Here is a 43,511-nt window from a genome sequence, read left to right on the forward strand (position 1 = left end):
CCACATCGCGCTCGGCCAGTGCTATTCGAAGTGCTTCCTTGACGGCGCCACACTCAGTCAGGAGCAGATCGCGGCACAAGGCGGCAATTCGAGCCTCATCCACATCGACTGGATGATCGGCTCGGACAAGATCGACATCGACGGCATCAAGGCAGACGGCGCGCGCGTGCCGGTGATGCGCAAGGGCGAGTGGGCCTGAGCATCGGCTTGCGGCCGGAAATCATCGCCGGCCGGTCGTCGGTCACCGATAGTAGATGACCTTGCCGCCATTGGCTGCCGTCTGTACCCACAGCACGTTGTGTACTGCAATCTGGCGGCGCTCCAGCGCGTCCAACAGCGAAGGGTCGCCCATGACGATCTGCTGGGCGATCCGCATCCGTACCGGGATAAGGTAGTAGGACGGATGGCGTTCGTCTTCCGAACGACCCTCGGAGACCGAGATCGCCGTGACTCCGTCATTGTAGATCCGGCCGAACAGGAAGACGGAAACATCGCTCTGCCCGGCATTGGTCGGGCCAGCAATCGAAGCACCCATCAGGATGCCAATGGCAGCGGCAAGCAGGTTCCTTTTCATCGCGCACTCCCAAGAGGTCAGCAGGCGGACAGGACCGCCCTCTCCTCTTTACCTAGGCCAGCGCAGACGAATTTTAAGTGGTCGGGGGCCTGCGGCCCTCAGAACAGGCTACCCTGCTTCGGCGGCTCGCCGGATGGCGCCGCCCTTGCGGTGGGCTTCTTGCGGGCGGTCTCTGGGCCCGGTGGCGAGGCGGGAGGGCTGTCCCCGCAGGCGATCGTGTTGATCCGCTCGTCCGCGAACTCGATCTCCAGGAACTGTCCGACCGATACGTCCGAGGCACGCGTCAGCGGCCGGTTCTCGGGATCACGCACCACCGCATAGCCACGTTTCAACACGTTCTTGTAGGAGAGCGATTGCAGGACGCGATCCTGCCCCGTCACGAGGCCGCGGTTGCGTGTCAGGGCGTAGGACACCGCGGTATCCGCTTGGCGCATCAGGGCGGTCAGGTGCTGACGCTCGCGCTGCAGTTGGCCCGCCAGTCGGGCCGGCAATGCGCCAAGCGCAGTCGCGGCTTTCGCGACACGGCTATGCTCCTTCAGCATGTGCCGCTCAAGGCAGCGCTCCTTGCGCAGGACCTGCTCGCCGATGAAGCGGCGTCGCTCCGAGACACGGTTTGCCAGAATCTCGAGACGCAGCCCCGCGGTTGCCTGATCGAGGCTGCGACGCTTAACGACCGTAGTGCGCTCGAGGCCGCGGCCAAGACCGGCAGCCGCCTCGTCGAAGCGACGGCGCGGCAGCGCGAGCAACTGGTCGAGGGACGGCAGCGCACGAACGAGCGCGCGGACCGACTGGCGGCGATGGTCCATGTGCCGGCTGGCGCAGCCCCGCAGCCGCGCCGAAAGGCTTGCAACCTGCGCATCCAGTTCCGCCTTCACCGGGACCGCCATTTCGGCGGCACCCGTGGGTGTGGGCGCCCGCATATCGGCGGCGTGATCGATCAGCGTCCAGTCCGTCTCATGGCCAACCGCGGAGATGAGCGGGATCCGGCTTTCCGCTGCGGCGCGCACGACGGCTTCGTCATTGAAGCCCCAGAGGTCTTCGAGGCTGCCGCCGCCGCGCGCGACGATCAGCACGTCCGGCCGCTTCACAGGCCCCTCGGTCGGCATCTCGTTGAAGCCCCGGATTGCCGCAGCCACCTCGTCACCGGAACCTTCGCCCTGCACCTTCACCGGCCAGACGACCACGTGGACGGGGAAGCGGTCGGTGATGCGGTGCAGGATGTCGCGAATGACGGCGCCGGTCGGCGAGGTCACGACACCGATGACCTGCGGCATGAAGGGCAAGGGGCGCTTGCGGGCCTGATCGAAAAGGCCTTCCTCCGCCAGGCGGCGGCGCCGTTCCTCCAGGAGCGCCATCAGCGCGCCCGCGCCGGCCGGCTCCATATTCTCTATGACGATCTGATATTTCGACGAGCCAGGGAAGGTCGTCACCTTGCCGGTGGCGATGACCTCCATCCCCTCTTCCGGCTTGAACCGAAGGCGGGGGAAGGTTCCCTTCCAGATGACCGCATCGATTCGCGCCCGATCATCCTTCAGGCAGAAATAGGCATGGCCGGAGGAATGCTGTCCGCGATAGCCGGAAATCTCGCCCCGGACCCGAACATGGTCGAAGGCGGTCTCGACCGTCCGCTTGATCGAACCGGACAGTTCCGAAACCGTGACCTCGAGAAGATTTGTCTGCGAATCCCTGGCGGCAAAAGTGTTCATGCCTCCTTCTACAGGAAGGCGGCCGGCATTTCACCTGCCCGATGCGGGGATGTGGAAGCCGCTTCCCCGCACCGGGAACGATTGATGGCCGGCCCGCCTCTGCGATCGCACAGCACCTAACCCGTTGAGGGCGCGACACCTTTGCAATCAAGGCCTTGGACGGCAGGCGAAAAACGTCATGTCGAGTCATCCCCGCGGGAATGCATGGCCCGATAATGGCTGCAGAACCCACGGAGACCTCACATGCCCGATCGTTTTGCCAATGTCCAAACCTCCTTGTCCGGCCCCGCCTCCTCCGGCTTTGCCATCACGCCCCATGATGCAGCAGACCTGCCGGAAACCACCCGCGCGATCTATGTCGGCAGCGGGGGTGATCTCTGCCTCCGCATGCTCACCGGCGAAACCCTCACATTCGTGGGGATTTCACCGGCAAGCCTCTTGCCCGTCCGCGCCACGCGCATCCTTGCGACAGGCACGACGGCCGGTAACCTGGTGGGGCTGGTGTGATGGTATCGTTCTCGACCGGCCTGAACATGGCTGCCGTCAGGACCACCGGCACGGGGCTCGCCTTGGGTAAGGGCGGCAGTGCGGCGTCTCGCCTTCTCAACCTCATCCAGAGTGATGTCGGCACGGCACTGATCTGGGACTATGCCAGGACCGACCGCCGCTTCGCCACTCCAACCGGAGGTGCCAATCCTGCGGCGTCCGGTGATGTCGTCGGGCTGGACATGGACTGGTCTAGCCACGGCACGAGGACCTATGCGCAAGTCATTGCGGAAGGCGGGTACGCCGGACCTTCGGCCGTTCCCGGCAATCACGCGACCCAAGCCATTGGCGCAGCGAAGCCGAAATGGCAGGCGGGTCCGAAACCCTTCCTGCTCTACGACGGGATCGACGATCTGACGAACGTGCCGGGCCTGGTCCCTGGAGCTTCCGGAACGATCGTCTCGGCTTTCCGGGCAACTGCCGGCATTGCCGCGACGCAGGCGATGATTGCCGGCGGGACCTTCTCGGGCAACAAGCGGTGTCGGCTGGCCTTGACGGCGACCGGCCTTCCATCCTTCGTTTTCAATGACCAGATCATTAGTCTTCCCGGCTCGTCCGACATCCGCGGCACGGATGTGGTGATGATCCAGACATGGGGAAACGGGCGCCGCCGCTGCTACCTCAGCACTTACTCCGACCCGCTCGTCATCGACGAAGCACGGGTGGCAAACATGGACGGCGCGGGGAGCAGCTACAAGATCGGCTCTCTGGAAGGTGGCGCTTCCGACTTCTTCAGCGGACGCATCTACGGCACGTTGATCCGCTCCGTCGAGACAGCCAACGCCGACATCCGCAACATCGTGCTGCCCGCCTTCAGGAGCCTATATGCATGATCCTGGGACGCTACTGCCGGCTTGCTCCCCCAACCTCACGCCCGCTTCATCCGCAGGCAGTTCACCAGCCAGCCGGCTGCGGCACCTGCCGCCACGCCGAGGGTTTTCCACGCCGCGTCGCTGGCATCAGGGTGTCGGCTGACTGAAAGGAACTGGAGCGACTCGATAAACCAGACGGCGGCCATCAACAGAAGAACGCAAAGCCAGATCTTTCGAGGGAAAGCTAACGTGAAGACCGCCGTAACGATCATGAAGGCAAATGCCCGATCAATATCGGCAGTCGCGACGTCCGTTGGCCGGAGTTCGAGAGGGACGATCGTCACGACGACGATGGCCGCCAGAAGCCCCCAGGCCGCAATCTTCAAAATCTTGTCAGTCATCATCGCCTGATATTGTACGGGCGGCGGAGCCGCAAGGCGACCCGGTGTCGCCATTCTCACTTCAGGATCATGACCAATTCGGGCGGACAAGCCGCCATTGGCCGGAGGATCGCGCCGAGGGGCGAGGCCAATTCACCTCGTCGCTCCGTCCACCGTCACCACGCGGTAAACGACGAAGCCGTCACCCTCCCCCGTACCTCCGATCGGCGCCAAGTAGGTCGGGACATCGCCCCGCGCGAGCGCAGCATAGAGGCCATCCGGCTTCATCCGGATCAGCGACCGTGTTTGCGGGTCGCCGGCGCAGAAGGCAAGCAAGGTCACGCCGGCGCCCCGTAGGAAGGCTTCGCTCTCGGCCGGCGGGGCGAGCCCGATGTGCAGTTCCGTCAGCATGCCGCCCTGGTTGCGATGGTAGGGCGCCGCAAGCACCCGGTGGGCGGTGTAGCGGAGGATTTCGGCGCCGCTGTTGGACGGTGCGGCCACGACGCCCGGCTCCAGGCCCGCCAGAAGCGGCAGCCCGTCCTGTGCCGAGCATTCCCCCGGGATCGGTCGGGCGCCGCTGTCCTGGGTGAGCGTCTCCATGCCGAGCGATCCTTCGGCATTGTGGTCGATCAACGCACCCGCCAGCGCCCAGACGGCCGGTACCGCCATCAGGACTGTCATCACATAGGCGAAGGCCGCATTTGGGCTTTCCGGGTCCGCCTGCGAGCCGCGGCGGAGGTCGGCGATCAGGAGCGCCAGCGGCAGGATTGCCAGCATGTTGGCAAAGAAGAAGCCGCGAACCTGCACGAGAGCGACCATCCAGCTTGCCGCGATCAACAGCAGGAAGACGAGATGCGCCTCCCGGTCCTGGTCCTGCAGGATGCGGAAAAGGCAGACCATGGCGGCGAAGAAGCCGACGGCATAGTACCCGCCCAGCGCATGGGTATCGCGGGTTACGATGCCGACGATGGACTGTGCCTCGGTGACGGCGTCCAGCCACAGCGTCACCAGCATGGGATCGAGGTCGGCCAGCGGGCTGCCCAGGCATTGCGGGGCGATCAGCAGGGCGGCTGCAGCGAGTGCAACGGCGATGCCCGCAGCGGCAAAGAGGCGGCCACGGATGCCGTGATCGGCGGGCAGATAGGTTGCGCCCGCCAAGAGCGTACCGCCCATGGCGGCAAGGGCATAGAAGCCGAGCGAGAGGCTGTCGCATGTCACCACGCCGTAGCGGGCGGGCGGAATGGTCAGCAGGAAGGCCGCAGTGATCCCCAGTGCAAGGGAAACCCCGAAGGCACGGGCCGGCCGGGACATCGCGTCGCCGTGCCAGATCCATTGAAGGGCGACGCAGAGGCAAGCGACCGCCACCACCGGCACCGTCTCCGCTCCGATTGCGATCGCAAGCGCGGCAACCGCCCCGGCCGTGCCATAGCTCCACGCGCGGCGGTCAGGATCGACGAGCATGGCCGCAATCCACACCACCAGGACCGACTGGATGTTGTGATGGTCGATCGAGCCGGGGTGGAAGCGGATATTGGTGAAGGCGAAAAGGCTGCCCAGACCGAGCGCGATGTTCATCGCCACCGGACCCGAAAGGCGTCCAGCGGCAAGCCCGATCGGGTAAAGGAGGCAGGGGATGAGCAGCAGTGGCCAGACGGTGAGCGCCAGGGCTTCTGCCTGATCCTGCGGCAGGACCAGCGTTCCCATCCGGATCAATGCCCCGATCGGCAGGTCCACGAGCCGCGACCAGTGCATCAAGGTGCCACCGTCGAGGCCCAGCCGGTACTGCGTGAGGTCGAACCAGCCTTGCCCCGCGAGAAGGTCCCTCACCTGTACCAGGCGCATCACATCGTCATTGTCGGGACCGACATAGTCCGTTGCGGAGGGGACGAACATCGCCAGCATGACGGCGATCGTCACCAGCGTGTAGAGGAGACTGAGCAGCCCGGGACGCACCGACAGTGGCCGGCGTTCAGGCTGTGCTTGCTGCAGATGTGCGGCCGCGGCGTCTGGCATCGGCTTCCGGTGTGTTGTTTTCTCGGCGGAAACCTAGCCTTAACCTTCCCAAGAAATAGTAAAGCCGCCGCGCCGGACGAACCTGCGCCGATTTTCCGGGTAGCGAGTGAAAATCATGACCGTCAGTTCCGTCGACATCGCGATCCTTCTCCCCTGCTACAATGAGGCAGCCACGATCGGCGACGTGGTGCTCGGCTTCCGCGCCGCTCTGCCGGCGGCGCGCATCTACGTCTACGACAACAATTCCACCGACGGGACGGCGCTGAAGGCGATGCTCGCCGGCGCCCACGTGGTGCGTGAACGGCGGCAAGGCAAAGGCCATGTCGTCAGGCGCATGTTCGCAGACATCGACGCCGACATCTACATCATGGCCGATGGCGACGGCACCTATGCTCCCGCCGACGCAGAGGAGCTTGTACGCACGCTCTTGACCGAGAGGGCCGACATGGTGGTCGGCACCCGCCGGGGTGTGCTTGCGGACGCGGGGCGTCAAGGCCACGCGGCGGGCAACCGCCTCTTCAATCTTCTCTACCGGACGATTTTCGGCCGCGACTTTACCGACATCTTCTCCGGCTACCGCGCCTTTTCCCGCCGTTTCGTGAAGAGCTTCCCGGCAGTCTCCGGCGGGTTCGAGATCGAAACCGAGATGTCGGTCCATGCCTCGCGGCTCAAGCTCCCGGTCAGCGAGATCGAACTACACTACGGTCGCCGGCCGGAGGGCTCGCATTCGAAACTGTCGACCTTCCGCGATGGCAGCCGCATCCTCTGGATGTTCGCCATGCTGATGAAGGAAACGCGTCCGTTCGTCTTCTTCGGGCTGATCAGCGGCGCGGTCCTGGCCGCAAGCATTGCCTTCATGCTGCCGGTCCTGGCGGAATACTTCCACACCGGCTTCGTCAGCCGTGTGCCGACCTGGATCCTGTCGATGGCGCTGATGATGGTGTCACTGCTCGTCTTCACGGCGGGGCTCATCCTCGACTCGCTCTCGAGGGCCCGCAACGAACAGCTTCGGCTTTCCTATATCAGCCAGCCCGGCCTCGTCAGCACGGCGTCCCGGGACGCGGAAGCCGTCTCGCCGGCCAAAACATCGCGCCGCGCCGACGCCGCATGAGAAGGCTCGCCTGGTTCGTGATCGCCGGCGGAACCGGCTTCGCGATCGATGCGGGGCTGACGCATCTCCTGATCGCATTTACGCCAGCGAGCCCGTTCCTCGCCCGTATTCCGGCGATCATGGCGGCCATGGCTGCCACCTGGTTCCTCAACCGCAGTTTCACCTTCGGCCGTTCATCCTCGTCGCTCGCGGCAGAAGGCTTCCGCTACTGGGCGGTCGGCGTCACCGCAGCGCTTCTGAACTACGCCGTCTACTCGGCGCTGATCTACCGCTTGCCCATACAACCGGTAGCGGCGATCGTCTTTGCCTCGATCGCCGCCATGGCCTACAGTTTCTTCGGCTATTCCCGCTTCGTCTTCGGACGCTGACGGCTAGACGGTTTCCCATCCGTCATGGCTGCTGGCCCGATAGATCGCATCGATGAAGCGCTGGTTCTTCACCGAATTCTCAAGCGTCACCACCTCGGCTTTCTCGCCTGCGACGGCGCGTGAGAAGGCTTCGGCCTGGCGCCGGTACTGACGGCTGTCCTGGAAGCGGAAAATCTGTGACTCGGTGTGCTTCTGGTTGGTAAGTTCAATCTCCTCGGCACCCCAGCGCTCGGCATTGAAGGGCGACTTCACTTCGATATAACCCTCGGTTCCGTGGAAGACCATGACCTGCCGGTTTGCCATCTGGGTGGCCACATAGAAGCTCATCTCGAAATCGCCGAAGTCCGCCTTGACGCTCGAATAGATGTCGGTGCCAAACTCGGCATCCCGCTCCGTGACAGCCTGCACCCGCAGAGGCTCGCGACCGGTGGCGAAGCGGGTCGTGATCGCCGGGTAGACGCCGATATCGGGCAGCGCACCGCCGCCGAGTTCGGGGATATTGCGCATATTGCCGGCATCGCGATTGAAATAGGTAAAAGCACCCTGGACGTGACGCAGACGGCCGATCGCTCCTTCGGCGATCAACTCGCGAACCTTCAGCCAGACCGGTGCATAGGTCACCATGAAGGCTTCGGCGATCAGCACTCTGTTGCGATCCCGCGCCGCGATCAGCGCATCGATATCGTCGGCCTTGAGCGCAATGGGCTTTTCGCACAGCACGTGCTTGCCGGCATCGGCGGCCTTGATGGACCATTCCACATGCTGGCTCGTCGGTAGCGGGATATAGACCGCGTCAATCACGTCCGAGGCCAGCATCTCCTCGTAGGAACCGAAGGCGTGCGGCACCGAGAACCGGTCGGCCATGTCCCGGGCCTTGGCGAGATCGCGACTGGCGACGGCGGTGACGACACAGTTCTCCGCATCCTGCAGCGACAACACGACGATGTCCCGACCGATCTTTGCCGTCGACAGAATTCCAAAACGCAACATCGTCATCTCCTCGCTTGATTTGCCGGCGCACCATAGGGTCGCAACCGGGCGGTTGCAACGATGCCGTAGGGGAGGAGACGGCGCAGATGCTCCCTGCACGATCATCACGACTGCGCTGGCACAAAAGCCGTCGCCGCTTGTTCTAGACCTCATCAGGAGGTGCATCATGACCAAGGACCAGATGATCACGGGCGGCATGAACGACAGGCCGCGGCAGGATACGATCGCCCAATCCGGAGCGGGCATCCCGGACGACAGCAGCCGGCCGATCGAGGCAGACGATGCAACTATCGGACGCGTTCGCGAAGACCTCTCCGGCGGCAGTGCGCGAGAGCGATTGAAGGAAGAGGTCCAGGAAGAGATCGAGAAGCCGCAACGGGGCACTGCCTGACGGCAGCCTCGGGTTGCTCGCTCTCCTCAGCGGAACAGTTCGCAGTGGAGAACGTTAAGTGAACATCACAAACCGAGAGGGTGAGATGGTCGATCAACACAATCCCAAGCTGAACGCGGATCCGAACTCGAATACGGAGAAGGACCCCGAGGACTGGGTGACGGGCGACGAGCCTATGACCGGTGCCCAGACCTCCTACCTGAAAACATTGACCGAACAGGCGCATGAGCCGGACGCATTCGCGGATGATCTTACCAAGGCGAAGGCATCGAAACGCATCGATGCCCTGAAGGGGAAGCTCAAGCTTTAGCTTAACCCGCGGTTCTCCAGGCAGGAAAGGTCTCATAGAAGCTTGAGTGGTCACCTTCATGGTTGGCCATTCCCGGCTTCGTCAGCACACCGCGGGGCTCGGCATAACTCATGATCCGTCGCGCGGGCCTCTCGTGCCACTGGATGTTGAAGGCCCACAGCTTCGGGAAGAAGCAAAGCGAGGCGTAAGGCAGGTGGTCGTGGATCCACCAGGCCATCTTTTGCCAGTCGCCCTCCCGGTCGTGGTTGTCGATTAGCCAAGGAATGACGACGCAAGCGGTCGCGCCCATGCATCCGTCGACGTCGCGCATGTCCCAGATATGGTCGGCCGCCGAGGCTGCATTCGTCGAGCAGTTGAGATTGTTCCGGTTGCCGAACTCGTTGACCGCCGCCGAACGGTAGCCGGAGCGCAGGTGAAGGCGTCCGAACGTCGCCTGGAGCGGCTCCAGCAAGTCTTCGCAGAGCCGCCTGCCTGACTCGATCGCGAGTTCCGGATCGTCCGGCACGTTCGCTATGCCATGGACGGCCGCGATCTCGGAAAACAGGAAGTCGCGGAAGAAGAAGTTCTTCGACAGCCTGACGCGCCCTAGGTCTTCCAGTCCCCTCATCGAACTCGGTTTGCGCATATGTCCTCCTCCTTTGCCACCGGAGGCGTACAACCTCGCCAGTAAGCGCGCCACCCGATCTGCATCACTCAGACAGCCTCACAAATTGATTGCATATGCAATTACATATGCTAAGCTGGGCTCATGTTCGACGAGTGCCTCTACTTCAATACGACCGCGCTGGCGCGCCAACTCGAACGGGTCTGGGCGGACGCCTTCAAACCGTTCGACCTGACGCCGTCGCAGGCCTTCACCTTGCGCGCGGTCTTCCGGAAGCCTGGCATGTTGCACAGCGAACTGGCGGAAACGTTGAAGATTGCCCGGGCGACCGCAACGCGCGCAGTGGACGGGCTCGTCGCGCGGCATCTTCTGGAGCGTCGTCCCGGCAGGAATGATGGGCGCGAATGGGAGATCCACCCGACCCCGGAAGCGGCCGAGTTGAAGGTTCCGCTCGACACGGCGAGCAGGCGCGTGACCGAGCGTCTGAAAGGTGAGCTTGGCACGGGAACGTTCGCGGAATTCGTTCGGCGGGCGAGGTCCATCAGCGTTCATCTGCCCTGATTTTTAATCCACATAGTTGCATAGCTAACCAATGGAGACGACATCATGCCAATCCTGAACGTGAAGGTGAGTGGGGAGCGTTCTGACGCGATGACGAAGGCCATCACGTCTCTGCTGGGAGACCTGACGCAGCGGATCCTGCGCAAGGACCCCGCGGTCACGGCTATCGCCATCGGCTACATCGATCCGCGCGACTGGTACGCCGGTGGTAAGAGCCTCGCTGAACAGGGGAAGTCGAGCGTCTACTTCGACATCAAGATCACGGACGAGACCAATACGAAAAGCGAGAAGGCCGCCTTCATTCAGGCGGCCTTCGAGGGCTTTGCGGCTCTGCTCGGGAACCTGCACGAGGAGAGCTACATCTATGTCCAGGACGTCCGGGCTGCGGCCTATGGCTACGGCGGCAGGACGCAGGAGTGGCGATACCAGCGCGCGGACTAGGCGCGCAGGGTGCCGCCCGTGCTCTTCTCGACATTGCCGACGATCTTGGCCGTCAGTGCCTCGAAGTCCTCGTCCGTCAGCGTCCGCTCGACCGGCTGGATCAGCACTTCGATGGCGACGGACTTGCGGCCCTCGCCGAGCGAAGCACCTTCGAAGATATCGAAGACGTTGACGCCGGTGATCAGCTTGCGATCGGCGCTGGTGGCTGCCTTGATGATGGCACCCGCCTCGACGGTGCTGTCGACCACAAAGGCGAAGTCGCGCTTCACCACCTGGAAGGGCGACAGCTCCAGAGGCGGCTTGGTGCGGGTCGCCTTCTTCTTCGGCTCCGGCATGGCGTCGAGATAGACTTCAAAGCCGCACAGCGCGCCGGAGACATCGAGCGCTCCAAGTGTCTTGGGGTGGAATTCGCCGAAATAGCCGAGCACCACCTTCGGGCCCATCTTGATCGTTCCGGAACGGCCGGGGTGGTACCAGGCTGGCGCACCCTTCTCGACCTGGACATTGCCCATCGGCAGGCCACAGGCTTCCAGTACGGCGAGCGCATCGGCCTTGGCGTCGAAGACATCGACCGGCTTGCCGCCGCCCTTCGTCGCGTTCGACCAGAGGCGACCGGCGCCGTTGATCGACGCCGTACCGCGACGCACGCCGCCGGCCACGCGGCGCTGACCTTCGGGTGCATCGCTCTCGTAGGTTCCGGACACTTCGAAGATCGCAACGTCGCCATAGCCCTTGTCGGCATTGCGCTGTGCTGCGGTCAGCAGGCCGGGCAACAGCGATGGCCGCATGTCCGACATGTCCGAGGCAATCGGGTTGGCAAGCTTGAGGCTCGCCGCACCACCGCCGAAAAGCCTCGCGTGGTCTTCCGAAATGAAGGACCACGTAACCGCCTCCAGCATGCCGCGCGCAGCCAGGGCGCGGCGGGCCGTGCGGCTGCGGACCTGCAGCGTCGTCAGGATTCGACCGTTAACCGAACCGAGATTGTCGATCGGCTCCGGCAGGATCTGGTCGACGCCATGGATGCGCATCACCTCTTCCACGAGGTCGGCCTTGCCGTCGATGTCAGGGCGCCAGGAGGGCACGGTGACCGACAGGCGGCTGCCTTCGCCCTTCACCCCGAAACCCAGTCGCGCGAGGATTTCCCGGCTTTCCTCCGGCGACACGTTGAGACCCGTCAGGCGTTTGACCTCCGAAGTCGGGAAGTCGATCATCTTCGGCTGGTGGCCCTTGTATCCGACGACCTTTGCTTCGGCTGCGGTACCGCCGCACAGTTCCAGCACCAGTTCGGTCGTGCGCTCCAGCCCAGGTACCATGTATTCAGGATCGACGCCGCGCTCGAAGCGGTAGCGCGCATCGGTAATGATGCCGAGCGAGCGGCCGGTCTTGGCGATGTTGATCGGATCCCATAGGGCCGATTCGATCAGCACGTCAGTCGTGTTCTCGTCGCAGCCCGAATGCTCGCCGCCCATCACGCCGCCGATCGACTCGACGCCGTTTTCGTCGGCGATCACCACGTTATTCGGCGTCAGCGTGTATTCCCGCTGGTCGAGCGCAAGGACCGTCTCGCCCTGGAGCGCGCGGCGGACGGTCAGCCCGCCCTTGACCTTGGCTGCGTCGAAGACGTGCATCGGGCGGCCCTGGTCGAAGGTCATGTAGTTGGTGATATCGACCAGCGCGTTGATCGGGCGAAGGCCGATCGCCTTCAGGCGCTGCTGCATCCAGACCGGGCTCGGGCCGTTTTTCACACCGCGCACGAGCCGCAGGCCGAAGCCTGGGCAGAGACGCTCATCGTCGAGGATGATCTTCAGGTCGACGGAAGTCTCGCCCTCCGTCCTGAAGTCCGGCTTGGCGTGCTGCTTCAGGGTGCCTAGGCCGGAGGCTGCCAGATCGCGGGCAATGCCGTAGATCGACGTGCAATCCGGGCGGTTCGGCGTCAGGTTGATCTCGATGACCGGATCATCGAGGCCGGCATAGCTCGCAAATGGCTTGCCCACGGGCGCATCAACCGGCAGGTCGATGATGCCCTCGTGGTTGTCCGACATGTCGAGCTCTTTTTCGGAGCACATCATGCCGTGGCTTTCGACGCCGCGGATATTGCCGACCGACAGCGTCACGTCGATGCCGGGGACATAGGTGCCGGGCCGCGCCAGGGCACCGACCAGGCCTGCCCGCGCGTTTGGCGCGCCGCAGACGACCTGCACCGGCTTGCCGTCGCCGGCATCGACCATCAGCACCTTCAGCCGGTCGGCAGAAGGGTGTTTCTCGGCGGAGACGACCTTGGCGATGACGAAGGGCTTGTAGGCCGCCTTGTCATCGACATCCTCTACCTCGAGGCCGATCGCCGTCAGGCGCTCGCAGATCTCATCCAGGGTTGCATCGGTCTCAAGGTGATCCTTGAGCCAGGAGAGCGTGAATTTCATGTGTCTGTCCCTCCCTTCAAGCGCTCAGGCCGCCGAACAGCGTCGGCATGTCGAGCGGGCGGAAGCCGTAGTGGTTCATCCAGCGAACATCGGCGTTGAAGAAGTCGCGCAGGTCCGGCATGCCGTATTTCAGCATGGCGATGCGATCGAGCCCCATGCCCCAGGCAAAGCCCTGGTACTCGTCGGGATCGAGCCCGCCGGCGCGCAGCACGTTCGGATGCACCATGCCGCAGCCGAGGATCTCCATCCAGTCGGAGCCTTCGCCGAACTTGACTATCGGACCGGAGCGGTCGCACTGGATGTCGACCTCGAAGCTCGGTTCCGTGAAAGGGAAGAAGGACGGGCGGAAGCGCATCGTCACGCTGTCGACCTCAAAGAAGGCCTTGCAGAACTCTTCAAGGATCCAGCGCATGTGACCGACATGGCTCTTCTTGTCGACGACCAGCCCCTCGACCTGGTGGAACATCGGCGAATGCGTGGCATCGGAGTCTTGGCGATAGGTCTTGCCCGGGATGACGATGCGGATCGGCGGCTTCTGGGCTTCCATGGTGCGCACCTGGACCGGTGAGGTATGGGTCCGCAGAACCTTGCGCTCGCCCTTCTCGTCCGCGTGGAAGAAGAAGGTGTCGTGCATCTCGCGGGCCGGATGGCCTTCCGGGAAGTTCAGCGCCGTGAAATTGTAGTAGTCGGTCTCGATGTCCGGGCCTTCGGCGATCGAGAATCCCATGTCGGCGAAGACGGCGGTGATCTCGTCGACGATCTGGCTGATCGGGTGGATGCGGCCCCGCTCGGCCGGCGAAGACCGCACCGGCAGCGAGACATCCACGGTCTCCGCCTTCAGCCGTGCCTCGATCGCCGCATCCTTCAGTACCGTCTTGCGCGCATTGATCGCTTCGGTGATCTCGTTCTTAAGCGCGTTGATCGCGGCACCGCGCGTCTGGCGCTCTTCTGCACTCATGTCGCCCAGCGTCTTCAGGAGTTCGGAGACGGACCCCTTCTTGCCCAGCGCATTGACACGAACGGCCTCGATCGCCGCCTCGTCGCCGGCTGCGGTAATCTCCGCCAGGAGCGATGTTTTCAGGTTTTCCAGATCGGACATGGTTTCTTCCGTGTGATGCTCGGCGTCGTTGTTAACGTCGTGTCGTGACGGGCAAAAGAAAAACCCGCGCCAGCCCAAACCAGCGCGGGTTTCCCAAAAACTATGAAGCTAAAGAGCCTGGGAAGCGCTGGTTAACGAACCGCGCTTTCAAACTCGTTGGCCGTGCCTGCATCCTTGAGGTACTCGAGAGCCTTCTTGGAAGCCTCGACGAGGGCACCGAAGGCAGCCGGCTCGTGGATCGCCATGTCGGACAGGACCTTGCGGTCGACCTCGATGCCGGCCTTGTTCAGGCCGTCGATGAAGCGGCCGTAGGTGAGGCCAGATTCGCGGACGGCTGCGTTGATACGCTGGATCCACAGGGCGCGGAAGTTGCGCTTCTTAACCCGGCGGTCGCGGGTGGCATACTGGCGCGAACGGTCGACCGCGGCCTTTGCAGCGCGGATGGTGTTCTTGCGGCGGCCGTAGAAGCCCTTGGCGGCCTTGAGGGTCTTGGTGTGCTTGGCGCGGGACGTTACGCCACGTTTTACGCGTGCCATGTCATGATCTCCTTAATGATCCAAATAGCGAAAGGGTCTCAGAGACCGTTCGGCAGGTAGTTCTTGACGACCTTCTTGCCATCTGGTTCGGCAAGGACCATCGTGCCGCGTGCATCGCGGATGAACTTGTTGGACCGCTTGATCATTCCGTGGCGCTTGCCAGCAGCGGCCGCGAGGACCTTGCCGGAAGCCGTGATCTTGAACCGCTTCTTGGCGGAGGATTTCGTCTTCATCTTGGGCATTTTGCTACTCCATTCTTCTTGTGAAGCCCGCTGACGAGGCCAGCTTCAAGCATATTAAGAACGGCCTCGGCATGCCCTGCCGGACCGTTCGGACGCGCGCTTATACCCGCAGTCGGGAAAAAGCGCAACGGCATTGGCGAAAGGTTTTGGCGCCGGATCCAAGCCCTCTGCTGAGGCTCCCCGGCGTGGGGACCGGCGCTCAACGCGGCGCCAGCACCATCATCATCTGGCGACCTTCGAGCTTCGGCTCGGCCTCGACCTTGGCGATTTCCGCCGTGTCTTCCTTGACCTGCTGCAGGAGCTTCAGACCAAGTTCCTGGTGAGCCATCTCGCGACCGCGGAAGCGCAATGTCACGCGAACCTTGTCACCGTCCTCGAAGAACCGGTTGATCGCCTTCATCTTCACCTCATAGTCATGGGTGTCGATGTTCGGGCGCATCTTGATTTCCTTGATCTCGACGATCTTCTGCTTCTTGCGCGCCTCGGCAGCCTTTTTCTGGTTGGCGTATTTCAGCTTGCCCAGATCGAGAATCTTGCATACCGGCGGATCATTGTTCGGAGAGATCTCGACAAGGTCCAGGCCGGCGTCTTCCGCCATCCTCAACGCTTCGTCTGTCGCAACGGGGCCGAGGTTGTTTCCATCGGCGTCGATAAGCTGAACCCTAGGAACCCGGATTTCCCGGTTTGAGCGCGGCCCTTCCTTGACGGGGGCATCGGCTTTGAACGGTCTGCGAATGGTCGTATTCTCCTTGGCTGTTTCCGTAAAACGCCGCAAATCCGCTGAAATCGCGGAAGCGTCGGCAATGTCGTGATCACGACGGCGAAGTCAATAGCATAGCTTTTCGAAAAAATCACCTGCTGCCCGCGGGACGGGAATCTGGTCTATAAAGCGCCGACACATAAGGAATCCCAATGCCAGAAGATCAGATCAAGCCGCCACAACCCAAGTCCGTCCTTGTCGGTCCTCCCGGTTCGACGCGGGAGATTGCGATCCTTCATCGCCCGGCGGAGACCAGACCCGAGGCACCCGCACTCGTGTGGCTCGGTGGCTACCGCTCGGACATGAGCGGCACAAAGGCGATCGAAATGGACGCCTTGGCGGCGGAATGCGGCTCTGAAGCGATTCGCTTCGATTACTCCGGCCATGGCGCATCGGGGGGCGAGTTTCGTGACGGCACGATTTCCCGCTGGCTTGAGGAGGCTCTTGCCGTGCTCGACGCTTTGAAGCCCACGCGGGTGGTCCTCGTCGGCTCGTCCATGGGAGGATGGATCGCCCTACTCCTGGCACGCGAATTGCGCCGCCGCGGCAGCCCCGCGCTTGACGGCCTCGCCCTCATCGCTCCGGCTCCCGATTTCACGTCCGAGCTCATCGAGCCCCACCTGACCGAGGATCAGCTCCAGGCACTGAAAGACAAGGGTTACTTCGAGGAGCCTTCGGAATACAGCCCGGAGCCGAACATCTACACTCGCGCCCTGCTGGAGGACGGGCGAGCGAACCAGGTCCTGAAGGGAATCATCGAAACCGGCTGCCCGGTGCATATCCTGCAGGGAATGGCGGATCCGGACGTGCCTTACAAGCATGCCCTGACGCTGATGGAGCACCTTCCCGCAGACGACGTCGTCCTGACGCTGATCCGCGACGGCGACCACCGCCTGTCCCGCCCCCAGGACCTCGAAAAACTGCGCTCGGCACTCGCGACCCTCATAAATTGTGATTAATAATTAAGCTGATACTCAAATGCATCACCCTTAACCATAATCACTATGAGAATGAATCCCTAAAAGTTGATCGATTGACAGTCCGACCCGCCCCGACTTAACGTTTTGTTAAGACTTGAAGGGACGGGTCCATGAGAATTGCCTCGAAGGCACAGCTGATTGCTGTGATCCTCGCATCTATACTTGCGCCGACGTCAGCCGCGGTGCCGGCGCCGCGCTCTCAGGCGCACATGGTGACAGGGGACGTGACGTCCCAGCCGATCGGACATTATGAGTTCTGCCGCCAGAACCCTGGCGAATGCAACATGCGGCTCGCTTCCAGCCCGGCGCCAAAGCTGACCCCCAACGGGTGGGCGATCGTCAAGAACATCAACCAGTCGGTCAATTCGCGGATCAAGGCGATGACGGACAGGGATATCTACGGTCGCGAAGAAGTCTGGGTCTATCCGAAGGACGTCGGTGACTGCGAGGATTATGCGCTGCTGAAGCGGCGTGAGCTCGCCGCCAAGGGCTTCTCGCTTTCGGACCTTCTCATCACCGTCGTCCGCAAGCCGGATGGCGAAGGACATGCGGTCCTGACGGTCCGCACCGCGCAGGGCGACTTCATCCTCGACAACCTTGATCCGGACGTGAAGCTCTGGAACGAGACCTCCTACACCTACCTGAAGCGGCAGGCATCCTTCAGCACCGGCCGCTGGGTCAGCATCGAAAACGGCAGCGACGTCGTGGTCGGCGCCCTGCGCTAAGCCGCTTCATATCAGACAAAGGAAGCGGGCTAGGCCCGCTTTTTTTGTGTCCGCTTGCTAGCCATGTCCGATGATGATGCCGGCCGCCAGCACTAGCGATCCTCCGAGCACCACCTGCATCACCGCCCGCATGAAGGGCGTTTCCATGTAACGGTTCTGGATGAAGGCAATTGCCCAAAGCTCCACGAAGACGACGATGCCGGCGAGAATGGTTGCAGTCCAGAAATGCGGGATCAGGTAGGGCAGCGCATGTCCGAGACCGCCAATCGCGGTCATGATGCCCGAGGCGAGGCCCCGCTTCACGGGTGAGCCGCGTCCGGAAATCTTGCCGTCGTCATGGGCGGCTTCGGTGAATCCCATGGAAATACCGGCACCGACCGAAGCCGAAAGGCCGATGAGGAAGGTCGACCAGGTGTCCTGCGTGGCGAAGGCGGCGGCGAAGATCGGCGCCAGCGTGGAGACCGATCCATCCATCAGTCCTGCCAGTCCCGGCTGCACATAGGTCAGGATGAACTGGCGATGCGCGGTCGCGTCTTCCTCTTCCCGCTCCCCCTCGCCGACATGCTTTTCCGTAAGAGCCTGGGCAATTTCCTCATGGCCCTGTTCGGCAAGCGCAAGGTCACCGAGAAGCCGTCGTGTCGAGGCATCGCTCACCCGCTTTGCCGCTTCGGTGTAGAAGCGAAACGCCTGCTCCTCCATTGCGCGCGCCTGTTCGCGGATTGTCTCGAGCGCCAGGTTGCGGACGAGCCAGTCAGGGCGCCGGGCATAGAAGCCGCGAACGTGTTCGCGGCGGATGAGCGGGATCTCCTCGCCGAAACGGGAGCGGAACATATCGATCAGCATGTTCTTGTGGGTCTGCTCCACGTCGGCCATGTCCTCGAACACCTTCGCGGAGGCCGGATATCGCTCACGAAGGTTCTCGGCATAGGCCTTGTAGATGCGCGCATCCTCCTCCTCCGCACCGATGGCGAGGGCGAGGATTTCCTCTTCGCTGAGAGAATCAAAGGAGCGGCGTGACGAAAGTGCGGAGGGAAGCAGGGTAGCAAACATCGAAAACCTCTTTTAGAATTATTCTAATCTAATTCTTCTCGACACGACGATCAAGTTCGACGCCGCCCCAGAACAAGGAAGCCTGGTCGCAATAATCGCGATTTGGTGACCCGGCTTTACGCAATTATCGACTTGTCGGGCTTGCCGTTCGGGAAATGATCGCCTTACAAGGCCGAAAGCTGCGGCCTCGGCCGCGCGCTCTATCTAGAAAGGCATCGTCCCATGAACCGCAGAAACTTCATCCGTCAGGCCGGCACGGCCGGCATCCTCGCCGGCTCGGCGGCTACACTTGCCACCCCCGCGATCGCCCAGGAAAATCCCAAGATCACGTGGCGGATGACTTCGTCCTTCACCAAGGGTCTCGACATCCTTTTCGGTGCGGCGGAAATCGTCGCGGAGCACGTCCGCGAGGCATCGAACGGCAATTTCGTGATCCAGCACTTCGCGGGCGGCGAAATCGTCCCGGCGCTGCAGGCGGCAGATGCCGTCAGTTCCGGCACGGTCGAAATGGCCCATACCTGCGCCTACTATTATGTCGGCAAGGATCCGACGTTCGCGCTCGGTACCGCGGTCCCGTTCGGCCTCAACGCACGCCAGACCAATGCCTGGTTCAATCAGGCCGGCGGCAATGAACTGCTCAACGAGTTCCTGTCCGGCTACAACATCCACTCCATCCTGCTCGGCAATACCGGCGCCCAGATGGGTGGCTGGTTCCGGAAGGAAATCAACACGATCGAAGACCTCAAGGGCCTGAAGATGCGCATTGCCGGCCTCACCGGCCAGGTCATGAGCAAGGTTGGCGTCACGCCGCAGCAGATTGCCGGCGGCGATGTCTATGCCGCACTCGAGAAGGGCACGATCGACGCCACGGAGTTCGTCGGACCGTATGACGACCAGAAGCTCGGCTTCCACAAGGTCGCCAAGTACTACTACTATCCGGCGTGGTGGGAAGGCGGCCCGGCCGTCCACGCGTTCGTCAATCTCGAAAAGTGGAACAGCCTGCCAGACAACTACAAGCGTATCCTGACGGATGCCTGCGCTGCCGGCAGCGCCAGCATGCTGGAGCGCTACGACGCCCGCAACCCGGTTGCGCTGAAGGAACTGGTGGCTGCCGGCGCGATCCTGCGACCCTTCAGCCAGGAAATCCTCGACGCCAGCTATAAGGCGGCGCAGGAAACCTATGCCGAGATCTCGGCGAGCAACCCGGCCTTCAAGAAGATCTACGACAGCCAGCAGGCGTTCAAGAAGGACGCTTATCTCTGGGCGCAGATCGCCGAGTACAGCTACGACACCTTCATGATGATCCAGCAGCGCAACGGCACGCTCTGACTCCATGCAATGGGAGAGCCCGCTCCAAGGCTCTCCCACATTCCAGCAGCGACGGGATGGCCGCGACACCGGATCCCGCTTGCGGCCGCCGGATTCTGAGCCTTAACTAGCCGCCGAACCTGCCATCATTCGTCACCAGGAGAACACCCATGGACCGCAGAAGATTCTTGAGACAGGCCGCAACGGCCGGCGCGGGCGCCGCAACGGCCGCCACGCTTGCCGCCCCGGCCATCGCCCAGGAGCAGCCACAGATCACCTGGCGGCTCACCTCGTCATTCCCGAAGAACCTCGACATCATCTTCGGCGCCGCCAACGAGATCGCCGACAGCGTCAAGAACGCGACCGATGGCCGGTTCACCATCCAGGTGTTCGCTGCCGGCGAGATCGTCCCGGGCCTCCAAGCCGCCGATGCCGTTGCAAATGGCACGGTGGAGATGGCCCATACCTGCTCCTACTACTACATCGGGCAGGATCCGGCCTTTGCGCTCGGAACTGCCATACCGTTCGGCCTGAATGCGCGCATGACCAATGCGTGGTTCGAAACGGGCGGCACGGACATGATCAACGAGTTCCTGGCTCCGCGGAACCTCTACGCGCTGCCCGCGGGCAACAGCGGCACCCAGATGGGCGGCTGGTTCCGCAAGGAGATCAATACGATCGACGACCTCAAGGGTCTGAAGATGCGGATCGCGGGCCTTGCCGGGCAGATCATGACGAAGGTGGGCGTGACGCCGCAGCAGATCGCGGCCGGCGACGTTTATCCGGCTCTGGAGAAGGGTACGATCGACGCGACGGAATTCGTCGGACCGTATGACGACCAGAAGCTCGGCTTCCACAAGGTCGCCAAGTACTACTACTATCCCGCCTGGTGGGAAGGCGGCCCCGCCATGCATGCCTTCTTCAACCTGGAGAAGTGGAACGGATTGCCGAAGAGTTATCAGCAGATCCTCGCCAATGCCTGTGCCTCTGCCAACAACAAGATGCTGGCCAATTACGACGCGCAGAATGCGACGGCCCTCAAGCAACTGGTCGCCGAAGGCGCCATCCTCAAGCCTTTCAGCCAGGAGGTGATGGAAGCCTGCTACAAGGCAGCCATGGAGACCTATGCGGAGCTTTCGGAAAAGAGTCCCGACTTCAAGAAGCTCTATGACAGCCAATTGGCCTTCAAGAAGGACGCTTATCTCTGGGCCCAGGTGGCGGAGTACAGCTTCGACACCTTCATGATGATCCAGCAGCGCAATGGTGCGCTGTAGGCTTCAGACAGCCCCCTCGGCGCAGAACCCGAAGCCCCGCCGTGTGCGGGGCTTTTTATTATTAGGCAACGCTACTTTTCGGCCACATTCGTGGGAACGCCAAGCCGCCTCATCCGTTCTGTGCAGACCACACCGGAGAGACTTCATGGCATACCACCACCCCCCGCGCCAGGCCAAGGGCGGCCTCGGCACCGCTGTCCTTTTCATGCTCCTCGTCATTGCCGGCGGCAGCTTCGTTGCGGCAACGATGGACGATGGCCCATCCGCGCCGCGTGTCTATCTCGCCAAGGACCTGAACGCTGCCGTGGTCCGCTAAGACTTCCCGCTCCGATACCCCGTGACATCCCCAAATAGATGAGCCCCGCACATGGCGGGGCCCGAAACTCTTGGATTGGGCTGCCTAGGCAGCGCCCGTATTCGGGCGGTTGCGCCCGACATTGGAGTTGCTGGACGCCGTCTTCCCGTCCGGCTCCTGACCGTAGTAGGTCCCACCCAGGTGTCCGCCGCCACTGGTGTTCTCAACCTGCTTCTCGGCGCGCTTGATGGCTTCCTTTACGTCACTCTTGGTCATGCTTCGTCTCCGTCTTTTGAGTTGGTGACCCAGACTCAACCACGGTCAAAGCTCGATGTTCCTTCATTCAGGGCGTCAGGATGACGCACCCGGCAACGCATAGCTGTCAATCCGCTTGTAGAACAAGGTGGTGTCGCAGAACCCGCCATCCGGCCACATCGCGTATTCAGGTATCATGCCTACCCGCTCCCAGCCGAAGCGCGGATAGATACGCTCCGCCTCGCTGCCGGTGGCCGTATCCAAAACCAGCAGTGTGCGGCCGCGTCGCGCCGCCTCGGCCTCCACCGCGTCCATCAGCAGGCGCGATAGGCCGTGGCCGCGGGCCGAACGGTGCACGAGCAGCTTCATCAGGTCGCCGCGATGCGGCTGGTTCGGTTTGGTCGCCATTCCAACCTGCACCGTGCCGACCACCCTGCCCTCCAGCTCGGCGAGTGCCAGGATCGTGCGACCCAGCTCGACCTCCTCGGCGACCTGCCCCCAGTACCCCGTCGCATCCTCGGGCGCGAAGGGAAGCATGAAGCCCAGCGAGGCACCGCCATTGATACAGTCAGCGAGAACCTCACAGAGGGCCGGTATGGCTGCGCGTGCTGCATCAGCATCGGCGATGTGGATCGTCGCCATCGTGTCCTTCCTTTCTTTCCTCACCGTCCGCGGTCGAGGATGACCGCATATCTCGCCGGACTTTGACCGGGATTGTAAAAGTCGAAGGCATCGCCGAGATCCATGAACAGACAGTCGCCCGGCTGCAGATGGTGCACCGTCTCGCCGATCGTCATCTGCAACGCCCCCTCCAGCAGCCAGACATGCTGGGTCATCGAGCGGCTCTCGGCGCGCGGTGGAAAACTCACCCGGGCGCCCGGCGGAAACTCCACCTCCACGATGTCCACCCGGTTCGGCATGCCCAGCGGGGAAACCGATCGTCGCAGGTAACCCGTATGCGGGTCTCGCCAGAGCCGTTGCTCCTGCCGCCGACTGAGCGGCGACGAGACATCCGTGACCTCGGCAAAAAAGCCGGACAGTGTCATTCCCAGCGCTTCGCACAGCCGCGCCAGCAGCGCTGCCGTCGGGCTTGCCTCTGCCCTTTCGATACGCGAGATCATCGCCCGGCTGACGCCGGAGCGTTCCGCGAGTTCGTCCAGGGTCAGCCCCTGCTCTGCCCGCAGGGTCCGTACACGCTCGGCGATTGATCGATCGATTGGAACGCTGTCCATTATGAGAGAATTAACGTCTCTTATAATGGAGTCAACTGGGTTTCACATTTGGCGCTGGCTCTCCAGCCAGTCGCTCACCAATGGCAGATCCTGGTCGGTGAGCGGATGACCAGCGTCGATCACGTGGCTGGTCAGCCGCGCCCCACACGCCCTCAGCCAGCTTTCCAGTTGGCGTGCCGACGGTGCGGCGATATCCAACCTGCCACTTACCATCATCACGTCCGTCCCCGTCAGATCGACAATCGGCGGCTCTTCCAGAACCAGCATGGGCCGCAGCAGGATAGCGCGGCGCACAAGTCCTGGATGGAGCGCCATGATCGCCGCCAGGAAGTTGGCGCCGTTGGACTGGCCGAGGAAGACCAGTTGCTCCGGATCAAGCCGGTAGCCGTCCATGGCGCCTTCAACGAAGGCGGCGAAGGCCTCGGCTTCGCTACGGATGTCCTGCTGGTCGAAGCGAGCCGCCGGCAGGCGCCGGAACCAACGGGGAAAACCCTCCTCCGCGGCACGGCCCCGTACGCCGAGAAGCGTTGCCTGCGGCGCGACCCGATGCGCAAGCGGCATCAGCGCCGCCTCGTTGCCACCGCTGCCATGCAGCAGCACCAGTGTCTCATCTCCCGGCGTCTCCGGCACGAAGAAGCGGTGGACGAAGGGGAGGTCACGGCGCGGCATGCGCGGCTCGCCCGGCAGGGAGAACTGTGGCAGCAGCACCTTCAGGTCTTCCGCGCGCTCAAGGTCGTGCGGCGGCACGAAGAGCGTCTCGCCGAGATGGCCTGGCTCCTCGTCGATCGCAAAACCAGGACCGTCGGTCGCGAACTCGATCAGCGTTCCACCCGGTTCGCGGACGTAAAGCGAGGTGAAGTACTTCCGGTCGTGGAGCGTGGTCGGGGAGGCGTTGCGCCTGGAAAGCTCCGCCTCGGCTCGTTCGACGGCCGCGAGGTCGGCGGCGCGGAAGGCGACATGATCCGCCGTCCCTGTTCCGGGAATTCCTGGCACATAGCCGCTGGCATCCCGCACGTCGACCGCATCGGTATCTGAAAGCATCCTCTGTAGCGAGCCGGAGGCGGCCCCCGGGCGGTATCCGAAGCGGCCGAGGAATGCCGCCGTCTCCTCCGGCGTCTCGGTCAGCAAGGTGACGGCACGCAGACGCTGCACTGCCAGGCCGTCCGTCGGCATGTCAGGCATCGGAGGCCCGTTTGCGACGAGCTTGACGATGATCCCGTCTGGATCCTTCAACCGCAACACCGTCTCGCCCAATTCGTGCAACGGGCCTTCTACCGGCACCCGGTAGGTGATCGCCCTCGTCAGCCATTCGCCGATCGTGTTCTGCGGCACGGAGAAGGCGATCTCGGAGACCTGGCCATTGCCTATCCGCCCCGAGGCGCCGTCTTCCCAGACGAGGAAGGTGACGAGCGTGCCCGGCTCTGCCTCTGCATTGCCGTAGAAGAGATGCAGTTGCTCGGCATCCTCGAAGCCCCCGGTGCGCTTCACCAGGTGGAGCCCCAGGAAGCCGACATAGAAATCGATATTGTCCTGCACCCGCCGGGTAATCAGGGTGACATGATGGATTCCGGTGGCGAAGGGCAAGGCAGGCATGGGCGGGTTCCGGTTGCGAGAACGGTACCGTAATTGCTCCCGCGGCGGCGGGATAGGATGAATCGGTTTGGCATGATGAAAGGCTGCTGATGTCTCGTTACGGCCTGTGACGCTTGCAGGTTCAACTGCCTTGTTCGCCCTTGATGATGTCGTTCACCCGCCTCGCGAGCGCCTCGCCGGAAAACGGCTTCGTCATGACCTGCATTCCACGTTCCAGATGGCCGTGGTTCAGAACGGCGTTTTCAGCGTAGCCGGTGATGAAGAGAACCTTCAGGTCCGGCTGGCCCAGCCTGGCGGCATCAGCAAGCTGGCGACCGTTCATGCCGTTGGGGAGGCCCACATCGGTCAGCAACAGGCAGATATCCCGATGGGATTGGAGCAGTCTCATTGCCGATGGCCCGTCGTCCGCCTCCAGGACGTCGTATCCCAGCTCCGTCAGGATCTCGACCGCAACCATACGCACAAGAGGCTCGTCATCGACCACCAGGATCGTCTGGCTGCCCGATGCTCGCGGCGCTTCGGGCTCACGCTCGAATTCCTCCTCGTCAGGCGCTTCGGCGGCATAACGCGGCAGGTAAAGGCACACCATGGTCCCCTGACCGACCTCGGAGTAGATGCGAGCGGATCCGCCCGACTGTCCCGCGAACCCGTAGACCATGGAGAGGCCAAGTCCGGTGCCCTGGCCGGTCGGCTTCGTGGTGAAGAAGGGGTCAAAAGCGCGTGCGATCGTTTCGGAAGACATGCCTGTCCCGGTATCGCTCACGCACAGCGAAACATATTGCCCCGGCGCCAACCCACGTTCGCGAGCGGCGCGTTCATCCATCCATCGGTTGGCGGTTTCTATGGTGACCTTTCCACCGTCCGGCATCGCGTCGCGCGCATTGATACAGAGGTTAAGTAGGGCATTCTCGAGCTGGCCGACGTCAGCAAAGGTTGTCCAGAGCCCTCCGGCCGCGACGGATTCGACTGCGACGGACGGACCGACGCTTCGCGCGATCAGGTCCTGCATTCCCGCCACCAGCCGATTGAGGTCTACCGGCTTCGGATCAAGCGTCTGGCGCCGGGAAAAGGCAAGGAGGCGCTGCGTCAATCCCGCGGCCCGCTTCACCGCAGACTGCGCCCCGTGCAGATAACGGTCCACATCCGCGATCCTGCCTTGGGATAGACGTGTGTTCATCAGTTCTAAGCTGCCACCGATCCCGGCGAGGATGTTGTTGAAGTCATGGGCCAGACCGCCGGTGAGTTGCCCGACCGCTTCCATCTTCTGGGAATGGCGAAGTGCTTCCTCAGCCTGGACCAGAGCAGCGGTCCGTTCTTCCACACGGGCTTCAAGCGACGCGTTGAGTGCAGCAAGCGCCTCGGCCGCGCTCCGCAGTTCCGCCTCCACCCTGACACGCTGGATGTGGGCCCAGGACCGTTCGGTGACCTCGCGTATGAGCGCAAGCTCCTCGGCCGACCAGGTATGCGGCACCTTGTCGTGCATCGCCATCAATGCGGTGAGCTTTCCGCCCCGCAGCAGGGGCATGCAGATCGTGGCGGCAATACCGATATCCTGGAACGTCTTGGCCTCTTCCGGCGCGAGTTCTCGGAGATTGTCGTTGATAATGAGGGGCAGACCTCGGGTTAGGTTGGAAACCGCAAGCCTTCCAAAGGCGGCGAGGCTGTAATGACCAACGATGGAAGGTGAGCCCTCGGCGGCCCAGTCGCCGCGTATGGTGAATCCATCTTCATCGTCGTCCATGTCCGCATAAGCGCAGTTGGACAGCTTCAGGTACTCGCCCACCATTCTGGTCGTGACTGCCAGAATGGTGTCGGCGTCGGCGCCCTTGCCCGTCTCCTTTGCCAGATCGTCCAGGAATCGAAGCCGCGCCTCCGAGCGTCTCAGCTTCTCTTCGCCCAGTGTTCTCTCCGTGACATCGGAGCCCGACACGAAGATGTTGGTTATTTCGCCTCCCGGGCTCCGGATGGGCTGGTAGACGAAATCCAGATATCGATCCTGGGCCTGCGCTGCAGCAGGAGGCATGAAGGTGAAGAGCTTTCCCGCGGCCGCATAGGCCTTCCCGGACTGCAGGATCTCCTGCAGAATATCGAGATATCCTTGCGAAATCGCCTCGGGAAGCGCGTCGATGACTTTCCTGCCGATGACGTCGCGGTCGCCGACCAGCCGCATATAGGCGGGATTGGCATACTCGATGCGAAAATCCGGTACGCTCAGCATCGCCATGAAGCCTGGAGCATTCTCGAACATCTGCCGATAACGCTCGCGTTCGGAAATGAGGGTCCTTCGACCGTGGACCGCATCCGTCGTCTCGATGGCCGTGTCCAGCATGCCGAGCACGGTGCCGTTCTCGTCACGGACCGGGGCGTAGCAGAAGGTGAAGTAGGCCGTTTCCGTATGGCCATGGCGTGTGGTCTGCAACGGGAAGTCTTCGTGGTAGCCGGCTATGCCCGCCAACGCGTCCTCTGCGATCGGCCTCAGCGCCTCCCAGGTCTCGCTCCATGTCACCCGAAGAGGCTGGCCCAAGGCCTCTTCCTTGGCACCGAGTATCGGCAGGAATTCGTCATTGTAGATCGCGATCAGATCCGGGCCCCAGAACAGGCACTGCGGAAACCTCGACGCAACGACTGCTTCGACTGCAATCTTGAGGGCAGGCGACCAGGACTCGATCGGTCCGAGCGGCGTCCTTTCCCACGCAAAAGACCTGATCTTGTCAGCCATCAAGCCTGTCGATGATGGGAATATGCTGCTTGCCATGGGCCCCTGATCCGCTGAGGAGCAGAATTAGGGCTCCAGGTCGCGAAGTGAAGTGCCTCAGAAGACGCTAATTGGCGGCGCCACCTAACCATATTCTCTCTCCTCCGGATCCCTGAAGGCGGGCCGCTTGACGCCCGCCCCGGGGCAGGAGGATTAACCGTGCGACCGCTCTCGAGCTTGACCCACGCGCTCCAGTGCACATCCTTGCCTGATCATGCCAGGATGATCGCGGCCACCATGATCGCCCGCTTGTCATCAGTTTGCCGTAGCATTACCGCTCCAACTGCCATTTCTTCTCGCGCCAGCCACGTCATGCGAAGGACCCGCCCATTGACGCAATCCACCGCATCGCCCCCTTCCGAGCCAGCCACCGCGACAGTTGAGCGTGGAACACTCTCGGAAGTGTTTGGAGCTTTCCTGAAGCTCGGCCTTACCTCCTTCGGCGGTCCGATCGCGCATCTCGGCTATTTCCGGGACGAGCTCGTAGTGCGCCGCAGGTGGATAACGGAAACCGGATACGCCGATCTGGTGGCCCTCTGCCAGTTCCTCCCAGGCCCCGCATCCAGCCAGGTAGGATTTGCACTCGGGCTTCTGCGTGGCGGGCCGCTTGGGGCATTGGCCGCCTGGACAGCCTTCACCCTTCCCTCGGCAGCGCTGCTCGTGATCTTCGCATTCGCCGCCGCCGCCCTCGACGGCCCGGTCGCCACCGGCTTGCTGCATGGGCTCAAGGTGGTTGCCGTCGCGGTGGTCGCGCAGGCGGTCTGGGGCATGGCCAGGAGCCTCACGCCGGACAGGCCACGCGCAGGGATCGCGCTGGCGGCCGTCATCATGGTCGTGGTGGCTGCAGGTTCTGCAGGACAGGTCGCAGCAATCCTTGTCGGCGCGCTGGCTGGTCTCATCCTTTGCCGCCAGGGGCCAGCGGTGGAGTCCGGTCACCTTTCCTTCAGGGTGCCGCGCCGCGTCGGCATGATCTGTCTGCTGGGCTTCTTCCTCCTGCTGTTCGGGCTGCCGATCCTTTCCGTCGCGTTGGAGGCGCAGGGTCTGTCCCTTGCAGATGCCTTCTTCCGTGCCGGAGCACTGGTTTTCGGCGGCGGCCACGTGGTGTTGCCCCTGCTCCAGGCGGAAGTCGTGGCCCCGGGCTGGGTGACAAATGACGCCTTCCTCGCCGGCTATGGCGCAGCCCAGGCGGTGCCCGGTCCGCTTTTCACCTTTGCCGCCTATCTTGGGGCCGTCATGGGGCCAGGGCCGAATGGCATAGCGGGCGCCGTGATCGCGCTGCTTGCGATATTTACGCCGGGCCTCCTGCTGCTCGTCGGTGTTTTGCCCTTCTGGGACCGCTTCCGCAAACGGCCATTTGCACAGGCAGCGATGCGGGGCGCCAATGCCGCCGTTGTCGGCATCCTCGGCTCCGCCCTCTACAACCCGGTCTGGACCAGTGCCATCCTCAGCCCTTACGACTTTGCGCTCGCGCTTGCCGGCTTCCTGCTGCTGGTGGTCTGGGGGGCGCCGCCCTGGATCGTGGTCCTCATCATGGCCCTGGGCGGTGCCGGGCTTGCGTTGGCGTGACGGGGTCTAAACGCCAACCTGCTTCAGCGGCCATTCGATGACCAGCCTGTAGCGTCCCTCCTCGACCGTGCGGGAGAGGGTTCCGCCCAGCTGACGCTTCACCAGCGTCTCGATCAGCCGCGTGCCGAAGCCGCTTGCTTCAAGATCGACGATGCTGTCGCTGCGCTCCACCCACTCCAGCCTGGCGCCGGAGGCCGTCGTCCAGCGCACGTCGAGAGACCCGCCGGCATGGCCGAGCGCGCCATATTTCAGGGCATTGGTCAGAAGCTCATGCAGCACCAATCCCAAGGCCTGCGCCTGGTTCGAGTCGAGCGTCAGCGGCGGTCCGTCGAAGGTAACCGCATCCGTGCTTCCCCCCACCGAGGCGAGTTCGGCTTTAAGAAGTGCCTCCAGGTCGACTCCGCCCCCGAGCGTGGGATTGAGAAGATCCTGCGCCGCGGCCAGCGCCTGGAGTTGTCGCTCGAGCGCCGACAGGAACTCCTCCTTGCTCGTCGCCTCGCGCGCAGCCAGCCTCGCTATCCCCGCTATTCGGGCAATCGAGTTCTTGAGACGATGCTTGCTCTCGTCGAGGAGAAGACCGCGCTGCTCCGCAGCCAGGCGCGCCTCGCGGGCCACCTCGCGCTCTGCCGCAATGCGCTGCTCACGCTGCTGCAGGAGACGCTGAAGCAGGACGGCGACGAGCCCCCCCACCAGCAGGGTGATTATGGAAGGACGAGAGAAAAGGCTGCCCGGATCTCGGAAGGCAAGGTGGATGACCCATTCCCGGTCGGCGACCATGATCGGGAACCTCCCTTGCCAGGCCACGGGCTGTTCCGGCTCCAGCATGACCGTTCCGGTCTTGGCATCGACGAGCCGGGCCTCGACCCCAAGGTCGGTCGGCACCGATAGCGCCGTCTCCATGAGATCGCCGATCCGATAGGGAGCGTAGACCATGCTGTGGATGGACTGCGCGTCCGGCGAGAGGACCGGCAGGTAGATGAGGAAGCCTGCCTGCTTCTGCTGGGTGATCTCCTGCACCAGCTCGACCGGCGCAGTCGCCGCTGCCTTGCCCGTGCGCCAGGCCCGCTCCATCGCCTCACGCCGGATCGGCTCCGAATACATGTCGTAGCCATAGGCCGCACGGTTTCGGTCGTCGGGCGGTTCCAGGAGCACGATGGGAAAACGGTAGGACTGGTCCGTCTCCGGCCAGATGCGCTGGTCGCCCGCATAGGAAGACCGCAGGATGTCCAGCGCAGCCGCCGTGTCCTCCGTCGGTTGGTAAAGTGCGATGCCGATGCCCTGCATGCCGCCGGTGAGGTCGTTTTCTGGGCGGAGATTGAGGAAATGGCGGATATCGGCAACATCCACCCTGTAGTCATTGGCGACCAGGAATGAGCGCAGGAAGGACAGGAGAGAGGTCTGCGCCGCAATCCGCCCCTCGATCCGCTCGGCGAGCATTCCGAGGTCATGGAGGTTCTGCTGGGACCGCATGCGCTCCATCACGCCCGCAGTCCCGAGCGCCAGGAGCAGCACGGCGGCGCCTGCGATGAGCGGACCTATTCGTTGTCCCGTTTGCCTACTCAGCGTCCCCTGTCCTTTTGCCCTGCGCCCCTGTCGGCGTCCGCTGAACGGATCGTCCTGCCCACGCCCTATCCCGCAGGATTACGGCTGCAAATTGAACCTCGTGGCGAAAGGATGGCGCATCAAGCGCGCTCACGCCCCGACCTGCGCAATCCAGTCGTGGAGGTTGTAGTAGTTGGTGACCCGCGCGACCTTGCCGTCGCGGATCTCGAAGAAGGCGCCGGCCGGCAGCCGGTAAGTCTGGCCGCTCGCCTCCGGCAGCCCCTCGTCGGTTGCCAAATACTCGCCGTTGACGATGAACTCCGCCGCGGCGCGCCGACCATCCTCGCTCGCCATCACCACCATGTCCGTCAGCCGCTCGCGGTAGCAGCGGTTCATGTGATCCATGAACTGGGCGAAGGCGTCCTTGCCCACCTGCCGTTCGCCCTGGTTGATGTCGTGCACGACGTCGTCGGTCAGCAGCGCCAGGAAGCGCTCCATATCCTGTGCGTTGAAGGCATCGTAATAGGCGCGGACGATCTCGGTAGCGGTCATGCGTGTCCCCGGGGTCTGGCAGAGGGTTGGAATGGTTGGACGGCGACGGTATAACGACATCGAAACCGGCTGAACATAATCTATGACACTCGAAATCAAAACCTTTTCCGGCGCCGAGGCTGCCGCCCGGCTTACCGATGTCGCGCGGTTGCGCATCGCCGTCTTCCGCGACTTCCCCTACCTCTATGATGGTGACCTCGCCTATGAGGAGCGCTACCTCGCCACCTACGCCCGTTCGCAAGGGTCGATCTTCGTCCTGGCGATCGACGACGGTACGGTCGTCGGTGCCTCCACCGGCACGCCGATGACCGCCGAGACGGACGAGGTGAAGGCGCCCTTCCTCGCGTCCGGACGCGACCCCGCGGACTATTTCTACTTCGGCGAAAGCGTTCTCCTGCCCGCCTATCGGGGCCGCGGCATCGGTGTCACCTTCTTCGCCGAGCGGGAAGCACAAGCACACCGCTTCGGCCTCCGCTACACGACCTTCTGTGCCGTCGAACGCCCGTCAGATCATCCGCGTCGCTCCGCGGACTACGTGCCGCTCGACGCCTTCTGGCACAAGCGCGGCTACCGCCATCACCCCGAGCTTCGCACCACCTTCACCTGGCGTGACCTCGACGACACGAGCGAAAGCCCGAAGCCGCTCTCCTTCTGGATCAAGGACCTTGCCGCATGATGAAGCTCGCCGCCTGCCAGTATGCCATCGAGCTGATCGAGGGCTGGGACGACTATCTCCGCCACCTCACCCGGCTCGTGGAAGAGGCTACCGCCCAGGGTGCGGAACTGCTGCTGATGCCGGAATATGCCGGTCTGGTGCTCGCCGGCCAGCTGGATGCCGCCACCCGCTCCGACCTGCACGGGTCGATCGCCGGCATCCAGCCGCTGATCCCGCGCTGGCTGGAGCTGTGCGAGGCGCTCGCCCGCAAGCACCGCATCGTCTTCCAGCCCGGCTCCGCCCCGGTGCTCGATCATGACGGCCAGTACCGCAACCGCGCCTGGCTGTTCGGGCCGGACGGGATCATCGGTCATCAGGACAAGCAGATCATGACCCGTTTCGAGCGGGAGCAATGGGGGATTGCCGCCGGGGTGGGCGGTCTTCGCGCCTTCGAGACCCCGCTCGGCACGCTCGGCATCCTAATCTGCTACGACAACGAGTTTCCCATGCTCGGCCGCCGGCTCGCCGAGCTCGGCGTCGAGCTGGTGCTCGCGCCTTCCTGCACCGATACGCTCGCCGGCAGCTACCGGGTGCGGATCGGCGCCCAGGCGCGGGCGCTGGAAAACCAGTATGCCGTCCTCTCCTCGCCCACCGCCGGCACCGCGCCCTGGTCCCCTGCGATGGACGAGAACCGCGGCCGCGCTGCCCTATACGTTCCCTCCGACTACGGCATGCCGCCTTCCGGCATCGTCGCGGAAAGCCCGTCCGATACCGTCGAGCAAACGTCATGGCTCATCGTCGAGGTCGATCTTGCGGATGTCGCGCGGCTGCGCACCGAAGGCCAGGTCGCCACCCGCCGCGACTGGCCGGAGCAGTTCGCACGCTGAAAGCAGCGCATTTGTCGCAAATGCCGGTGACTACCGGCTATGCGTCGCCTTTGACCGCTGCTATATGCGCGAGCCATGAGCACCGATCGCACGCCCCTCGACCACATCCGCAACTTCTCCATCGTCGCGCATATCGACCACGGCAAGTCCACCCTTGCCGACCGGCTGATCCAGACCTGCGGCGGCCTTGCCGAACGCGAGATGTCGGAACAGGTCCTCGATTCCATGGATATCGAGCGCGAGCGCGGCATCACCATCAAGGCGCAGACGGTGCGCCTGCACTACAAGGCCAAGGACGGCGAGACCTATGTCCTGAACCTGATCGACACCCCCGGCCATGTCGACTTCGCCTACGAAGTATCCCGGTCGCTCTCGGCCTGCGAGGGCTCGCTGCTGGTGGTCGACGCCTCGCAAGGGGTCGAAGCCCAGACGCTTGCCAATGTCTACCAGGCGATCGACAACGACCACGAGCTCGTCACCGTCCTCAACAAGATCGACCTGCCGGCGGCGGAGCCCGACCGCATCAAGGAGCAGATCGAGGAGGTGATCGGCATCGACGCCTCCGACGCCGTGATGATCTCCGCCAAGACCGGCCTCGGCATTCCGGACGTGCTCGAAGCGATCGTGCACAAGCTGCCGCCGCCGAAGAGCGAGGGTGGCGAGAAGGCGCCGCTCAAGGCCCTCCTCGTCGATAGCTGGTACGACACCTATCTCGGCGTCATGGTCCTCGTGCGCGTCATCGACGGCGTGCTGACCAAGGGCCAGCAGATCCGCATGATGGGCACCGGCGCCCGCTATGGCGTCGAGCGCGTCGGCGTGCTCACCCCGAAGATGCTGCAGATGGACTCCCTCGGCCCCGGCGAGATCGGCGTCATCACCGCCTCGATCAAGGAAGTGGCCGATACCCGCGTCGGCGACACGATCACCGACGACAAGAAGCCGACGGCTTCCGCGCTGCCGGGCTTCAAGCCCGCCCAGCCGGTCGTCTTCTGCGGCCTCTTCCCGGTCGATGCCGCCGACTTCGAGGACCTTCGCTCGGCCATGGGCAAGCTTCGCCTCAACGATGCGAGCTTCTCCTTCGAGATGGAAAGCTCGGCCGCGCTTGGCTTCGGCTTCCGCTGCGGCTTCCTCGGCCTGCTGCACCTCGAAATCATCCAGGAGCGCCTGGAGCGCGAGTTCAACCTCGATCTCGTCGCGACCGCCCCGTCCGTCGTCTACCAGATGACGCTGACCGACGGCACCGAGAAGGAACTGCACAACCCGGCCGACATGCCGGACGTCGTCAAGATCGACGAGATCCGCGAGCCGTGGATCAAGGCGACGATCATGACGCCCGACGAATATCTCGGTGGCATCCTGAAGCTCTGCCAGGACCGGCGCGGCATCCAGACCGAGCTTACCTATGTCGGCAACCGGGCGATGATCACCTACGAGCTGCCGCTCAACGAAGTGGTCTTCGATTTCTACGACCGGCTGAAGTCGATCTCCAAGGGCTATGCCTCCTTCGACTACAACATCATCGACTACCGCGCCGGCGACCTCGTGAAGATGTCTATCCTCGTCAACGGCGATCCGGTCGACGCGCTTTCCATGCTCGTCCACCGCTCCGCCGCCGACCGGCGCGGCCGCGGCATGTGCGAAAAGCTGAAGGAACTCATCCCGCCGCACATGTTCCAGATCCCGATCCAGGCCGCGATCGGCGGCAAGGTGATCGCCCGCGAAACCGTGCGGGCGCTCCGCAAGGACGTGACCGCCAAGTGCTACGGCGGCGATGCCACGCGCAAGCGCAAGCTTCTCGACAAGCAGAAGGAAGGCAAAAAGCGCATGCGCCAGTTCGGCAAGGTCGAAATCCCGCAGGAAGCGTTCATTGCGGCGCTGAAGATGGGGGATGAGTGAGGAGGCGAGATCCGTTCCGCGGTTGCATCAATCCTCGGCAACGGGGGCTCTTGGACCTATAGATTGCGCACACTGCAGCCCCCTCACCTGCAATTTCTAGCACTTAGCTGACGCTAAGATGCTGAAATTGACATCCTCTCCCACAGGGGGAGAGGAGACGGGGCCGCACCCTCGACACTCTCCCTCTCCCCTTGTGGGAGAGGTTACAAAATCACGATCTTAGCTTCAGCTAAGTCGTAGATTTTGTTGGTGAGGGGGGCGCACCGGAGGCGAAGAGGGGGACGTTTTCACGCAGCCCCATCAACAACATCAACATCTTGCACGAATTCTCGTCCTCCTTCATCCCCTCCCCCAAAACCCATACCTACACTATCCCCGTCCCGCTGCGGATACACCAGGAGGCGTCCTGGCGAGGTGGGGCCGGCGCTGGTGGTGGAGGGACGACGTGCACTTTCACCATCGGGGTCCGCGGAAAATGGTCTCCCTCCGGCGACACGGGGAGAGGCGAAGGGTTTCGGACCGGCCCTCGTCTCTTGATGCCCGAAAGTGCGCGCCGGGCGTGCCTGTGCGGCACACAAGGGGGTCGATGGAGAGGATGTCGCCGGACCTCCAGGTCCGACGAGATGCCGGGGCAAGAAGCCTCGGCACCCAGGAAACCGGCGGTCAAACACCTCCCCACTCGACCCTTGCAGAGAGACCGGAGTCGCGGGCACAAACTGCCGAACGGGGCGCTGAGAGGTGCCACATAAACTAACTTTACGAGGCAGCTTTCAGCGCCCCCTCCGATTTGAAATTGTTCGTCTTCCTCGGGCGAACGCAGTGAGACCCGTGGATCGCCAAGAGAGGAGTCTGTCCGCTCGTCATCCTCGGGCTTGACCCGAGGACAAGGGAACCCCTCACCAAGAGTTGCTGACGTGGCATACCTTCGTCGCCCCAAAGAAAAACCGCCCGCCAAGGATGGCGAGCGGCTCGGGAAGATGATGTGGGGCTGATTAGCCGCCGTTCGTGGCGCCACCTGCAGCGGGCGGTGTTGCCGGGTCGGCGGGTGCGGCCGGGGCAGCGTCGGTTGCGCCACCGCCCGGTGCCGGAGCGACCGGAGCCGGAGCGCTGTCCATGGCTTCCGAATTCGTCGTCGAGGAGGTCGTCGCCGGGTCGGTACCGGGCTCGCCACCCATATTGCCCCAGATGAAGGCGCCGATCAGCAGGACGGCCAGAACGGCCACCCACGGCACCCAGGACGAGCTACGGCGGGCGTCGACGTTGTTATGCACCATGTCCGGGCGGCGGTCGCGCAGGTCCGGACGATTGTCATTCGGATCATAGGTCATGGGTTCTTCCTCCGTTTAACCTGGCAGAAGAACGGAGACTCACGGAAATTTGTTCCGTCAAAGATTCGATGCGTCTCCGGAACCCATGGAAGAGCAAGCGGATCCGTCAGTTTCGGGCGGTCATCGTCCTCGCCTCGACCCAGTTGTGCCAGCCCTCGACGGAGCCGTTGAAGACGTTGAGGTCGATCTTGCCGTTCACGCCCTGTGACAGGCCCGAACCGGAATATTGCCAGAAGACGAACTTGCGGCCCGGATAGACCTTGGACGGGTGCTGGGCGACGGCGCGCAGCCAGAAGGGATAGTTCTCGAAGGCGCCGACGAGGTTGTCCTTGTAGAAGTCAGGGGCCGTGTAGATCACCGGCCGCTGGCCGTAGTGACGCTCCAGCTTGTCCATGAAGACCTGCATCTTTTCGCGAACATCGGCAGGCGACGGGCGACGCTTGCAGGCGGAATCGCCGTTCCACTCGACGTCGATCACCGGCGGCAGGGCGTCGGGATCACGCGGCACGTTACGGATGAACCAGTCGGCCTGCTCGCTTGCGCGCCGGCACCAGTAGAAGAAGTGGTAGGCGCCGCGGCGGATGCCGGCCTCCTTGGCCCGCTGCCAGTTGGTCTTGAACATGGGGTCGAGATGGTCGCCGCCGTCCGTGGCCTTGATGTAGGCGAAGTTCGCGCCCTGCGTCCTGAGCTTCGGCCAGTCGATCTCGCCCTGCCAGCGGGAGACGTCGACGCCGTGCACGGCGTAATGCTGCGGCTGGACCTTGCCGAAATTGATCGGCTTGGCGTCGCTGAAGCGCTGGCTGTAGACCCGCGAACGCGTGACGGGGCCTGCGCCGGCAGGATTATCCGGCAGAAGCATCCCCAGCGGGCGCGACGAGGGGGTCGGCATGCCGACGGTCGTAGTCATGGCCGCCAGCGGCGCACTGCCGGTCTCATCCTCCGCCCAGGCGAGCGGCTTCGCCTCTCCCACGACCGCTGCGGGAACCGGCGCCGCGGGTTTAACGGAACTCGTCACCTCCCTTGAAGGCAGACCGGCGACGAGAGCCTCGGGACCCGAGCTCGACGTGCAGCCCGACAGGGCGAAGGCAACCATGGCAATGGCGGAGATGGCGGAACGACGCATGGCACCCACGTACGCAAAACAGGGATCGAAGGCAGCCGCACACGACGCCGGGACGCGCGCACGGAAAAAGCTAACGGAAGATTACCGCCAAAGATTGAATCCATTCTTAACGAGCACGACCATGATGGCGCCAAACGGTAGCCTCCCCTCGGCGAGGCAGTAGCGAATTGCGGCAATTCTGGGAACTTTAGGCCGCGATCCCGGTTCCTCCACAGATCGCATCACTTGATGTCGTCAGGCCTATCCCGTTCCAGATTTTGGGAGAGTTCAATGACCGAACGAGACACGAATCCAGGAGCCGGCTTTCAGCCTGGCTCTACCTATCCAACCGCAAGCAATCCTGCTCGCGACCCTTCCGCCAGCAAGCCGTCGGGGCAAGAGGGGACAGCGTCCCATGCCGCCTCGGCAGTTTCCTCCGCGGCCAAGGACGCAGGAGGCAGCCTGAAGGAGAAAGCCGCTGAAGACTGGCAGGCGGTGAAGGCCGGCGCCCAGGAACAGGTCAGCCGGGTGGGGCAACAGGCCCGCGACGCTGCCGGCGAGCAGAAGGATTTTGCAGCGAGCCGAGTCAGCGGCATCGCCAGCGCCATCGAGCGCGTCGGGGGCGAGCTCGAGCAGGGCGACCAGCGCGAGGTCGGCCGCTACGCCAAGCAGATTGGTGCCAGCATGCAACGCTTTGCCGATGACATGAAGGGCAAGGATCTAGGCGAGGTCGCAGCCATGGCTGAAGATTTCGGCCGCAGACAGCCGGCCGCCTTTCTTGGCATTGCGGCCCTGGCAGGCTTTGCCGCCAGCCGCTTCCTGACCGCATCGTCCGAGCGCACCAGCCAGCCTTCGGGGCGTACAGAAGGCATCAGCCGGGCCGACAGCACGGCCACCACGACAACCTCACCCGTCAGCCCCGCCACCGGCGCCGGCTATGCGACGGGCTACAAGCCGGAGGGAAGCTACAATGGCTAACCAAATGGACAATCGTCCCCTTTCCGAACTGCTGAGCGGACTGGTGTCCGACATCACCGGTCTCTTCCGCAAGGAAATCACGCTCGCCAAGACCGAAGCCTCGGAGAAGATGTCCCACGCCCTTACGGGGGTTGAGGCATTTGCCGCAGGGCTCGTATTCGCCATCGCTGCCGTCGGCGTTCTTCTCGCGGCCCTCGTCAATGGCCTCGCCGCGTTCTTCGTCGCGCGGGGAATGACGGAACCAGGAGCAGATGGCCTCGCGTCAGTCATCGTCGGCGTCATCGTGGCCCTCCTCGCTTGGGGTATGATCCACCGCGGCCTCTCGACTCTGCGCGGTGAGAACCTGAAGCTCGACCGCACCTCGACGTCCATTCGCCGGGATGCCCAGATGATAAAGGAGCGTGTCTGATGTCCACGACCGATACAATGCGGGCTGAACAGCTCGAGCGCGAGATCGAACAGGACCGTCGCCGGATCGAGGAACGCATGGATGCGATCCAGGCGAAGATGTCGCCGGGCCAGCTTCTGGACGAAGCACTGGCCTATGCCAAGGCGAGCGGCGGCGGCGAATACGTCGCCAATCTCGGCAGTGCCATGAAGACCAATCCCATCCCCGTTGCACTGATGGGTGTGAGCATGGCCTGGCTGATGGCTAATCCAGGCAGCAACCGGACCTCTGCCCATGAGGACGATGGAGTGGAATATCCGCTGGCGCCCGTCACCGGCCATGTCCGCCGCGTCGGTCCCGTGCAGACGCAGGGGGAGAGCCGTTACAGCCACTTCACCGACGAGGGAGGTAGCCGGTTCCGGGCTTTGACCGATGAAACCGGTCGACGTGCCGGCCACTTCATGGACGAGGCGGGCAAGACCTATCGCGGCTTTGCAGATGCGACCGGGCGTCAGGTCCATGACATCCGCGACGAAACTGGCCGCCTCTTCGACGAGGCTTCCGGCTGGGCTTCGAAGACCTGGAGACGGATGAGTTCTACCGCTGGAAAAGCCGGTCACTCCATGATGCGCGGTGCGCGGTCCATGGGTGACGGTGCGATGTCGGCGGGTGGCTCGGTCCGCGATTATGCCGGCGATCTGAACGACAGCATCGCGCGGCATTTCCGCGACCAGCCACTGATCGGCGGGGCATTGGCTTTTGCGCTCGGCGCGGCCATCGGTGCGGCCCTGCCGAACACGCGCCGCGAGGACGAGGCAATGGGCGAGATGGCCGAGGGCGTGCGTAAGCAGATGTCCACGAAGGCCGCCGATGCGGTGGACAAGGCCGAGGCCGTCGCATCGGACATCTACGGCAAGGCCACGGCCGTCGCATCGGATGTCCATGATGCAGCTAGAGACCGAATAGCCGAGGAAGCCCGCGGCATGCAGCAGGGCAATGGCGCGGCGCGCGGAGACACCCGCCCCCACTGACCTGATAGTCTTCGCTTCAAGGCTCCCGTATTCGTGCGGGAGCCTTTTTTTGTTGGACCAGAGGTTCACGCACGTTGCCTCGTGCCATGTTCCAGACGAGGAATGGAAAGTCCTCGCTACACTTGCCCTTCCCTCGGATGGAATTCCGCTCGCGTTCAGTCCATAGTCGCTCGACTCCCAGAACCCGTCGAAGGAAGAGCCATGGACAAGCCGCGCGTCACCATCCTCTACTGCACCCAATGCAACTGGCTGTTGCGGGCTGGATGGATGGCGCAGGAACTGCTGCAGACCTTTTCCGACAGTCTCGGAGAAGTGGCGCTCATTCCCGGAACCGGCGGCAATTTCGAGATCCGGATCGACGGTGACCTCCTTTGGGAACGCAAGCGTGACGGTGGATTTCCGCGTCCGAAGGAGCTCAAGCAAAGGGTTCGCGACGTGATTGAGCCGGAGCGGGACCTGGGGCATCTGGACCGGCAAACGCCACCGGGCGATGCCTCCTAGGTTGCGGGCGAAGGTCCTGCGACTGTTTTTGCAATCCCGACATGGAAACTTCAAAAAGCCAGTTGACAGCAGACGGCCGCCCCCGTACATCGCTCTCCGTCGCCCAGATGGCGGAATTGGTAGACGCGCCAGCTTCAGGTGCTGGTACTCGCAAGGGTGTGGAGGTTCGAGTCCTCTTCTGGGCACCATTTCCCACTAAGTATTTGACTTTGTTCAGATACTTTGGATCGCTCGATTGAAGTCCCAGCTGTAACAGTCAGTGTTATAGTCGAGGCCCACGAAGCGATGAAAATGCTGCCAGACCGGCTCATGGTGCGAAACGGCACCTTCTACTTCCGCTTATGGATCCCCAAGGATATCGTGCCGGTCTATGGCCGGCAGCTGGTGGTGACTTCCTTGCGTACCAAAGACCTCAAAACCGCGAAGACCCGCCTGGCCCGCAAGACTGTGGAAGCCGAAGAGCAGATCGAGGAATTGCGCTCGAAGAGCCAGGGGGCGAACGGGCCCAACGAGGCGACCCCAGCAGCTGATCAGGGCGCTCTACGCGCCACCTTCCCGAGGATCGTCTCGCAACACACTCTTACGGTCCGCGATCGCGAGTTCGAGCAGCGAGCGGCCTTCTATGCCGAGGCAACCCGGGAGCCTCGGCGCCTCTGGTCGGGGGAACTCATGGCACTCCCTACCCCTGCCCATTTCGGTCACGGCGAAGCCGACGCCTATACCTATTTCGATCATCTCGTCGCGGAAGGCGACCTCGACAAGATCATCGGCTTCTTGAACCACTTTCGACTGAAAGAGCGCGTCCGAAATCTGAAGCGGATGCGGGCAACCGGCGACGTCGAAGAGTTTGTGATCGCTGCCCGTGAGCGTCTTGCCGGATTGAATGATAAATCCGCGGTGAGTTTAGCTCGGCTGCTACTGGACACCGAGCTTTCAACCCTTGAAGCCATTCTTGGCGGAGACCCGATAGCGGCAGATCAAGTTGCTCCATCGAGCCCGGCTCCGATTTCTGATGTTGCCAAGGCCTTGAGCCCACCCCCGTCTCCGCTCCCCCTAGAAGGCGATCCCCTATCGATCGACGCTATCTTCGAGAAATGGGAAAGGGAGACAAACCCAAGCGCCAGCACCCTCTCCAGTTGGCGCGGAATCGTTCGCGACCTGAAGTCCTTTCTAGGACCCAAGGCGAATGACATCCGCACCGTTGTCGCGGCTGACATCGTCGCATGGAAGGACAAGCTCGTACGGGACAAGAAAGCGGCGGCAACAATCTCCCGTGGCTATCTCGGCTGCGCACGCGCCTTGTTCCGGTTCGCTATCGCCAACCAGACGATGGCGACGGATCCCACCGAAGGGATCAAGGTCATTCGCAAGGCAAAGGCCGGCACTCGCATGCTAGGCTATACCAATGATGAAGTAGCAAAACTGCTCGATCTCGCCGCAGAGGCGAAGGAGCCGTGGAAGCGCTGGCTACCCTGGCTTGCAGCAGCCACCGGGTCTCGCATTGGCGAGGTCGCTCAGTTGCACGGCTCGCATGTAACGGAGGAAGAGGGCTACGCAGTTCTGAAAATACAGCCGGCGAGCGACGCCGGCAGCATCAAGAATGAGTCAAGCGAGCGTACCGTCCCCATACACCCTGCACTGATCGAGGCCGGCTTCCTTGAGTTTGTTGCCTCGCGAGGGAGCGGCCCTCTCTTCTATTCCCGATCCTCAGGTGATCCCAAGCGCAAGCACGCCTCAAAAGGCGTCTCCAATCGCCTCGGTGTCTGGATCCGTAGCTGCGGCTTCCGCGACCCTCGCAAAGCCCCCAACCATGCTCTTCGGCATTGGTTCAAGACCGAAGCAGCCCGAGTTGGGATACAAGACAGCGTTGCAGACGCTATCCAAGGTCACAGTGATGGTAGTTCTTCGGCCGTCTACCGACACATCGGCATAGCGGTGATGGCAGCAGCTCTGCAAAAACTAACGCTACCACCGGAATGAGACATTCGGGCGGCTGGCTGTTTGCATGAAATGTTCAGGTGGCATGAGAGGGTGGTCTGTCACCATCATTCGGCTGACCGCACGCAATGCAGCCCGATACCGCCGTTTCAAGAGGCGTTGAGCATCTCGGACAGGTAACCCAGTTGCCTATGTGGTGTGACGAGGACATCCATCCGTCCCTCGGGGGTCAGCGGTACTCACCACACGAGGCCAAGTTGGCTAAGAACTCGGTCATGCCGGAAAGGCTGTTTTGGGGCCGTCTGCGGACCGTCCGCTTACGCGGTGGGATTTCGAGAAGCCGACTTTCAGCTCAGAAATGCGGGGGGCGCGAAGCGGAAATCATTTCCGTTATGAGACTCCCTGTGCGCCTCCCTCATAATCATTCCACGACAAGCGTGCTCGAGCATTTATCCGCAAGCGTTCGTCTGTTATCTGCTCAGGTCATGCCCCCGCCCGGTCCCTCCCCCGCTCCTGCGCTCTCCAACGTCCATGCTCGAGGACGTGAGAAGCTGCTTGCTCATCTCGCCATGCTGTTGTTCGCCTCACTCATCGCGGGATCATTCTCGTTCGGCGGCATGGCGGCGCAACATCTGGACTCCGGGCCGCTGACATTGATGCGCTACCTCATGACGGTGGCAGTGATGGGCGTTCTGACGTTCTGGATCATGAGGGTCCCGTTCGCGCTGCCTCGAGCCATCTGGAGATATGCAGTCCTCGGCGGTCTCATAGCAACGTACATGCTCACGATGTTCATCGCGCTGGAGTTCACCAGCCCGGTCCAGACAGGAGCAGTCTTCACCCTCATGCCGCTGATCAGCGCAGGGTTCGCGCTGATGTTCATCGGCCAACGGACACGACCAGACGTCCTGGCTGCTCTTGTCACGGCGGGGCTTGGAGCCATCTGGGTCATATTTCGCGCCGACGTTCAGGCACTGCTTTCGTTCGATATCGGACGCGGCGAGCTGATTTTCCTGGCTGGTGTGATCGGCCATGCTGCCTACGTGCCGCTGCTGAGAAAACTATCCCGGGGGGAGAACCCCGTATTGTTCGGTTTCTGGATTATCGTGTTCACGGTGCCATGGCTGGTGCCGACGGGTGCACGCGAGCTGGCCTCGCTGGAGTTTAGAGCGCTGCCACTGTCGGTCTGGGCCACCCTTGCCTACCTTTCCATCGTGACGACTGCCTTTACCTTCCTACTGCTTCAGTACGCGTCCATGCGTCTACCGGCTGCCAAAGTCCTTGGTTATGGATATTTGACGCCCAGCTTCGTGATCGTGCTTGAGGGGCTTCTGGGGCACGGGTGGGTTGCTCCCCCGGTCATCCTCGGCGCCCTCGTGACTGCGGCAGGACTCATAGTCATGGGCGTTCTGAAGGACTAAAGCATCCCTCCCCCGGAGATGTCACAGGCGACCTTGAATGGTGAAGCGGGAGGAATTTGCTTTCGAAGCACCTAATCCGGCTTCGAGGTCCTAGCTGACGGAGTGCGATATCGGGACGATGTATCTGCTCAACTTGGATCAGACTCGTTCGGGCCTGATTTCTTCGCGGACAGCTTTGGAAGCATAGCGGGTACTGCCGCGAGAATGATCAAGACCACGAAGGTTGACAGGACGGCGGTTGCTTCCAATCCCAGGCCCGCTATCACTCCAATTCCTGCCGTCGCCCAGATGTTCGCTGCCGTCGTTAAACCCTCGACCTCCCGCCGCGCTGCACGAACCATGATCGCGCCCGCACCGAGAAAGCCGATCCCTTGTACAATGCCCTGCAGCACGCG

46 protein-coding genes and 1 tRNA gene (1 of these 47 cut by a window edge) are annotated in these 43,511 nt (G+C 63.0%); 25 read left to right on the forward strand and 22 right to left on the reverse strand.

What is annotated here, in order from left to right; genetic code table 11:
• Positions 1–199 carry the end of an aminopeptidase gene (locus tag ACEPP2_RS03200; protein ID WP_395515757.1) on the forward strand. 1,055 nt of this gene lie to the left of the window's left edge, so 199 of the gene's 1,254 nt are visible here — the last part of the coding sequence; its start codon lies off the left edge, out of view; it ends in the stop codon at positions 197–199.
• A 42-nt stretch (positions 200–241) separates the two neighbouring features.
• On the opposite strand, the gene ACEPP2_RS03205 is transcribed toward ACEPP2_RS03200, so the two are convergent.
• Both ACEPP2_RS03205 and xseA read right to left on the reverse strand, forming a co-directional pair.
• Positions 242–574 (reverse strand): hypothetical protein, encoded by a 333-nt coding sequence (locus tag ACEPP2_RS03205; protein ID WP_077547387.1) that lies wholly within the window; start codon positions 572–574, stop codon positions 242–244.
• A 98-nt stretch (positions 575–672) separates the two neighbouring features.
• Positions 673–2,280, reverse strand: coding sequence for an exodeoxyribonuclease VII large subunit (gene xseA / locus ACEPP2_RS03210; RefSeq protein WP_281978200.1), 1,608 nt, complete (start codon positions 2,278–2,280; stop codon positions 673–675).
• Between the two features lie 243 nt (positions 2,281–2,523).
• On the opposite strand from xseA, the gene ACEPP2_RS03215 reads away from it, so the two are divergent.
• Together ACEPP2_RS03215 and ACEPP2_RS03220 are read left to right on the forward strand one after the other, a co-directional pair.
• On the forward strand, positions 2,524–2,787 hold the full coding sequence (locus ACEPP2_RS03215) for a spike base protein, RCAP_Rcc01079 family (protein ID WP_077547385.1): 264 nt from the start codon (positions 2,524–2,526) through the stop codon (positions 2,785–2,787).
• Positions 2,787–3,659 (forward strand): hypothetical protein, encoded by an 873-nt coding sequence (locus ACEPP2_RS03220; protein ID WP_395515758.1) that lies wholly within the window; start codon positions 2,787–2,789, stop codon positions 3,657–3,659. The genes ACEPP2_RS03215 and ACEPP2_RS03220 overlap by 1 nt, the downstream gene beginning before the upstream one ends.
• Positions 3,660–3,694: 35 nt before the next feature.
• Here ACEPP2_RS03220 and ACEPP2_RS03225 read toward each other — a convergent pair whose 3' ends face one another.
• Together ACEPP2_RS03225 and ACEPP2_RS03230 are read right to left on the reverse strand one after the other, a co-directional pair.
• A complete protein-coding gene (locus tag ACEPP2_RS03225; RefSeq protein WP_142588594.1) occupies positions 3,695–4,039 on the reverse strand; it encodes a VanZ family protein in 345 nt (114 codons plus the stop codon).
• A gap of 132 nt (positions 4,040–4,171) precedes the next feature.
• A complete protein-coding gene (locus tag ACEPP2_RS03230) occupies positions 4,172–6,031 on the reverse strand; it encodes a hypothetical protein (protein WP_395515759.1) in 1,860 nt (619 codons plus the stop codon).
• A gap of 115 nt (positions 6,032–6,146) precedes the next feature.
• Between ACEPP2_RS03230 and ACEPP2_RS03235 the strand changes: the two genes are divergently transcribed.
• Positions 6,147–7,142, forward strand: coding sequence for a glycosyltransferase (locus tag ACEPP2_RS03235; RefSeq protein ID WP_077547382.1), 996 nt, complete (start codon positions 6,147–6,149; stop codon positions 7,140–7,142).
• On the forward strand, positions 7,139–7,510 hold the full coding sequence (locus ACEPP2_RS03240; protein ID WP_077547381.1) for a GtrA family protein: 372 nt from the start codon (positions 7,139–7,141) through the stop codon (positions 7,508–7,510). Before ACEPP2_RS03235 ends, ACEPP2_RS03240 begins: the two co-directional genes overlap by 4 nt.
• A gap of 3 nt (positions 7,511–7,513) precedes the next feature.
• Here ACEPP2_RS03240 and ACEPP2_RS03245 read toward each other — a convergent pair whose 3' ends face one another.
• On the reverse strand, positions 7,514–8,500 hold the full coding sequence (locus tag ACEPP2_RS03245) for a Gfo/Idh/MocA family protein (RefSeq protein ID WP_395515760.1): 987 nt from the start codon (positions 8,498–8,500) through the stop codon (positions 7,514–7,516).
• 166 nt (positions 8,501–8,666) lie between these two features.
• On the opposite strand from ACEPP2_RS03245, the gene ACEPP2_RS03250 reads away from it, so the two are divergent.
• Entirely contained in the window at positions 8,667–8,891 is a 225-nt protein-coding gene (locus ACEPP2_RS03250; protein ID WP_077547379.1) for a hypothetical protein, read from the forward strand.
• A gap of 85 nt (positions 8,892–8,976) precedes the next feature.
• Positions 8,977–9,201 carry a DUF3072 domain-containing protein gene (locus ACEPP2_RS03255; protein WP_077547935.1) on the forward strand — a complete coding sequence of 75 codons (225 nt, stop codon included), beginning with the start codon at positions 8,977–8,979 and terminating at the stop codon, positions 9,199–9,201.
• Position 9,202: 1 nt separating this feature from the next.
• On the opposite strand, the gene ACEPP2_RS03260 is transcribed toward ACEPP2_RS03255, so the two are convergent.
• Entirely contained in the window at positions 9,203–9,826 is a 624-nt protein-coding gene (locus tag ACEPP2_RS03260) for a hypothetical protein (protein ID WP_281978203.1), read from the reverse strand.
• Between the two features lie 123 nt (positions 9,827–9,949).
• On the opposite strand from ACEPP2_RS03260, the gene ACEPP2_RS03265 reads away from it, so the two are divergent.
• Together ACEPP2_RS03265 and ACEPP2_RS03270 are read left to right on the forward strand one after the other, a co-directional pair.
• The gene (locus ACEPP2_RS03265; protein WP_077547377.1) at positions 9,950–10,366 is read left to right on the forward strand and encodes a MarR family winged helix-turn-helix transcriptional regulator; all 417 of its coding nucleotides are present in this window, start codon (positions 9,950–9,952) and stop codon (positions 10,364–10,366) included.
• A 45-nt stretch (positions 10,367–10,411) separates the two neighbouring features.
• Positions 10,412–10,807, forward strand: a complete 396-nt coding sequence (locus ACEPP2_RS03270) for a tautomerase family protein (RefSeq protein ID WP_281978204.1) — start codon at positions 10,412–10,414, stop codon at positions 10,805–10,807.
• Here the strand turns inward: ACEPP2_RS03270 and pheT are convergent.
• The 5 genes from pheT to infC all read right to left on the reverse strand — a co-directional run bounded on the left by pheT (position 10,804) and on the right by infC (position 15,840).
• A complete protein-coding gene (pheT, locus tag ACEPP2_RS03275) occupies positions 10,804–13,227 on the reverse strand; it encodes a phenylalanine--tRNA ligase subunit beta (RefSeq protein WP_395515761.1) in 2,424 nt (807 codons plus the stop codon). The two genes, ACEPP2_RS03270 and pheT, sit on opposite strands and share 4 nt — an antisense overlap.
• A gap of 16 nt (positions 13,228–13,243) precedes the next feature.
• Positions 13,244–14,326 (reverse strand): phenylalanine--tRNA ligase subunit alpha, encoded by a 1,083-nt coding sequence (gene pheS, locus ACEPP2_RS03280; protein WP_077547374.1) that lies wholly within the window; start codon positions 14,324–14,326, stop codon positions 13,244–13,246.
• A 131-nt stretch (positions 14,327–14,457) separates the two neighbouring features.
• The gene (rplT, locus tag ACEPP2_RS03285; RefSeq protein WP_052641460.1) at positions 14,458–14,862 is read right to left on the reverse strand and encodes a 50S ribosomal protein L20; all 405 of its coding nucleotides are present in this window, start codon (positions 14,860–14,862) and stop codon (positions 14,458–14,460) included.
• 38 nt (positions 14,863–14,900) lie between these two features.
• The gene (gene rpmI / locus ACEPP2_RS03290) at positions 14,901–15,104 is read right to left on the reverse strand and encodes a 50S ribosomal protein L35 (RefSeq protein ID WP_052641458.1); all 204 of its coding nucleotides are present in this window, start codon (positions 15,102–15,104) and stop codon (positions 14,901–14,903) included.
• Between the two features lie 199 nt (positions 15,105–15,303).
• Positions 15,304–15,840 carry a translation initiation factor IF-3 gene (infC, locus tag ACEPP2_RS03295; RefSeq protein WP_077547933.1) on the reverse strand — a complete coding sequence of 179 codons (537 nt, stop codon included), beginning with the start codon at positions 15,838–15,840 and terminating at the stop codon, positions 15,304–15,306.
• A gap of 176 nt (positions 15,841–16,016) precedes the next feature.
• Between infC and ACEPP2_RS03300 the strand changes: the two genes are divergently transcribed.
• On the forward strand, positions 16,017–16,823 hold the full coding sequence (locus ACEPP2_RS03300) for an alpha/beta hydrolase (RefSeq protein WP_395515762.1): 807 nt from the start codon (positions 16,017–16,019) through the stop codon (positions 16,821–16,823).
• A 131-nt stretch (positions 16,824–16,954) separates the two neighbouring features.
• Positions 16,955–17,569, forward strand: a complete 615-nt coding sequence (locus ACEPP2_RS03305; protein ID WP_395515763.1) for a transglutaminase-like cysteine peptidase — start codon at positions 16,955–16,957, stop codon at positions 17,567–17,569.
• 57 nt (positions 17,570–17,626) lie between these two features.
• Here ACEPP2_RS03305 and mbfA read toward each other — a convergent pair whose 3' ends face one another.
• Entirely contained in the window at positions 17,627–18,619 is a 993-nt protein-coding gene (mbfA, locus tag ACEPP2_RS03310; protein WP_077547370.1) for an iron exporter MbfA, read from the reverse strand.
• Positions 18,620–18,841: 222 nt separating this feature from the next.
• On the opposite strand from mbfA, the gene ACEPP2_RS03315 reads away from it, so the two are divergent.
• The 3 genes from ACEPP2_RS03315 to ACEPP2_RS03325 all read left to right on the forward strand — a co-directional run bounded on the left by ACEPP2_RS03315 (position 18,842) and on the right by ACEPP2_RS03325 (position 21,517).
• On the forward strand, positions 18,842–19,948 hold the full coding sequence (locus tag ACEPP2_RS03315) for a TRAP transporter substrate-binding protein (RefSeq protein ID WP_395515764.1): 1,107 nt from the start codon (positions 18,842–18,844) through the stop codon (positions 19,946–19,948).
• A 149-nt stretch (positions 19,949–20,097) separates the two neighbouring features.
• Positions 20,098–21,201, forward strand: a complete 1,104-nt coding sequence (locus ACEPP2_RS03320; RefSeq protein WP_077547368.1) for a TRAP transporter substrate-binding protein — start codon at positions 20,098–20,100, stop codon at positions 21,199–21,201.
• 145 nt (positions 21,202–21,346) lie between these two features.
• The gene (locus ACEPP2_RS03325) at positions 21,347–21,517 is read left to right on the forward strand and encodes a hypothetical protein (protein WP_156157150.1); all 171 of its coding nucleotides are present in this window, start codon (positions 21,347–21,349) and stop codon (positions 21,515–21,517) included.
• A gap of 84 nt (positions 21,518–21,601) precedes the next feature.
• Here the strand turns inward: ACEPP2_RS03325 and ACEPP2_RS03330 are convergent, their stop codons facing one another.
• From ACEPP2_RS03330 to ACEPP2_RS03350, 5 genes are all read right to left on the reverse strand, one after another.
• Positions 21,602–21,772: a hypothetical protein gene (locus ACEPP2_RS03330; RefSeq protein WP_172977795.1), complete on the reverse strand. Its 171-nt coding sequence runs from the start codon at positions 21,770–21,772 to the stop codon at positions 21,602–21,604.
• 75 nt (positions 21,773–21,847) lie between these two features.
• Complete coding sequence (locus tag ACEPP2_RS03335) at positions 21,848–22,393, reverse strand: GNAT family N-acetyltransferase (RefSeq protein WP_077547367.1); 546 nt, start codon at positions 22,391–22,393, stop codon at positions 21,848–21,850.
• A gap of 20 nt (positions 22,394–22,413) precedes the next feature.
• The gene (locus tag ACEPP2_RS03340) at positions 22,414–22,983 is read right to left on the reverse strand and encodes a helix-turn-helix domain-containing protein (protein ID WP_395515765.1); all 570 of its coding nucleotides are present in this window, start codon (positions 22,981–22,983) and stop codon (positions 22,414–22,416) included.
• A 42-nt stretch (positions 22,984–23,025) separates the two neighbouring features.
• Entirely contained in the window at positions 23,026–24,576 is a 1,551-nt protein-coding gene (locus ACEPP2_RS03345) for a VOC family protein (RefSeq protein ID WP_395515766.1), read from the reverse strand.
• A gap of 121 nt (positions 24,577–24,697) precedes the next feature.
• Positions 24,698–27,295, reverse strand: coding sequence for an ATP-binding protein (locus tag ACEPP2_RS03350; protein WP_395515767.1), 2,598 nt, complete (start codon positions 27,293–27,295; stop codon positions 24,698–24,700).
• Between the two features lie 348 nt (positions 27,296–27,643).
• Between ACEPP2_RS03350 and chrA the strand changes: the two genes are divergently transcribed.
• Positions 27,644–28,897: a chromate efflux transporter gene (chrA, locus tag ACEPP2_RS03355; protein WP_395515768.1), complete on the forward strand. Its 1,254-nt coding sequence runs from the start codon at positions 27,644–27,646 to the stop codon at positions 28,895–28,897.
• Positions 28,898–28,903: 6 nt separating this feature from the next.
• On the opposite strand, the gene ACEPP2_RS03360 is transcribed toward chrA, so the two are convergent.
• Together ACEPP2_RS03360 and ACEPP2_RS03365 are read right to left on the reverse strand one after the other, a co-directional pair.
• On the reverse strand, positions 28,904–30,409 hold the full coding sequence (locus ACEPP2_RS03360) for a CHASE domain-containing protein (RefSeq protein WP_395515769.1): 1,506 nt from the start codon (positions 30,407–30,409) through the stop codon (positions 28,904–28,906).
• Positions 30,410–30,589: 180 nt separating this feature from the next.
• On the reverse strand, positions 30,590–30,991 hold the full coding sequence (locus ACEPP2_RS03365; protein ID WP_395515770.1) for a ketosteroid isomerase-related protein: 402 nt from the start codon (positions 30,989–30,991) through the stop codon (positions 30,590–30,592).
• 82 nt (positions 30,992–31,073) lie between these two features.
• Between ACEPP2_RS03365 and ACEPP2_RS03370 the strand changes: the two genes are divergently transcribed.
• The 3 genes from ACEPP2_RS03370 to lepA all read left to right on the forward strand — a co-directional run bounded on the left by ACEPP2_RS03370 (position 31,074) and on the right by lepA (position 34,429).
• Positions 31,074–31,667, forward strand: coding sequence for a GNAT family N-acetyltransferase (locus tag ACEPP2_RS03370; protein ID WP_395515771.1), 594 nt, complete (start codon positions 31,074–31,076; stop codon positions 31,665–31,667).
• Positions 31,664–32,533, forward strand: coding sequence for a carbon-nitrogen hydrolase family protein (locus ACEPP2_RS03375; RefSeq protein WP_395515772.1), 870 nt, complete (start codon positions 31,664–31,666; stop codon positions 32,531–32,533). Before ACEPP2_RS03370 ends, ACEPP2_RS03375 begins: the two co-directional genes overlap by 4 nt.
• Positions 32,534–32,608: 75 nt before the next feature.
• Positions 32,609–34,429: a translation elongation factor 4 gene (gene lepA, locus ACEPP2_RS03380; protein WP_077547359.1), complete on the forward strand. Its 1,821-nt coding sequence runs from the start codon at positions 32,609–32,611 to the stop codon at positions 34,427–34,429.
• Between the two features lie 992 nt (positions 34,430–35,421).
• Here lepA and ACEPP2_RS03385 read toward each other — a convergent pair.
• Both ACEPP2_RS03385 and ACEPP2_RS03390 read right to left on the reverse strand, forming a co-directional pair.
• Positions 35,422–35,757 (reverse strand): hypothetical protein, encoded by a 336-nt coding sequence (locus tag ACEPP2_RS03385; protein WP_395515773.1) that lies wholly within the window; start codon positions 35,755–35,757, stop codon positions 35,422–35,424.
• Positions 35,758–35,863: 106 nt separating this feature from the next.
• A complete protein-coding gene (locus ACEPP2_RS03390; protein WP_395515774.1) occupies positions 35,864–36,880 on the reverse strand; it encodes a glycoside hydrolase family 25 protein in 1,017 nt (338 codons plus the stop codon).
• Positions 36,881–37,150: 270 nt separating this feature from the next.
• On the opposite strand from ACEPP2_RS03390, the gene ACEPP2_RS03395 reads away from it, so the two are divergent.
• The 7 genes from ACEPP2_RS03395 to ACEPP2_RS03425 all read left to right on the forward strand — a co-directional run bounded on the left by ACEPP2_RS03395 (position 37,151) and on the right by ACEPP2_RS03425 (position 43,116).
• Complete coding sequence (locus tag ACEPP2_RS03395) at positions 37,151–37,837, forward strand: nutrient deprivation-induced protein (protein ID WP_395515775.1); 687 nt, start codon at positions 37,151–37,153, stop codon at positions 37,835–37,837.
• Complete coding sequence (locus tag ACEPP2_RS03400) at positions 37,830–38,246, forward strand: phage holin family protein (protein WP_395515776.1); 417 nt, start codon at positions 37,830–37,832, stop codon at positions 38,244–38,246. The genes ACEPP2_RS03395 and ACEPP2_RS03400 overlap by 8 nt, the downstream gene beginning before the upstream one ends.
• Positions 38,246–39,256 carry a DUF3618 domain-containing protein gene (locus tag ACEPP2_RS03405; RefSeq protein ID WP_395515777.1) on the forward strand — a complete coding sequence of 337 codons (1,011 nt, stop codon included), beginning with the start codon at positions 38,246–38,248 and terminating at the stop codon, positions 39,254–39,256. The genes ACEPP2_RS03400 and ACEPP2_RS03405 overlap by 1 nt, the downstream gene beginning before the upstream one ends.
• A gap of 201 nt (positions 39,257–39,457) precedes the next feature.
• Complete coding sequence (locus ACEPP2_RS03410) at positions 39,458–39,757, forward strand: SelT/SelW/SelH family protein (RefSeq protein ID WP_395515778.1); 300 nt, start codon at positions 39,458–39,460, stop codon at positions 39,755–39,757.
• A 101-nt stretch (positions 39,758–39,858) separates the two neighbouring features.
• Positions 39,859–39,945 (forward strand) — tRNA-Leu (locus tag ACEPP2_RS03415).
• Positions 39,946–39,979: 34 nt separating this feature from the next.
• Positions 39,980–41,737, forward strand: a complete 1,758-nt coding sequence (locus tag ACEPP2_RS03420; RefSeq protein ID WP_395515779.1) for a DUF6538 domain-containing protein — start codon at positions 39,980–39,982, stop codon at positions 41,735–41,737.
• A gap of 443 nt (positions 41,738–42,180) precedes the next feature.
• A complete protein-coding gene (locus tag ACEPP2_RS03425) occupies positions 42,181–43,116 on the forward strand; it encodes a DMT family transporter (RefSeq protein ID WP_395515780.1) in 936 nt (311 codons plus the stop codon).
• Between the two features lie 128 nt (positions 43,117–43,244).
• On the opposite strand, the gene ACEPP2_RS03430 is transcribed toward ACEPP2_RS03425, so the two are convergent.
• A partial coding sequence (locus ACEPP2_RS03430) for an MgtC/SapB family protein (protein ID WP_395515781.1) occupies positions 43,245–43,511 on the reverse strand: 267 nt, incomplete at its 5' end.

This window comes from Pseudorhizobium flavum (genome assembly GCF_044142885.1).
In the GTDB taxonomy this organism is placed as follows: domain Bacteria; phylum Pseudomonadota; class Alphaproteobacteria; order Rhizobiales; family Rhizobiaceae; genus Neorhizobium; species Neorhizobium flavum.

Bases quoted from the DNA above. Each gene is read 5' to 3' on its own strand.
- ACEPP2_RS03205 (WP_077547387.1), bottom strand. From the start codon at position 574: ATGAAAAGGAACCTGCTTGCCGCTGCCATTGGCATCCTGATGGGTGCT.
- ACEPP2_RS03255 (WP_077547935.1), top strand. From the start codon at position 8,977: ATGGTCGATCAACACAATCCCAAGCTGAACGCGGATCCGAACTCGAAT.
- ACEPP2_RS03215 (WP_077547385.1), top strand. From the start codon at position 2,524: ATGCCCGATCGTTTTGCCAATGTCCAAACCTCCTTGTCCGGCCCCGCC.
- ACEPP2_RS03225 (WP_142588594.1), bottom strand. From the start codon at position 4,039: ATGACTGACAAGATTTTGAAGATTGCGGCCTGGGGGCTTCTGGCGGCC.
- ACEPP2_RS03250 (WP_077547379.1), top strand. From the start codon at position 8,667: ATGACCAAGGACCAGATGATCACGGGCGGCATGAACGACAGGCCGCGG.
- ACEPP2_RS03265 (WP_077547377.1), top strand. From the start codon at position 9,950: ATGTTCGACGAGTGCCTCTACTTCAATACGACCGCGCTGGCGCGCCAA.
- ACEPP2_RS03425 (WP_395515780.1), top strand. From the start codon at position 42,181: ATGCCCCCGCCCGGTCCCTCCCCCGCTCCTGCGCTCTCCAACGTCCAT.
- xseA (WP_281978200.1), bottom strand. From the start codon at position 2,280: ATGAACACTTTTGCCGCCAGGGATTCGCAGACAAATCTTCTCGAGGTC.
- ACEPP2_RS03235 (WP_077547382.1), top strand. From the start codon at position 6,147: ATGACCGTCAGTTCCGTCGACATCGCGATCCTTCTCCCCTGCTACAAT.
- ACEPP2_RS03375 (WP_395515772.1), top strand. From the start codon at position 31,664: ATGATGAAGCTCGCCGCCTGCCAGTATGCCATCGAGCTGATCGAGGGC.
- pheT (WP_395515761.1), bottom strand. From the start codon at position 13,227: ATGAAATTCACGCTCTCCTGGCTCAAGGATCACCTTGAGACCGATGCA.
- rplT (WP_052641460.1), bottom strand. From the start codon at position 14,862: ATGGCACGCGTAAAACGTGGCGTAACGTCCCGCGCCAAGCACACCAAG.
- ACEPP2_RS03240 (WP_077547381.1), top strand. From the start codon at position 7,139: ATGAGAAGGCTCGCCTGGTTCGTGATCGCCGGCGGAACCGGCTTCGCG.
- ACEPP2_RS03220 (WP_395515758.1), top strand. From the start codon at position 2,787: ATGGTATCGTTCTCGACCGGCCTGAACATGGCTGCCGTCAGGACCACC.
- ACEPP2_RS03395 (WP_395515775.1), top strand. From the start codon at position 37,151: ATGACCGAACGAGACACGAATCCAGGAGCCGGCTTTCAGCCTGGCTCT.
- ACEPP2_RS03320 (WP_077547368.1), top strand. From the start codon at position 20,098: ATGGACCGCAGAAGATTCTTGAGACAGGCCGCAACGGCCGGCGCGGGC.
- ACEPP2_RS03400 (WP_395515776.1), top strand. From the start codon at position 37,830: ATGGCTAACCAAATGGACAATCGTCCCCTTTCCGAACTGCTGAGCGGA.
- ACEPP2_RS03335 (WP_077547367.1), bottom strand. From the start codon at position 22,393: ATGGCGACGATCCACATCGCCGATGCTGATGCAGCACGCGCAGCCATA.
- ACEPP2_RS03260 (WP_281978203.1), bottom strand. From the start codon at position 9,826: ATGCGCAAACCGAGTTCGATGAGGGGACTGGAAGACCTAGGGCGCGTC.
- ACEPP2_RS03315 (WP_395515764.1), top strand. From the start codon at position 18,842: ATGAACCGCAGAAACTTCATCCGTCAGGCCGGCACGGCCGGCATCCTC.
- ACEPP2_RS03325 (WP_156157150.1), top strand. From the start codon at position 21,347: ATGGCATACCACCACCCCCCGCGCCAGGCCAAGGGCGGCCTCGGCACC.
- ACEPP2_RS03350 (WP_395515767.1), bottom strand. From the start codon at position 27,295: ATGGCTGACAAGATCAGGTCTTTTGCGTGGGAAAGGACGCCGCTCGGA.
- chrA (WP_395515768.1), top strand. From the start codon at position 27,644: ATGCGAAGGACCCGCCCATTGACGCAATCCACCGCATCGCCCCCTTCC.
- ACEPP2_RS03230 (WP_395515759.1), bottom strand. From the start codon at position 6,031: ATGCCAGACGCCGCGGCCGCACATCTGCAGCAAGCACAGCCTGAACGC.
- ACEPP2_RS03245 (WP_395515760.1), bottom strand. From the start codon at position 8,500: ATGTTGCGTTTTGGAATTCTGTCGACGGCAAAGATCGGTCGGGACATC.
- ACEPP2_RS03305 (WP_395515763.1), top strand. From the start codon at position 16,955: ATGAGAATTGCCTCGAAGGCACAGCTGATTGCTGTGATCCTCGCATCT.
- pheS (WP_077547374.1), bottom strand. From the start codon at position 14,326: ATGTCCGATCTGGAAAACCTGAAAACATCGCTCCTGGCGGAGATTACC.
- rpmI (WP_052641458.1), bottom strand. From the start codon at position 15,104: ATGCCCAAGATGAAGACGAAATCCTCCGCCAAGAAGCGGTTCAAGATC.
- ACEPP2_RS03345 (WP_395515766.1), bottom strand. From the start codon at position 24,576: ATGCCTGCCTTGCCCTTCGCCACCGGAATCCATCATGTCACCCTGATT.
- ACEPP2_RS03330 (WP_172977795.1), bottom strand. From the start codon at position 21,772: ATGACCAAGAGTGACGTAAAGGAAGCCATCAAGCGCGCCGAGAAGCAG.
- ACEPP2_RS03270 (WP_281978204.1), top strand. From the start codon at position 10,412: ATGCCAATCCTGAACGTGAAGGTGAGTGGGGAGCGTTCTGACGCGATG.
- ACEPP2_RS03390 (WP_395515774.1), bottom strand. From the start codon at position 36,880: ATGCGTCGTTCCGCCATCTCCGCCATTGCCATGGTTGCCTTCGCCCTG.
- ACEPP2_RS03405 (WP_395515777.1), top strand. From the start codon at position 38,246: ATGTCCACGACCGATACAATGCGGGCTGAACAGCTCGAGCGCGAGATC.
- ACEPP2_RS03370 (WP_395515771.1), top strand. From the start codon at position 31,074: ATGACACTCGAAATCAAAACCTTTTCCGGCGCCGAGGCTGCCGCCCGG.
- lepA (WP_077547359.1), top strand. From the start codon at position 32,609: ATGAGCACCGATCGCACGCCCCTCGACCACATCCGCAACTTCTCCATC.
- mbfA (WP_077547370.1), bottom strand. From the start codon at position 18,619: ATGTTTGCTACCCTGCTTCCCTCCGCACTTTCGTCACGCCGCTCCTTT.
- ACEPP2_RS03365 (WP_395515770.1), bottom strand. From the start codon at position 30,991: ATGACCGCTACCGAGATCGTCCGCGCCTATTACGATGCCTTCAACGCA.
- ACEPP2_RS03340 (WP_395515765.1), bottom strand. From the start codon at position 22,983: ATGGACAGCGTTCCAATCGATCGATCAATCGCCGAGCGTGTACGGACC.
- ACEPP2_RS03410 (WP_395515778.1), top strand. From the start codon at position 39,458: ATGGACAAGCCGCGCGTCACCATCCTCTACTGCACCCAATGCAACTGG.
- ACEPP2_RS03385 (WP_395515773.1), bottom strand. From the start codon at position 35,757: ATGACCTATGATCCGAATGACAATCGTCCGGACCTGCGCGACCGCCGC.
- ACEPP2_RS03300 (WP_395515762.1), top strand. From the start codon at position 16,017: ATGCCAGAAGATCAGATCAAGCCGCCACAACCCAAGTCCGTCCTTGTC.